This is a genomic window from Pedobacter cryoconitis, assembly GCF_014200595.1.
Classification (GTDB): domain Bacteria; phylum Bacteroidota; class Bacteroidia; order Sphingobacteriales; family Sphingobacteriaceae; genus Pedobacter; species Pedobacter cryoconitis_C.
The window spans coordinates 115,343-173,013 of the sequence record NZ_JACHCG010000001.1; the positions used below are offsets into that span (position 1 = coordinate 115,343).

Below are 57,671 nucleotides of genomic sequence, written 5' to 3' on the forward strand. Positions count from 1 at the left end.
GTGCAATTAATATGCTGGTCTTTCCTTTCATGACATTACCCAGGTTATTTAAGATTTCCTCTTCAGTTTTCGTATCTACTGCGGAAAGACAATCATCAAAAATCAATATTTTAGGCTCTTTTATCAATGCCCTGGCAATGGATACACGTTGTTTTTGTCCGCCGGAAAGGGTGATCCCACGCTCACCAAGCATGGTGTCAAACTTCAGTTCAAAGTCCATTATATTATGATATACGGCCGCATTTCGTGCTGCATTTTCGACTTCCAGATCAGTTACCTGATCCAGTCCGAAGGCAATATTGTTCTTAATGTTATCAGAAAAGAGAAAAACTTCTTGTGGAACGAAACCTACTTGATCTCTGAAGGAATTCAGGTTGACTTTCTTCAGCGAAGTCCCGTCAATCGAGATCTGACCTGAATCGGTGTCATACATCCTCATAATCAGGTTCGCAAGTGTGGATTTTCCCGATCCGGTACGTCCGATGATCGCAACAAATTGTCCTGCTTTAATATCAAAAGTTACATCTTGTAATGCTTTGATACCTGTATCCTGATAGGTAAAGTTAACGTGATCGAATTTGATATTTCCACGGACTTCTCCCGCAGGAGCGTCCCCGCTATGGATATCTGACTTTAATTCGAGGAATTCATTGATCCTTTTCTGTGAAGCTGAAGCACGTTGAATCAATGTAGTTACCCAGCCGAGCATGGTGACCGGGAAGGTAAGCTGATTGACATATACAATGAATTCTGCAATGTTCCCTGCTGTAATGGAGCCGTCGAGTACTTGTTCTCCACCTATATATACGGTAAGAATAGTACTCAGGCCGACTAAAAGAAGCATAGTGGGGTAGAAGAGTGCTTGTACACGTACCAGCCCCATAGAACTGTTTTTATAGGCACTGCTTTCATTGGCAAAGATTTCCCTTGTATAATCTTCTCTGACATAGGATTTGATAACCCTGATGCCTGAAAACCTTTCCTGTACGAAACTTGATAAACGGGAAAGCTGCTCCTGGATCTGCTCGCTTTTATTATTGATTTGTGTGTTGACAAAATAGATAATAACGACCAGTACCGGCAGGGGCAATAAACAGAAAGTAGCAAGTTTGGCATTCACTGAATACATAGAAGTAATGATCAGCAGAAATAAAACAAGGGTATTTATGGCATACATAATTGCAGGGCCAACATACATTCTTACTCTGTTCACATCTTCTGTAGCCCGGTTCATTAAATCGCCGGTATTGTTGCGGCGGTAAAAACCGAGGCTCAGTTTTTGATAGTGTGCATAGATCTCATTCTTCATATCAAATTCAATATGTCTGGACATCAGAATGAGGGTCTGGCGCATAAAGAACAGAAATAATCCCCTGATCAGATAGAGGATCAGTACGAGCGAGCCGAAATAAAGCAGACTGTAGCTGAAGATATCATAAATGATCTGCTGTCTTTCGAAACCGCTGAAAAGGCCGTAAATCTGGATGTTCTCGGTAATAAGGTTGAAAGCATGGCCAATAACCTGGGCTGGAATTACACCGAAAATATTAGAGATAATAACGAAAAACACCCCGGGTACGATCCACCATTTATATTTATAGAAATGTTTATTTAAAAAACGAAGGTGCTTCATGTGGCGTAAAGTTAGCCAATTGAACATGATTTTTGAAAACTGTTTGGTTAAAACAATGTAAATAATGTTTTTTATCCTTAGTTTTGCGGGCTGTCTGATAAACGAAATCTTATGTCTGGTAATAGTTCTGCGGTAACCTCAATTTTAGATCAACTAAGTGCTTTAGGACACAAAAAAGTTGTTTTTTGTAATGATCCCGATACCGGTTTAAAAGCCATTATTGCTATTCATGATACGACACTGGGCCCTGCTTTAGGTGGTACAAGGATGTTAAGCTATGCTACGGAAACTGAAGCACTGGAAGATGTGCTGCGGTTATCAAGGAGTATGACTTATAAAGCTGCAATTACAGGTTTAAACCTGGGTGGTGGTAAAGCGGTAATTATTGGTGATTCCCGCAAAGGAAAATCTGAAGCGATGATGCGCAGTTTCGGCCGTTTTATCCAAAATCTTAATGGTGAGTTTATTACTGCTGAGGACGTGGGTACAACGACTAAAGATATGGAGTATATCAGCATGGAAACCAAATATGTGACAGGGGTTCCTGAATCTATTGGTGGAATGGGCGATCCTTCACCTACTACCGCTAAAGGGGTTTTTCTGGGGATTAAAGCTTGCGTAAAGGAAGTTTTTGGTACGGATATGCTGGCAGGACGTTCTGTTGTGGTACAGGGGATCGGAAATGTAGGGGAACAACTGGTAGAATTACTGAGAAATGAAAACGTTGAAGTTTTTATCAGTGATATCAATGAGGAACGTTTACACCATATTGCAAGAAAATATAAAGCAAAACCTGTAGAGGCCAATAAAGTATTCGGTCTGGATGTTGATATCTATGCGCCTTGTGCGTTAGGGGCGACGGTCAATGACGTGACTATTCCAAGAATGAAATTTGCGATTATTGCAGGTTCAGCAAACAATCAGCTTGCAGATGAGCAGGTACATGGTAAGTTGCTTTTGGAAAAAAATATACTTTTTGCACCTGATTACCTGATTAATGCAGGAGGACTGATTAATTGTTATTCAGAATTAACAGGTTTCGGAAGAAAACGCACCATGCAGCTGACAGAAAATATCTACCAGGCAACGCGTAATGTAATTAAACTGTCTAAGGCAGAAAACATCCCGACAATCCTGGCAGCAAACAGGATTGCAGAACAAAGAATAATAGACATCAAAAAAATAAAATCATCATTTTAATAACCGGTATATTACCAACTCGTTCTTACATTCATGTTAAATAGAAGGCACCTACGAATTAAAGTCCTGCAAAACATCTTTGCGTGGCAAATGACAGACAAAAAGGATCTACTTTCTGCAAAGAAAGAATTGATGCACAGTATTGACCAGGTTTATGAAATGTATGTCAGAATGCTGGCATTACTTTCTGAGATCACGGAATATACTTCAGTTGATGCAATTGAAAGAGCTAACAAGCACTTTCCTACTGCGGAAGATCTGAATCCTAACAAAAAGTTACTGCGCAACAAGTTCATTGTTTTGTTGCAGGAAAACCCTGAATTTAAATCGGCTGTAAACAAATACCAGATTAACTGGCATGCAGATCCTGAATTCATCAGGACAATCTACAATAAGCTGAAAGCTACTCCTGAGTATATCGCTTATCTGGCAGATACTGATGATAGTTTGGAAGGATCAAAAGAGATCATCAAATTTATCTTTAGAAAAATCATTCTGAAAAGCCAGAATATCATCCAGGCTTTTGAAGATAAATTTATCAACTGGCCGGTAGATAAAGAAGTAATGCAGGGAATGGTTGCAAAAACCCTGAAGAACTTTACGTCAGAAGATCCGTTTAAAAACAAACTGACCCCAATCAGTGCGGATTGGAAAGAAGACAGCAAATTTGTGGAAGATCTTTTCACTTATACGTTGAAAAACAATACAGAATATCAGAATTTAATCGCTGAGCGTACTAAAAACTGGGAGTCGGAACGTATTGCATTAATGGATACGATCCTGATGAAAATGGCTATTTGTGAGTTAATGAATTTCCCTTCAATTCCGGTAAAAGTTACCATTAACGAGTATCTTGACTTATCAAAAGATTACAGTACTCCGAAAAGTAATTCATTTATTAACGGTATATTGGACAAAATTTTAGGCGATTTAAAACGTACAAACAGTATCAAGAAAATTGGCCGCGGATTAATAGAAGAATAAAAAAATATATTAATGAAGAAGATATTTTTACTTGCATTTGCAGCAGCAACATTAGCTGCCTGCCAAACAAAACCTACAGCGGTTGCTACTGATAGTGTAGTTAAAACTACGGAAACTAAAACAGTGGCTTCGCCTGACGCACCTGTAATCAGTTTCAAACAGGGAATGTACAATTTCGGTAAAATCGTACAGGGAGAGTCGGTACATTATGAATTCAAATTTACAAATACAGGAAAAAGTCCGTTGATTATTACCAATGCGACTGCAACTTGTGGCTGTACAATTCCTGAAATCCCTAAAGAACCGATTAAACCAGGGGCTGACGGTGTAATTAAAGTAGTTTTTAACAGCGCTGGCAAAATGGGAATGCAGGATAAAGTTGTCACCATCACTTCAAACGGTAATCCTTCTACCACAGAGGTACATCTGATTGGTGAGGTTAAAGAAAGAACATAATTTTATAATAATACAATCAATATGACATTAACAGTAATTTTAGATGCTGCTGCCGGCGGAAGCAGTATGTTAAGTACCTTGGTTCCAATGGTATTAATCATGGTAGTTTTCTATTTCTTCATGATCAGACCACAAGTTAAAAAAGCTAAAGACCACAAGAAATTAGTTGCAGACTTGAAAAAAGGTGACAAAATAGTTACTACTGCTGGTATTCACGGCAGAATCGTTGATATGAATGAACTTACTTTTCTAATCGAAGTTGAAGGCGGTACTAAAATCCGTTTTGACAAGTCTGCGATTTCTCTGGATGCGACTAAAGCATCTACTGAATTGCCTAAGGCTTAATTCGCTTACAGACATTAAAAAGCCGCTCCATTTTGGCGCGGCTTTTTTGTTTAGTGATAAAACCTTAAATTTGATTAATTACAGCCCGTATGCCATTCATTAAACTTACAAAAATAGAGCGAAAGCGCTTTTTAGTATTGATCACTTGTGTGCTTCTGGCTATTGCAGGATGGTTATTTCTGGCGTTGAACAATAAATATGTTTATACGGCTAAGACTGTCCTGATTTATAAGAATTTTCCGCAGAAAAAGGCTTTTCATCCGCTACAGTCTGATACGGTAGATTTACAGGTAGAAGGAACGGGCTGGCAATTGTTATTTGCACGTTTGAGGGTAAATCCGCAGTTTATCAGCATCAACCTTGAAAAGCTGAATAACAGAAATTATATCCTTTTTTCAGAGCAGCTGTATAGTGTGAACAACCAGCTGGAAACTTCACAGAAAATTATATCTGTACGCCCGGATACGCTATATTTTGATTTTTCTAAAAGGACTGTGAAGAGGGTTCCGGTCAGATTAGTTTCCAATTTATCTTTTGTGAAGCAATTTGGTATTTCTGATGTGATTCAGTGTACACCTGATTATGTAACGGTATCAGGCCCGCAGGAAGATCTGGAAAAGATCAGTGAATGGAAAACAGATACTTTGGTGCTGCATAATATTCAGAACCAGGCAGTAACCAGGGTAGGGATGAAGCAGAACCTGTTCAAAAATGTGAATATTTTCCCTGCAAGTGTGGAGGTGAAATTACCAGTAGATGAGTTTACGGAGAAAACACTGGAGGTGCCGCTGAAGATTATCAATAATGGTGAATATTATAATGTTAAGCTTTATCCGAAAAAGGTGAAGATAACTTTTATGGTTGCTTTATCCAGTTATCAGCAGGTAAATGAAGATTTTATTGAGGCGGTGGTAGATTTGAATGAATGGAAGTTAAAGCATCATGGCCAGCTGTCTGTGAAGTTAACCCGCTTTCCTGATTATTGCAGAAAGGTCAGGGTAGACCCGGAGAAAGTTGATTTTATTATAGAAAAGTAATGATTAAGATTGGGATTACTGGTGGTATAGGAAGTGGGAAAACCACGGTTTGCCACATATTCGAGCAGCTGGGGATTCCTGTGTTTTATGCAGACACTGTAGCTAAGGAAATTATGGTGACTGACCCGGTGTTAAGGGATGGGATTATAAAGACCTTCGGAAGCGAGAGTTATGAGCTGTCCGGGAAGCTGAACAATAAACATATTGCACAAATTGTATTCAATAATAAAGCGGAGCTGGAGAAGTTGAATGCATTGGTTCATCCTGCTGTATTCAGAGCCTTTGAAAGCTGGCAGCAAACGATACCGGCAGGTGTACCTTATAATTTGAAAGAAGCTGCATTATTATTTGAGAGTGGTTCTTATAAAATGTGTGACCATAGTATTTTGGTCACTGCACCTGAAGCTGTCAAAATACAGCGGGTGATGGAGCGGGACGGCGTAACCAGCGAACAGGTGGAGGCGCGCATGGATAAACAGCTGAGTGATATAGAAAAGAATAAAATGGCTGATTTTTTAATCACAAATGATGAAAGCCAATCGGTGATACTCCAGGTATTGGAGCTGCACCATCAATTTATAAACCTTACAAAATAAATGATATTAGAGGATTTTTTAGTGCCAACTAAAATTGGACTGTATTGTGCCTATGGCAATTTTTACCTGGATCCAAAAGAAATGGTAAAGGATGCCGTAATTTCACATGCACATGGTGATCATGCGATTAGTGGTAATTTCAATGTGTATTGTACAAAGGCAACCTCATTGTTCATGATACAGCGGTATAAGAAATTTGCGGCGGGTGAATTTCACCTGTATGCTTTTCACGCTGAATTTGTATTGAATGGAGTAAAGATCAGTTTTATCCCTGCTGGCCATATTTTAGGTTCGGCACTGGTGATGATGGAGTATAAAGGGGTTAAATATCTGTATACGGGAGATTATAAGCTTCAGCCGGATACGACCTGCGAGCCTATAGAGTTCGCGGAGGCCGATGTACTGATTACGGAAACAACTTTTGCGAATCCTGATACTAAACATCCGGATGTGGAGCTGGAGATAAGAAAACTAAATGCGACAACGAGCAATGTTATGCTCGGTGCCTATGCTTTAGGTAAAAGTCAGCGGTTGATTAAATTGATCAGCGACTTTTGCCCGCAGCGGAGGATCCTGGTACACCATAGTATCCTCCCTTTTGTGAAAATTTATGAGCAAATGGGGATTGATATGGGAAAGTATGAGGTTTATGACCGTAAAGTAATGAAAAATACCAAAACTGATATGATTTACCTGGTTCCGCCGCTGGTTTACCGAAGTTATATCAAAGCGGTGAATGTAATCAGGGTATTTGCAACGGGATGGAAACATTTACAGAACAATAATGAGCTGCAATTGTTCATTTCTGACCATGTGGACTGGGACGATATCATTTATACGATTGGAAAAGTTAAGCCAAAAGAGATCTGGACTACACATGGGAGTGGAATTCAACTAAAAAGTTATTATTCAAACATTATTACTGTTAAATTGCTTAACTAATGGAACAGAGTGCCGATTATTATTTCAATGAGGATGGCTTGATGGTTTTTACTGAAGCATACCATCTTAAACGTGGTTATTGCTGTAAGAATGGTTGCAAGCACTGTCCATGGAAATACGGCAGGAAGAAGAACAATGGTAATGATAATGAACTAACCTCAGAAAAAAGATAACGTGATACAGTTGCAGAAAGAAATAAAAGCCCCCCGCTATGAAAGCATATTCCACGAGGCAATGGTCAACGTGGCATTTACGCAGAATTGGTGTAATGATCAGGTAAAACAGGCGGTTTCATCTTATGATATTACCAATCAGCAGTTTAATGTGCTCAGGATATTGCGTGGCCAGCACCCGGACCCTTCGACTATTAATCTGCTGAAATCCAGAATGCTTGATAAAATGTGTGATGCTTCGCGGATTGTTGACCGGTTGGTACAGAAGGATTTGATTTGTAAAAAGACCAACACTTATGATAAGCGCGCGGTGGATATACTGATCAGCGAGAAGGGTTTGGCATTGTTAAAGAAAATGGACAAGGAAATGAACTTATCTGCTATTCTTTCTGCTAATTTAACCCATCAGGAGGCGGAGCAATTAACTTCTTTACTGGAAAAAGCAAGGGGCAGAGCTTAGTGCCCTGCCTGTTAATTTCTCTTAAGAGACGGTGCCCTTTGTTGCCCTGCCTGTTAATTTCTATTTAGTGACTATGCCCTGAGGTATAAAATCCGATCAGGGCAATCGCAATACCCAATAAAACAGCAACCATTTTTCTTTTGGATACTTTATGGTCCACGCTGGATTCAAATAAGATCGTGGTGGAGATATGTAAAAATATCCCGATCACGATACCCATCATTTTGTGGAAGTAAACTTCTATCCCTCCAATACTGCCTGTACTGATTCCATTACTGACCCAGAATCCTAATGGTGCCATGATTGCAAAAATGGCCAGGTAAAAGATGATTCCGGCAGGCTTGAATTTGTTTTGCATTAAGATACTCGCCAGTGCAAAAGCAGCGGGGATGTGGTGCAGGGAAATACCAAAGATTAAGGCATTGTGCTGATCTGCTGCCAGCGGCATTCCTTCTAAAAAGGCATGTAAACACAAACTGATCATAATTCCGTAAGGAAAGATCTGTGTGTCATCATGTTTGTGGATATGCCCATGTTCTACACCTTCAGAGAATTGCTCTAAGAAGATTTGTAAAAGGAACCCAATTAAGATATAAATACCTATTTCTGCGTGGTCAGGCCCGCTGTAAGCGTCGGGTATCAGGTGTAATACGGTGATGGCAAATAAATAGGCGCCACTGAAAGAAAGTATAAGTTTTAGCAGTTGTGACTTATCACTTTTGACTAAAAATATAGATAAACCCCCAAAGAAGGCGCAAAAGAACAGGATTAAGATTTTCCAAACTTCCATTAAACTGCTGGTTGTAGTTTTTTATAAATCAGGGACACTAAAAATCCGATAGTTGAGCCTAAAGCAGCACCTGCTATGGTATCAATCGGGTAATGTACGCCAACGTATATTTGTGCAAAAGAAATAATAAATGCCCAGGCAAGGCCAATTGGCAGGATCGGCTTCCATCTTGGATAGAAAACCATAATTAAAAACACGGCAATACCGAAGTGGTTTGTTGCGTGTGCGGATGGGAAACTATAGCCGCTGCCGCAGGGCACGCGGTGAATAATATCATGAATCAGTGCAGGTTCATTACATGGTCTCAGCCTGGCAACAAATGGTTTGATGAACCTGGAAGAGATCATATCACCCAGGGCAAACGTAAGCAATACGCCGCCTATAATATACCAGCCTCTTTTTTTATACTCTTTGAAACTGAAAATGATAATAAACAAGTATAGTGGCGCCCAGGTATACCTGTTCCGCATCAATGGAAGAAACCAGTCCAGGAAACCGTTGGACAGTCCTCTGTGAATTTTCAGAAACAGTTCTACATCGAAGGTATGCAGGCTTTCTATCATGCTTTTTTACAAACAAGGATTAATCTGTCAGATTTAGCTACATCAAATTCTTCCAGGCTATAGCTGCCGAATGTATTGATGATTTTTAATCCGCTTTTTTCAAGCATCCTTTCAAAATCAGCCAAACTGAATGCTTGTACACGTTCTTCAAAAGCGTAATGTTTGCTTTTGTGTTCGAAGTTGATATGTTTAATGATTTTACCTTCGGCAACAAATTTACGAAGATCAAATTCTATACCTTCAACAGTTTTTGTTTCTCTGTGTGTCAGGTTACTGATAATTTTCTGCGTGTTGAAATAATCAATCACTACGGTCCCATCTTCTTTGATACTTTTTCTGAAAGATTTAAGCGCATTGACATGATCTTTTTCTGTATCAAAGTATCCGAAACTGGTGAAAAGGTTCAGGGCGATATCATAATAATTGATATAGCCAAGTTTACGCATATCGTGTACAAAAAAGTGAAGGTGTTTCTGCTCGAACTGCTTCGCGTATTTGATGCTTTGTTCAGAAAGGTCAATTCCTGTAACATCAAATCCTTTTTTGTTTAAATAAACGGAATGACGGCCTCTGCCGCAGGCGATATCAAGTATACGGGAGTGCAGTGCCGGCTTCAGGTAAGCTGTCAGGTTATCAATTAAAAACTCGGCTTCTGCGTCATTACGCTGACTATATAAGATATGATAATAAGGAGAATTGAACCAATATTGAAACCACTTTCGCTGCATAAGGACCGTCTTAAATTTAGAAAAAGCAAATATAGTGATTAGGAATGCAACTGGGTGGACATTCAATTCAAATTATGATATTATGACACCGCCTACTTAAATTTTTACTATTTTTGGAAAACAAAATTCATAGCAGTTGACACTTATAAAATCTATTTCAGGAATCAGGGGAACTATCGGCGGAATCGCTGGAAATGGGCTAACACCTATTGATATAGTGAAGTTTACCGCAGCTTACGGCTCGTGGGTAATTAAAAATACGAACATTAAGAAAATCGTACTCGGACGGGATGCACGGATCTCGGGAGACATGGTGAATAACCTGGTAACTGGTACTTTACAGGGACTGGGTATTGAAGTGATAGACTTAGGTTTATCTACTACACCGACTGTGGAAATCGCTGTCCCAATGGAAAAAGCAGGTGGCGGGATTATTTTAACGGCCAGCCATAATCCTAAGCAGTGGAACGCGCTTAAACTCTTAAATGAGAAGGGCGAGTTTATCAATGATGAAAATGGTAAAGAAGTATTAGAAATTGCTGAAAGAGCTGATTTTTCTTTTGCTGAGGTAAATGACCTTGGAAAAGTTACTTATGATGATTCTTATCTGCAAAAACATATTGATGTAATTCTGGCTTTGCCATTGGTTGATGTTGAATTGATCAAAAAAGCAAATTTCAAAATTGCAATTGACTGTGTAAACTCCACAGGCGGTATTTTTATTCCTGCTTTATTAAAAGCGTTAGGGGTAAAGACGGTATTCGAACTGTACTGTGAACCTAATGGTGAGTTTCCTCATAATCCGGAGCCTCTTCCGGAAAACCTGACTGAAATTGCTAAAGTAGTACAAAGCAAACAGGCAGATCTGGGCATTGTAGTTGATCCTGATGTAGATCGTTTATGTTTTGTTTGTGAAGACGGAACGATGTTCGGTGAGGAATATACTTTAGTTGCTGTAGCTGATTATATTTTGAAAAATCAGGTAGGTAATACGGTTTCTAATTTATCATCAACAAGAGCTTTAAAAGATGTAACCCTTAGAGCGGGCGGGGAATACAATGCTGCTGCTGTGGGTGAAGTGAATGTGGTAAACCAGATGAAAGCAACGAATGCAATTATTGGTGGTGAAGGTAATGGCGGGATCATTTATCCTGAGTTGCATTACGGCCGTGATGCTTTAGTAGGTATCGCTTTGTTTTTAACACATCTTGCGAAATTCGGTAAATCTGTGTCTTTATTAAGAAGCAGCTATCCAAATTATCATATTTCTAAAAATAAGATCACTTTAACCCCTGAAATGGATATTGATGCTTTGTTGGTTAAAGTACAGGAAAAGTACAAAAATCAGCCAAGCAGTACTATTGACGGGTTGAAAATAGAGTTTGATAATGAGTGGGTTCACTTGCGTAAATCAAATACAGAACCAATTATCCGTATTTATAGCGAAGCGGAAAATGAAACTGTAGCTGAAAACCTGGCGAACAAAATTATATCAGACATCAAAGAAATTTTAAAATTGAATTAATACAGAATGAACAGGATCTATTTAGATAATGCTGCAACTACGCCTCTGGATAAAGAGGTTATGGCTGAAATGATTAATGTGATGGAGAATTATTATGGTAATCCATCTTCAATTCATGCGCAGGGCCGTGAGGTACGTACATTGATTGAAAAGGCCCGTAAAACTGTAGCTGGATTACTGAATGCGACACCTGCTGAAATATTTTTCACTTCGGGTGGTACAGAAGCTGACAACACAGCTATACGTTGTGGTATTGCAGCTTTTGGGATCAGGCATGCTATTACTTCAAAAATTGAACATCATGCGGTTGAGCATACGCTTGGCCAGTTATTAAAGGATGGCGTTATTGATAAGCTGAGCTTTGTAAATATTGATGCTAAGGGGAATGTTGATTATGATCACCTGGAACAACTGTTAAAAGAGAATTCACGTTCTTTTGTTTCCTTAATGCATGCAAATAATGAATTGGCAACCCTGACCGATATGGAAAAGGTTGGTGATATTTGTGAGCGTTATGAGGCTATTTATCATTGTGATACCGTACAGACCATGGGTCATTATGCACATGATGTCAGAAAGATTAAAGCGCATTTTATAGTTTGTGCAGCGCATAAATTGCATGGTCCGAAAGGGGTAGGGTTCTTATTCGTAAATCATACGGTGAAAATCAGTCCGATGATTTTTGGTGGTGCCCAGGAACGTAATATGCGTGGTGGTACTGAAAATGTATATGGAATTGTAGGGTTGGCAAAAGCATTGGAGATGGCTTATAGTCATATGGAAGAGCACCAGGCCTATATCCAGGATTTGAAAACTTACATGAAAGATAAACTGGCCGAAGAAATTCCTGCCATAAGTTTTAATGGAGAAACTGATCCTGAGAAAAGTTTATATACGGTCCTGAATGTATCATTCCCGGCAATGGATATGTCTGATATGCTATTGTTTAACCTGGATATTAATGGCATCTCTGCATCTGGCGGAAGTGCTTGCTCTTCGGGTTCCAATATCGGGTCTCATGTGCTGACTGCTATAGGTACTGATCCAAATCGTCCATCGGTCAGGTTCTCTTTCAGCAAGTTGAATACGAAAGAGGAAATTGATTATGTGATAGAAAAGGTGAAACATATTGTAGAGCAGAATATCGCAGTTTAAGAATTTTATTGATTACAAAAAGCTCTGACCAGCGGTCAGGGCTTTTTTTTTAGCACAATTATGCAATACGTAGCTATAGAGAATAATGAGAGCCCATATCTGTCTTTTGTGGAGGAGTTGTATCATGCTGCTTTTCCAATGGAAGAACGCAGAAACTGGGAGCAACTGTTAAAAATGATCGGCACAGTTCCGGAAATGTCTATGCAGGTAATTCTGGAAGAAGAAAAAGCGATTGGTTTTGTAACCAGCTGGAAATTTGATGACTGGTGTTTTATTGAACATCTGGCGATTGATCCGGTAAACAGAGGAAAGAAATTTGGGGAACGCGTGATGAAAGATTTCATGGTCAACCGGAAGTTGCTTTTAGAGGTTGAGCCTCCTGCTTCTGTGGATGCGGTACGTAGAATTGGTTTTTATGAGCGGTTGGGATTGGTTTGTTTACCTTTCGATTATCTCCATCCTTCTTATCATGATTCTCATGTTTCTCATTCGTTAGTGCTGATGACCAATGTACCGGAAAGAGAAGAACTGTATTTTAATGAGATTATCCGCAGGGTCAAAAAACAGGTTTATTTATACCATCCTTTGTAATTGCTTTTATTTATTATAAAATAATAGAAACTATATTTTTTCCGGCTTGTTGTGTATTCAATTGTCAATAATTTTTAATTAAAACATTGGTTATGAATACTCCGGAAAAGCACGATCACGAAGAAGAAAAAAAGAAAACGGTTTATAAAGAAACTGACAAGGATGAAGATTTGAGCAGTGGCGAAACATCTTCTGAGTCAGAGTCTGGAAGATCTGCGTTTGCGAACAGACCTGAAAGAAAAAATAAGCCTTTAGGTGCAGGTCATGAGCCTGGTACTACACCTGGAAGAGATTTCTGATAAAAATATTATTTCTAAAGAAAACCCTGATTCAACAGCTGATTCAGGGTTTTTTGTTTATAAACGGGAATTTAATGAATTCTATCCCGTAAATATTACCGGATTTATTTGTCTGTTAAGGTTTTCTCCATTACATTAGGGGATAGATTTGGCTATTGTATGAAAAGGATAATAGGTGTTTATTGATTTGCTAAATCGTTTTTAATTCTTTAACCATATATGAATCCTATCCGTACTCTAGCTGTAAGCAGCTTACTATTCTTCTCGCTCACCAGCGTTGTATCTGCTCAAAAAAAGGAAACTTTTAAAGACAAAGAAGTTGTCTATAAAAAAGGTTTGAAATTAACCTTTATCAATCAGGACAAAGGTTTTTCGCCCGTAGTCAAAGAAAGGATGATTGAAACCTTTTTTAAAGTTTATCCGGCTTTAAAAGCTGCGTACAATGAAAAGACAGCAAAGGAAATCACTTTTGTAATCGATACCTCCTATAAAGGAGTGGCTGCAACCCAGGGAACTGTTGTTGCTTATAGCCCGGTCTGGTTTAAACAGCATCCCGGAGATATAGATGTGGTTACGCATGAGGTGATGCATATTGTACAGAATTATGGCAGCAACGCCGGTCCATGGTGGATCACAGAAGGAATAGCTGACTATGTACGTTATAAATATGGAGTTGACAATGCAGGGGCTAAATGGACACTCCCTGATTATAAAGCCGGACAGAACTATGATAACGGTTATCGTATTACAGCAAGGTTTCTGGCCTGGCTGGAAGTACATCATCAGGGAATAGTCAAAGTGCTGGATCAGCAGATGAGAGCGCATACCTACAATGAAGAATTCTGGAAAACACAAACGACAAAAACTTTGCCTGAATTATGGGCTTCTTATACAGAAAATCCAATAATTTAGAATAATATTATACGCTATAAAACCACACAAAACAAATGATGAAACATTTCTTATCAGCATTACTTATTTCTGCTGCTATGCCTGTACTGGCGCAGCAAGCAGGTAAAGTGACGGACCCGGTAGACTGGGTTAATCCGCTAATGGGGACGGCAAGTAAACCAAGCCTGTCTAATGGTAATACTTATCCAACAATTGCAGTTCCATGGGGAATGAATTTCTGGACTCCGCAAACTGGTAAAATGGGTGACGGATGGGCTTATACTTATGATGCTGATAAAATCAGAGGATTCAAACAAACACATCAGCCTTCTCCTTGGATGAACGATTACGGACAATTCTCGGTGATGCCGGTAACTGGTAAAATGAAATTCAACCAGGATGAGCGTGCAAGCTGGTTCTCTCATAAGGCAGAAATTGTAAAGCCATATTATTACAGTGTATACCTGGCTGATGCGAATGTAACTACTGAAATTACACCTACAGAGCGTGCAGCTCAGTTCCGCTTTACTTTTCCGAAGTCTGATAGTTCTTATGTAGTGATTGATGCTTTTGATAAGGGATCATATATTAAAGTTATCCCGAAGGAAAGAAAAGTTATAGGATACAGCACACGTTATGCAAGCGGCCCGCTGCCTGCTAATTTTAAAAACTACTTTGTTATCTACTTTGATAAGGCTATTTCTTCTGCAAATACATGGCACGGAAATACTTTGGCAAAAGATACACTGGAGCTGAAAAGTGATCATTCTGGTGCAATCATAGGATTTAAGACTGAAAAAGGAGAAAAGGTAGGGATGAAAGTCGCTTCGTCTTTTATCAGTGTTGAACAAGCCGAAATCAGTTTAAAGAGAGAACTGGCAAATGATACTTTTGAAGCTACACAGCAAAAGTCAAGAGCGATATGGAACAAAACTTTAGGTAAGATTTCTATCGAAGGCGGAACTGTTGATCAGACGCGTACTTTCTACTCGAGTTTATACCGCACTTTATTTTTCCCGAATAAATTATATGAGATAGACGCGAATAATAAAATTGTTCACTGGAGTCCATACAATGGTAAAACTATGCCTGGGTATATGTTTGCTGGTACGGGTTTCTGGGATACCTTCAGAGCGCTGTATCCATTCTTAAACCTGGTTTATCCTGCAATCAATAAGGAAATGCAGCAGGGATTGGTAAATGATTATAAAGAGGGTGGATGGTTACCTGAATGGTCAAGCCCTGGTTATGCAAATTGTATGATTGGTAACAACTCTGCTTCTGTAGTTGCGGATGCTTACATCAAAGGGTTACGCGGATATGATATTGAGAGTTTATTTGAAGCGCTGAAACATGGGGCGAATAATGAAGGGCCAAATGAAGCCGTTGGAAGAGCTGGTGTAAAGTATTACAATGAGTTGGGTTATGTGCCTTATGATGTTAAACTGAATGAGAATGCAGCCAGAACATTAGAGTATGCTTATGATGACTTTACGATTTATCAATTGGGAAGAGCACTTAAAAAACCAGCTGCTGAAATTGATATCTATAAGAAAAGAGCAATGAACTATAAAAACCTTTTTGATCCTTCTTCGGGCTTAATGCGCGGAAAGAATAAGGATGGTTCATTCCAGTCGCCTTTTAACCCGTTTAAATGGGGTGATGCTTTTACAGAAGGAAACAGCTGGCATTATTCATGGTCAGTTTTCCAGGATGTAAATGGCCTGGTTGGGCTAATGGGTGGTAAAAACAAGTTTGTAGAGAAACTGGATTCAGTATTTACAATGCCTCCTGTTTTTGATGCAAGTTATTATGGTTCTGTAATTCATGAAATCAGAGAGATGCAGATTGCGAACATGGGCCAGTATGCGCATGGTAATCAGCCGATACAACACATGATTTACTTGTATAACTATGCCGGACAACCCTGGAAAGCTCAGTACTGGTTAAGAGAAACGATGAACAGAATGTATAAGGCTACGCCTGATGGCTATTGTGGAGATGAGGATAACGGGCAGACTTCTGCCTGGTATGTTTTCTCTGCTATGGGCTTTTATCCGGTTACACCTGCCACTGATCAATATGTAGTTGGTGCACCTTTATTCAAAAAAGTAACGGTGAACCTGGATAATGGAAAACAGATTGTGATCAATGCTGCGGCAAACAGTGTAGATAACAAGTATATCAATGCGTTGAAATACGACGGTAAGGCTTATGGTAAAAACTGGTTAAGCCACTCTGATTTAGTTAAAGGGGCTACATTGGATTTCGATATGACTGCTGCGCCTAACAAGACCAGGGGAACTGCGGAAAGTGATTTCCCATATTCTATGTCAACAGAGAAATAATTAAACGGTTCTGGCAGCATAGCTGACCGGAATAAATACTGATTAAGCGGTTATTTGTCTCATTTATAGTTAAATGAGGCGGGTAACCGCTTTTTTTATGGCTTTATTTGAGCTCAATTAATTATTGATGATATTTTATTGTTGTATTGATAAATTTATTTTAATTTAAAATGTTAATTATCATCTTTTATGTTTAATATTGATTACACAAATGAAATACTGTATGAGAAAATTATTAACACTGGCGATGCTTTCTGCATTTGCTCTGGCAGCTAATGCCCAAACTGAAAAAGGTAAAATTATAGTAGGAGGGGCAATAGGTTATTCCAACTCCAAAAGTAATAACGATGCTATGGAAAATAAGCAGAATAGCTTAACGCTGCTTCCAAGTATAGGTTATTTCGTGAAGGATAATCTGGCATTGGGTGTAGGGATTGGTTATTCAAGGCTAACAGAGAAGAGCAGTGAAAAAACACAGTATGTTTTGAGTCAGAAAAATACAACTGACTATTTTATGGTGAGCCCTTTTATCAGGCATTATATAAATATATCTGATCAGTTCAAATTCTTTGGTCAGTTTTCTGTTCCAATGAAATGGGGAAATCTGGAGTCGGCAACTGGAACGACTAGTCCGGCTGTTAGTGTTGCTCCTGCTTCAAATTCTAAAACTACGTCGATAGGGGTAAGTATAGAGCCTGGTTTCGCGTATTTTCCTACCAAAAGAATTGGGATACAGCTTTCTTTAGATGGGCTATCTTATGCCTGGAATAAAACCGAGAATAAGAACTCGCATCATGTGAATAAGACTAATGCTTTCAATTTAGGAACGAACTTTTTCGCGCCAAAAATTGGTATTCAATTTCATTTCTAGTCCTGAGCTGTATCATATGAAGAAAATAGTATTAATTTTTATTGGTTTGCTATCAATATCAGTTAGCTGCATGGCGCAGACAGAAAAAGGAAAAATACTTTTAGGAGGTTATGCTAATTTTAACAGCTTCAAAGGTACCGGCATGACAAACAGATCTACTAGCTTAAGAATCAATCCTACGGTGGGGATTTTTGTGACGGATAATGTGGTGATAGGAACCGGGTTAGGATATGTGCATACTGGTTATACCCAGAATTTGGTAGATGGGGGAGAAATAGGATCTGTACGAAGAAAAGCTTATGTTGTAAGTGTAAGCCCATTTGGGAGATATTATGTTGGTATCACACCGCAATTTAAATTTTTTGGTCAGCTGGAAGCCTCTGCAAACTGGCGGAATATTAAAGCCAGCGATGCTGATGCTGCAAAAGGAGAAAAAGATTTTAAGAGTAATTTTTATACCGCAGCTTTGTCTCCGGGATTTGCACTGTTTCCATCCAAAAAGATTGGGATTGAATTGTCATTTTCAGGATTTCAGTTTTCAAGGGATAAAAGCATAGGTGACTTCCAGTCTTTCAGTTTCGGAAGTGATTTTTTTAGCCCCCGTTTAGGGATCCAATTCTATTTATAATTAATCGGCCTGTAAGGAGCAAATAAAAATCCCCTGTGGAATAAAGAGCTATTAAAGCTTCCATTCCACAGGGGATTTAAGTATAGCGAAGCCTGATCAACAGGCAACAAGTTATCTAGTTCTTTACCATTTTAAGGAAGGTAGCCAGCTTGGATTTCATCGCCCTTCTGTCTACAATAAAGTCAAGGAAACCATGTTCCTGCACAAATTCAGCAGTCTGAAAACCTTTTGGTAAGTCTTTTTTGATCGTTTCTTTAATTACTCTCGGGCCTGCAAATCCAATCAGTGCACCTGGTTCTGCAATATTAATATCACCAAGCATCGCATAAGATGCAGTTACACCACCGGTAGTCGGATCAGTTAATAAAGAGATATAAGGTATTTTTGCCTGGTTCAGCAAAGCTAATTTAGCAGATGTTTTTGCCATTTGCATCAATGAGAATGCAGCTTCCATCATCCGGGCCCCCCCTGATTTGGAGATCATTAAGAATGGGATTTTATGTTTGATACTGTAATCGATAGATCTCGCGATTTTTTCTCCTACTACAGAACCCATAGAACCACCAATAAAATTGAAATCCATACAGGCAATTACCAGTTCTTCTCCTTCAATTTTACCTACTGCTGAACGGATAGCGTCTTTCAGGCCTGTTTTAGCCATCGTGTCAACCAAACGTTCTGTATAAGGTTTGCTGTCTGTAAAGTTAAGCGGGTCACCTGAAGTCAGGTCAGCAAAAAGTTCTTTAAACTCGTTGTTATCAAACAATACCTGAAAATATTCTTTGGAACCAACTCTCAAATGATAATCACAATAGTGACAAACGTATTTATTTTCGATAAGGTCCGCGCTGTGTAATGCTTTCTTGCAATTAGGACACTTGTTCCATAAGCCATCCGGCGCTTCTTTTTTTTCTTCTGTCAGCGTACTGATACCTTTTTTTTCTCTCTTAAACCAAGCCATGTTATTCGTTGAAAAATGCGATTACAAAGAAACGAAAAAAAATCAGAACAGCTTAACCTAGATTTCGTATAAATTCTATAATAGTTTAGCAGGGTTATTTTTATAAAATATTAAGGCATGAGTGATTGCTATATTGATATAGCAATTGAAATAATCATCTATGACAATAATTGATACAATGAAAATAATACCAGCTAAGGTTTGCCCGGGCTAATATTTTTCCTAACTTCGGCTTAAACAAAATCTAATAACAATGAGTTTAAAAGGCTATAAAGGCGTAATTTACGGAGATGCTGTTCAGGAATTATTTGAGCAGGCTAAAAAACATCAGTTTGCATTGCCTGCTGTTAATGTTACCGGAACAAATACCATCAATGCGGTTATGGAAACTGCTAAAGCGGTGAATTCACCAGTCATGATCCAGTTATCAAATGGTGGCGCGCAATTTTATGCAGGTAAGACATTGAATAATGATAACTTAAATGCATGTGTATTAGGCGCAGTATCTGCCGCAAAACATGTTCATTTACTAGCGGAACACTATGGTGTTGCGGTAGTATTACATACTGACCACGCAGCTAAAAAATTATTGCCATGGATTGACGGTCTGTTAGATCATGGTGAAAAATTCTTTGCTGAAACTGGTAAACCATTGTTCTCTTCACATATGCTGGACCTTTCTGAAGAGTCAATTGAAGAAAACATGGAAATCTCAGCTAAATATTTAGCCCGTATGGCTAAAATGGGCATGACTATCGAAATCGAACTGGGTGTAACTGGTGGTGAAGAAGATGGCGTGGACAATAGCGATGTAGATAGCTCTAAATTATATACTCAGCCTTCTGAAGTAGCTTATGCTTATGAAGAATTGAGTAAAGTAAGTGATAAATTTACTGTTGCTGCTGCTTTTGGTAATGTTCACGGTGTTTATAAACCAGGTAACGTTAAATTGCAACCGGTAATTCTTAAAAACTCTCAGGATTATATCAAAGAGAAATTAGGATTAACAGCTGAAAAACCAATTAACTTTGTATTCCATGGCGGATCAGGTTCTTCTCAGGAAGAAATCAGAGAAGCTATTTCTTATGGTGCAATCAAAATGAACATTGATACTGATATGCAATGGGCATTATGGGAAGGCGTTCTGGATTACTACAAAGCAAATGAAGCTTATCTTCAGGGACAAATCGGAAATCCTGATGGAGATGATAAACCAAATAAAAAATACTATGATCCACGTGTTTGGTTACGCAAAGGGGAAGAAGCATTTGTTAAACGTTTAACTCAGGCTTTTGAAGATTTGAATTGCAGAAACGCAAGTGATAAATTATAAGTAAAGAAAAAATCTTTAAGGCGCTTCAGAGTCAATCTGAAGCGTTTTTTTTTATGATTTATTTTATCCGTTTATACGTTGTAAATGGGTTTTAATCGTCAAATTAGCTGAAAAACTTATCTATGAAAACCCCGGGAAAGAAAAATAGCTTATTTGAGCAGTTCTCTAATGCTGCAACCAAATTTACAGGCAGCTCTTCGGCCTTTATTATTGCTTTGTTAATTGTTATTGTCTGGGGAGTAAGCGGCCCTGTTTTTCATTATTCGGAAACCTGGCAGCTGGTGATTAATACCGGAACAACAATTATTACTTTTTTAATGGTCTTTTTAATCCAGAAAGCTCAGAACAAAGACGGCAAGGCGATACAGCTTAAACTGAATGAACTATTGGCTGCACATGAACGCGCAAGTAACAGGATGGTGGATATTGAAGACTTAACAGAGGCTGAATTAGATCAGTTACATAAGTTCTATGTCACATTATCAGCATTAGCAAAACAAGAAACCGATATTCATTGTTCTCACTCTATTGATGCAGCGCAGGAAGTTAGTGCAATGAAAGCGAAGCATTTATTTAAACCTAAACATCATGGAACTACTTCAGGTAAATAAGATCAGGACGCAGGAAGAATTGGAAAGTGCATTTGCAATTCGTAAACAAGTCTTTGTGGTGGAACAGGGCTGTCCGCCGGAACTGGAATGGGAAAATGAAGATGTTTCTCATCATTTCCTGGCTTTACTGGATAATCATCCCTGCGGTGCCTGCCGATGGCGGAAAACCGAAAATGGCTATAAATTAGAACGGTTTGCGGTATTAAAAGAATACAGAGGTAAAAGGGTAGGACAGGCGCTTGTAGCTGCTGCTTTAGCTGATATACCAGATAGTGCCAGCTCGATCTATTTAAACGCGCAGGTGGAAGCTGTTAGCTTGTATGCGAAGTTTGGCTTTGCAGTGGAAGGCGAACAGTTCGAAGAAGCTGGAATACAACACTTCAGGATGGTTAAGAAATAAATAATTGGTAGCAGGTGAGGTTACATTCCTTGAAATACTTTCGAGGACAACAACATCGCCTCCTGCCATTTATCAAGGTTTAGGTTCAATGTTTCCCCTTGTGTCTGAAGATAACTGATCAGTTGTTCGGTAGCAAGGTTACCAGTCAGGTCATCGGCCGCCATCGGACAACCTCCAAAGCCTTTTAAGGCACTATCAAAACGTCTGCACCCATTCTTGTAAGCAGCTTCTATTTTTTCATTACGTGTCTCAGGAGTGCTGTGTAAATGCAGTCCTATTTCTGTTTCCGGAAAAGTCCGGAGCAGCAGTGGAAGTAGCTCTTCAATTTTTTTTGGTGTAGAAACTCCTGTGGTATCTGAGAGGGAAAGTATTTTAGTGCCTCTTGTGACCAATGCGGATGCCCATTGTTCTACAATTTCTGTATTATAAACATCTCCGTAAGGATTACCAAAGCCCATAGACAGGTAAATTACAGCAGTCTTCTGATTTTTATCACATAACTCCAGCATTTGTTCTACGGTAGCCAATGATTCCTGAATACTGGAATTCGTATTCCTTTGCTGAAAAGTTTCAGAAATGGAAAACGGAAAACCTACGTAGTCGATTTCAGGATAGAGCATCGCGTTTTCAGCACCGCGAAGATTGGCTACGATAGCCAATAATTTGCTTTGGGTGTTGCTCAGATCCAGCCGGGCTAAAACTTCTTTGGTATCGGTAAGCTGTGGAATAGCCTTTGGTGAAACAAAGCTGCCAAAATCTATGGTATCGAACCCAACCTGCAAAAGCAAATTGATATAAGCTGCTTTTAAATCTGTAGGAATAAAATCATGAATGCCTTGCATGGCATCTCTCGGACATTCGATTAGTTTAATAGCTTTCTGACTCATACATTTAGTGCACGCTGGTTATTTGTGGAACGGCTCAATGTAAGTAAAAATACGAAATAACAGAAATAAGGCAGCTTTTCGCAATGGAAAAACTGCCTTTTAGTAAGGTGGGTTTATTGCAGGATTAACTCAATAACAGGAATTGAGAAGTCTGGTTTTTTAGTGGGCAACGTAACTACCAGATCATCTGATCCTTTTTCTTTGTAAAGCAGTTCAGAACTATCATTTAAAAACTGGACATATTTAACTTTGCCCTGATAGCCCGGTAATATTAGTTTGCCATTGGTTGGATAGTCAAACAGGTGTACATACAAACGTTTTGTGGTTGGATTATAGGTCAGTTTGCTGTCTTCTGGTGTTTTATATCCTTCGGGTGCGTAAGTACAGTTATAAATGGATTTGTTGTTCGCGTGCATCCATTGGCTCAGGCTATCCAGTGCGCTAGTAGCCCTGTGATCAAATTCGCCCCTTGCAGTAGGGCCGACATTCAGGATCAGGTTACCGCCATTACTGACTGAAGTAATCAGCAGATCCAATAATTGTTTGTGGGTTTTCCAGCTATTCTCGTCACGGTGATATCCCCATGAACCAGAAAAGGTCTGGCAGGTTTCCCAGGTTTTTCCCTTGTATTTTGCAAGTTCTGCTGTGCTCACTTGTTCCGGCGTTTCAAAATCAGCGCCATCTTTATAGTCGCCAAGATCCAGTCTGTTGTCTACTATGATACCGGGTTGTAATTTTCTGATCAGCTTAAGCAGCTCAACTGAAGCCCAGTCATCTTTCCCTTTGCCTCTTCCGTTTGGTTTAGGGAAAGAGAAGTCCAGCCATAGAATATCTATTTTTCCATACTTGGTTAATAGTTCGGTAATCTGGTTACGCATATAAGCTCTGTACTTCGCCATATCCCTGCCTTTGTTTAGGCGGGCATAAGCTTCGTCACTTTTATCTTTTCGCACCAGCGGGTGATTTTCGTCCATCGTATAATCCGGATGATGCCAGTCTAACAGGGAATAATAAAAACCTACTTTGATTCCTTCTGCTCTGAAAGCGTCCACATATTCTTTAACGAGGTCACGTTTGGCTTGTGTATTGGTCGCTTTATAGTCGGTGAATTTGGTGTCGAAAAGACAAAATCCTTCATGGTGTTTAGTGGTGAGTACGGCATATTTCATGCCTGCTGCTTTAGCCTGTTTAGCCCATTTTTTTGGTTCAAACTGATCTGGGTTAAACTGATCAAAGTATTTCTGGTATTGCTCATTTGATATACCTTCTATACTTTTTACCCATTCGTGTCTGGCTGGCTGTGCGTAGAGGCCCCAGTGAATAAACATTCCGAAACGGTCTTGTGTCCACCATTCCATTCGTTTCTGTTTTTGTGCCGCAGTTTCATTACCGATCATCTTTTGTGCGAAAAGACTGGGGCCGCAGAGCAGGATGATCAGCAGCAATAGTTTTAATTTCTTTACTATCATTTTTCTAAGATTTAGGTTAGCTGGTTGGGTTCTGTTTTAGCTTCTATACAAAAGAAAAGAAATCCGGCCTGAAATGATTAACTGAAATTAGCTAAATGATCAACGCTATTGGGATGGAATGGATTGGTAATGAAAGAGGTTAAAAACAAAAAAGCCTTCTTCTGATTCCAGAAGAAGGCTTTTAAATGATATGATTTTACTTAGGCGTGTTTCTTGCCTAAGTCGATTACAATTGGAGTAGAGATACATAATGAAGAGTATGTACCGATAACACGACCAATTAATAACGCGAAGATAAATCCACGGATACTTTCTCCACCGAAGATGAAGACTACAAGTAATACGAAGAATACCGTTAATGAAGTTAAGATGGTACGACTTAATGTACTGTTCAACGCGAAGTTGATTAGTGTATTACGTTCTTCACCATATAAGTCATCTTTACCAGTCTCTGCAAGTTTCTCACGGATACGGTCAAATACAACTACTGTTTCAGTCATGGTATAAGACATAACTGTTAAGATCGCCGCGATGAAATCCTGACCAATCTCTAAAGAGAATGGTAAAACACCATCAAGGATAGTATAGAATGATAATACCAGTAACACATCATGGAATAATGCGATAACCGCACCTAAACCATAGTTTACTTTCTTAAATCTGACGATGATGTAAACAAACATCAACAGACAAGAGAACAAGATTGCTGTGTAAGCACTTGAAACAAGGTCACTCGCAATGATTGGCCCTACTTTCTGGTTACTCTCAATAGTGTATTTAGCTCCTGTTGTTGCTAAACCAGCTTTTAATGCATCTTCTACAATCTTATCAGCGCCAGCATTCTGGTCAGCGATATGGTAAGTAGTCGTGATTTTTAATTCGTTGTCAGCACCAGCAGTTTTAACCTGAATTTCTTCATTCTGGAAGCTTGGGGCTAATTTTGCTTTTACATCTTCAGTATCCATTCCTTTATCGAAATGAACGATGTAAGTCCTTCCACCTTTAAAGTCAATACCTAATCTTAATCCACCGTTTTTGAAGTAGAAAATGATACCTAAGATGATGATGATAGAAGAAATTGTATAATAAATCTTTCTGCGGCCAACAAAGTTAAACGCGATGTTTTTAAAGGCGTGAATAGTTGCTTTGTTACCGAAAGTGATATTGGCATTTTTGTTCAATAAACCTTCGAACACTAAACGTGAGATTAATACCGCACAGAATAAAGAAGAAAGGATACCGATACATAAAGTAGTTGCAAAACCCTGAACCGGGCCGCTACCGAATGCGTAAAGGATAACACCTAAAATTAATACCGTAACGTTCGAGTCAATGATAGAAGGCATTGCATGTTTGAAACCTTCCTTGATTGCTACAGCAGTTGATTTACCATGATTCAATTCCTCTCTTACACGTTCGAAGATCAGGATGTTCGCATCGACCGATAAACCGATTACCAAAATAATACCAGCAATACCAGGTAAGGTTAATACCGCGCCCAGTGAAACCAGGATACCCATGATGAACAATAAGTTGATCACTAAGGCAAGGTTAGCTACCCAACCTGCTTTGTTGTAGTACAACGCCATGAACACAAGGATCACGATGAATGCCAATACAAATGATAGTAAACCATTGTGGATCGCTGCTTCTCCTAAAGACGGGCCAACTACAAACTCTCCAACAATACGTGCCGGAGCTGGTAATTTACCTGCTTTTAAGATGTTTGCTAAATCCTGTGTTTCATTCACTGTAAAGTTACCAGTGATGGAAGAGATACCGTTAGGAATTTCATTCTGAACAGTAGGAGCAGAGTAAACTGCGTTATCCAGAACGATTGCAATAGATTTTTTGTTATTTGGATCAGCAGAAGCTTCTGCTGTAATTTTTTTCCATTTTTGTGCACCTTCACCAGTCATGTACATGGTCACTTCAGGTTTACCTTTCTGATCGTAATCATGACGGGCATCACTGATAGCTTCTCCACCTAAATCAGGTTTTCCATCCGGAGATACAGATTTGATTGCATAAAGTTCAAAAACTTTAGTACCATCCATTGGTCTTACACTCCACATGAATTTGAAACTCTGAGGAACGATAGAAACAACTTCTGGTCTTCTGAAGTAAGAGTTTACTTTAGCAGTATCTTTTTGTGCAACCCATCCAACAGTTGGACCAGGACGTAAAGCAGGCTGTCCTTTTTCATTCTGGTAAGTAGGGATATTCAATAAAGCGAACAATGGGTTAGATTTCGAAAGTTCTTTTGTTTTTAAGTCAGCAGAATCTTTTCCAGTAGTGCTTTTCTTAGCTAAGTTAGCCAGTGCACTTTTTCCTTTTGCAGCAGTATCTTTTACGGTGGTTACCGCAGCTGTATCTTTTAAAGTAGAGGCAAGGGTTTTATTGATGTTCTCCATGATTGAGTAAACCTCTTCATTTTGATACACCTGCCAGAATTGTAATTCCGCAGAACCTTGTAATAATTTATGAACCCTTTCTTTATCCTGAACACCTGGCATCTCAATCAGGATACGGTTAGTACCTTCTTGTTTCTGCATGTTAGGACTTACCACACCAAATCCGTCAATACGGCTTCTGATAATGATAAATGAACGGTCAATTGCGCTGGTAGCTTCTTTCGATAAGTAATTCTTAACGTCAGCATTGCTTGCATTCGCTTTTAACTGCTGCGCGTTATCCTGGTTAGAGAAGTAATCTGCAAGTTTTACGTTCGGGCTGATTTTTTCAAATTCATTGACAAACAAACTGATGAAATCTTTACCACCAGCATTCAGCTGAGTTTGGGCAGTAGCAAGTGCTTTGTTAAAATTAGCATCATCTGTATGATTTGCTAATGATTTTACCAATTCACCTAACGATATCTCCATCGTTACGTTCATACCACCTTTAAGGTCAAGACCTAAATTGATTTCTTTCCCTTTACAGAACTGATAGTCAAACCCGAATATTGGATAAACCGGGACGGTTGACATGGAGTCCAAATAAGCTTTTTCCTTAGTCAGATCGCCTTTAGCATACGCTTTAGCGTCTTTTTCTACCTTCGACGTAACGAAATTGAACGAGAGGGAATACACGCAGACAATACCTAATAGTATTGCCATAAATTTAATGAAACCTTTACCTTGCATTTTTGTTTGTAATTATTTGTCTATGCTGTATATTTTTTTCAACAAGTCGGCAAATCTAATTAATTTTTTAATTAATAGTCAGCCTTATATAATATTTATTGAGGTTTGGGAACTATTTTCGAACAAGAGTTGAAATTGTATAACCAATGTTGTTTTTTTCGTCCGGCTCATAGCTGTTACTGCTTTCCTCTTTCCAGATATCCGGGTCTATGGCCGGGAAAAATGTATCTGCATCAAAATGGCCTTTAACAACCGTCAGATAGATTTTATCGGTGATATCCATCGCCATTTTATAGATCTGTGCACCGCCTACAATAAAGACTTCTTCGTTAGGGTCGCAAAGCGCAATGGCTGCTTCCAGTGTATTGACCACTTCTACTCCTGGTATTTCCAGGTCAGCAGCACGGGTAATTACAATGTTACGGCGATTGGGAAGTGGTTTCCCTACAGAATCGAATGTTTTGCGGCCCATGATCACTGTATGACCGCTGGTTGTAGTCTTAAAGTGTTTCAGATCACCTGGCAGGTGCCATAGCAGTTGATTATTCTTTCCTATTCCATTATTTTCAGCAATGGCAACAATGATAGAGACGATCATACGGCAACTGCTCCTTTAATGTGCGGATGTGGTTCGTAGTTTTTCAGGTTGAAGTCTTCAAACTTGAAACTGAAAATGTCTCTGACTTCCGGGTTGATTTCCATGACAGGTAAAGTTTTGGTGTCCCTGCTTAATTGCAGTTTTGCCTGTTCAATATGATTATTATATAAATGTGCGTCACCCAAAGTGTGGATGAATTCACCATATTCAAGGTTGCATACCTGAGCCACCATCATGGTTAACAGAGCGTAAGAAGCGATATTAAAAGGTACACCTAAAAATATATCCGCACTGCGCTGATAAAGCTGACAGCTTAATTTGCCATCGGCCACATAAAATTGAAAGAGCGCATGACATGGAGGAAGAGCCATCTGGTCAATATCAGCTACATTCCATGCCGAAACAATAATCCTTCTTGAATCCGGATTCGTTTTAATGGTGTGGATGATATTGCTGATCTGATCGATCAGTCTGCCGTCTGGTGTTGGCCATGACCGCCACTGCGAACCATAAACCGGGCCTAAATTCCCATTTTCATCTGCCCATTCATCCCATATTTTGACATTATTGTCTTTGAGGTATTTGATGTTGGTGTCACCTTTCAAAAACCAGATCAGCTCGTGGATGATTGATTTCAGGTGTAATTTTTTTGTGGTCACCATAGGAAAACCTTCCTGAAGGTTAAAACGCATCTGATAGCCAAATGTACTGATGGTCCCTGTTCCCGTCCGGTCGTGTTTCTGTGCCCCATGGTCCAGCACGTATTGCATTAAGTCCAGATATTGTTTCATGTTGGAGGATAATTTCGCTTAAAATACAAAACTAAAACAAATAATGTAAAAAATAGGCGAATATAATAGGGCAGAATATTCCTTCCTTTTGTAAGTTTGCGATCCATACCTTTAAAAACACGCCAATGCTCGCATTCGCAAATGCCAAAATAAATCTGGGCTTAAATGTTATTGAGAAAAGAGCTGACGGATATCATAATCTGGAGACAGTTTTTTACCCGGTAAGGCTATATGATGTATTAGAAATCACTGATGCTGCGGAGACTTCCTGTCAGATCAGAGGGATTGATATTCCTGGTGAAATGACTGATAATATTTGTCTGAAAGCATTTAACCTGATTCAGAAAGATTTCGATATACCTGCTCAGCAGCTCACCTTATTAAAGAATATTCCGGTTGGCGCAGGTTTGGGCGGTGGGTCAGCTGATGCCGCATTTCTGATTAAGTTGTTAAATACTAAGTTTAAATTAGGTTTGACAATAGCAGCAATGGAAGATTACGCGAGAATTTTAGGTGCGGATTGTGCTTTTTTTATCAGGAATGAACCCGTGTTTGCTACAGAAAAGGGAGACCGCTTTGCTGCGTTAAGCCTGGATCTGTCCGGATATTTCATGGTTTTGGTTAAACCTCCGGTACATGTGGCTACAGCAGCAGCATTTGGTACGTTACAACCCATATTTCCGGAAACCGGATTAAAAGAACTGATTCAACTTCCTGTAAGTGAGTGGCGAAAATCGTTGAAAAATGATTTTGAGCATTCTGTTTTCTCCAAATATCCTGAGATTTCTCAAATAAAAGAGCAGCTTTATCACGCGGGTGCAAAATTTGCATTAATGAGTGGCAGCGGTTCAAGTGTATTTGCGATATTTGAGGGGGCAGTAACATTACCGCAACTGGAAAAAGACAATAAAGTGTTTTATAATATTTAGCTAGCAATGGAAATCAACTTAATACGTAAGAGCGGTCTATTCAATTTTGAAGCCGAAAATTCGGGAGGAAAAACAGTCGAACTGGATGCAAATCCTAAGATAGGCGGGGAAGGCAAAGGTTTCAGGCCCATGGAAATGTTACTGGTTGGCTTAGGCGGATGCAGCGGGATTGATGTGGTGAATGTACTGACCAAACAGAAAGAGCCACTAAACGATATTAAAATCAAAATAAACGCGACACGTAAGGATGAGGAAGTCCCTCCGATTTTTGAGGTGATTGATATCCATTTTAGTCTTTACGGAAATCTGAATGAACAAAAGGTAGAAAGAGCTTTAGCGCTGACTTTTGATAAATACTGTTCAGTTTCAAATATTTTAGGCCGTTCAGCGACCATCAACTTTTCATACACTATCCATAATTAATATCATGCAAGAAGATAATTTTGAAACCCTGGCCATCCGTTTGCAAACTGAACGCAGTCAGTATAAAGAACATTCAGTACCCCTTTACTTAACTTCGAGTTATAAGTTTGACGATGCCGAAGAGATGCGCGCATTGTTCGCGAATGAAAAAGAAGGAAATGTTTACAGCCGTTATGCAAATCCTAATACTTCAGAGCTGATTGAAAAGATGGCAGCACTGGAAGGCGCTGAAACAGGCTGGGTAACTGCTACAGGGATGGCCGCTATTTTTACCACCTTTGCTACTTTTCTGAGTGCAGGAGATCATATTTTATCAAGCCGTTCTGTTTTCGGTTCTTCTCACCAGTTGTTGAATGGGATTTTTCCTAAATGGAATATTTCTTATACTTATGCTGACCTGGATAAAAAAGAACAGTGGGAAAATGGTATTCAGCCAAATACTAAAGTGATTTTTGTTGAAACACCTTCTAACCCTGGAATTGATATTATTGATCTGGAGTGGATTGGTCAGCTGGCTAAAAAACATGATATATTACTAATCGTTGATAACTGTTTTGCGACCCCTTATTTACAGCAGCCGCTAAAATATGGTGCTGATATTTCTATACACTCTGCTACGAAGTTTATCGATGGCCAGGGACGTACTTTAGGTGGTGTGATTTTAGGTTCTGATAAATTGATCAGGCAAATTGAAGGTTTCGCAAGACATAGCGGGCCGGCAATGTCACCATTTAACGCATGGATACTCTCTAAAAGTTTAGAAACACTGGCTGTTCGTATGGACAGACACTGTGAAAGCGCTTTAAAAGTCGCTGAGTTTTTAGAAGTGCATCCTAAAGTTAAGCAGGTCAGATATCCATTTTTACCTTCACACCCGCAATATGATATTGCTAAAAAGCAAATGAAGCTGGGTGGTGGTATTGTAACGTTAACTATCAATGGCGGTGTAACAGCAGCAGGTATTTTTATGGATAAACTGAAGATGTTTTCTATTTCAGCAAATCTTGGCGATACCCGTTCTATTGCTACACATCCGGCAACAAGTACCCATGCTAAACTTACGGAAGAAGAAAGATTGCAGGTGGGTATTGAGCAGGGAACTGTCCGCCTTTCTATCGGGCTGGAACATATCAATGATATTATTGCTGATATTGAGCAGGCATTGAGCTAAACAATCTGGATATGGTTATCCTCATTTGGAGGATAACCATTTTTTTTATTAAATGATTTATAAACGAACAAATGGCAGGAGAAACTGATTTAAGCAAGTTATTGAAAACAATGAAGCCGGTACACCATACGGGTGATTACGTTTTTTGTACGATAACGGACTTAGGTACAGTGCCTCTTGAAGAAATTATCCTGTTTTTTAAAGAGGAAGAGGGGATAACCATTATCATCACGCAGCAGCTGGCGGATAAGCTTGGATTTGAATATACTGCTGTTTTCTCCTGGATTACCCTGACCGTTCATTCTTCTTTAGCAGCAGTTGGTTTAACCGCAGCCTTTTCTACTGCGCTTTCAGCAGCGGGGATCAGTTGTAATGTAATCGCTGCTTACTATCATGACCATATCTTTGTTGGGAAAAATGATACGGAGAAAGCTATGGATGTTTTAAATACCTTCTCCGCTTAATTATTAATTATCATCTGTTCCTCTTATCTGTTACTTCTTACCTTTGAATATATTGATGAACTTATCCAGAAGGGTTTGTTTCGGTACCGGGATCTCAAATCCGGAGGCTTTTAATTTTCTGCTATATTCTTCTGCTAAAATCTTGTTTTCAAAACCAGGGACATAAGTGTAAACTTCGAATAAATTCAGGTTAGCCTCTTCATAGCCTGATTCTGCTGCTTTTTTATAACGGTCAATGGCTAGTGGGATATTGACTTTCATTTCTATTCCATCTTGCGCATAAGTACCGAGTTGCCAATAGGCATAACTTTCATTATCGGCAGCTGCCTTTACTAAATAACATAGTGCTTTAACAGTGTCGCCAAGATGGTTATATAGCCACCCTAATTCAACATTGACATTTTCACCTTCTCTTTCTGCTATCAAATAATACTTTAAAGCCAGTTCATAATTTTCATGGGTTCTTGGCATAACGTCATAGTAATAGGTCCCGAGCTTAAAAGCTGCTGGCTGATAACCTGCTTCAAAGGCCTTTGTATACCAATAGCACATTTGCAGCTCATCCGGCGGAATTCCCATACCAGCCGAATAACAAATACCTGTGTTGTACATTCCGACAACAGAACCTGCTTTTGCTGAGCTCAAAAATAATTGAAAGGATGCTTCTTCGTTTTTATATTCCGGATAAAGGTCATCCGCATCTTCATAAATAAGAGCCAGATCATTCATAGAATGTGCATGATTCAGTGCTACGGCCTCCTGAAAAAGTCTGACAGCTTTTGCTACATCCGCTGTTTTTGCTGTTGTCAGTAATGCTTTTGCCTGGTTATAAAGCGAATCTCCCGGCGGAAGACCTTTATTGATGAAGGCTTGAAGATGAGTAGCCTGATCTTCATTAAAATAGTAATAGCCATATTCATTATTCGAATCAATATATTCCTGCAATATTTGCGGGTCGGCATCAGTGATCTTCTCTTGATTAATCAAATAGACTTTATTGTCTTTATAAGCATAACAAGAATCTTCGTGATCATTGCTGCTGATGATAAAATCATAAATAACAGGTGATTGAGATTTCCCGAATGGATTGACTATACCCCATAAACCATTTTGCTGAATAGCAAGGGTAGTCTGATTCAAGACATTGATTTTATCATAGAGCAGTTCAGTGATTTGCTGATTAAAATTACCCACTGAAAGATAAATTCCATATTTCTTACCCTTTTTGGTTTTGAAAAATGTGCAATATTCATCCTTCGCTTCATCAGGTATTACCGGATATAAAAGCTGAATTGGTTCGTTTAAAACCAAGTCAAGTTTTTCAATTTTATCATATACAAAATCAAGAAGCAGCTCGCCTTTATAATTGATTAAACCTTGTTTTTTCTGCCTTTTAAGGATGAAAATGGTATAAAGGTTTTCTTTTATCTTTTCATAACCGCTGATCAGCAGTTGTGCCTGATCATTGTACAATAAATTCTCTGTTGTGTTTTCGCTTTTGATGAGTTCGTAGAGATAAGATTCCTCAGGGATATTAAAGCTGTTCACAAAATGGGGGTCACCCTGAGTTAGCAATACAAAGCGGTTAGTATAGATTAATTTGGTCTCTTTATCTGGAACAGGAGTTGTAAAGGTAGATCCGTAATCATCCGAGGTTATAGACTCTTCATGTTCAAAAGGAATGAGAATTGTATTTTTTATATCAATTACTCCCCATTTATTATTTAACCGGGCTGTGAAATAGCTGCCGTCAGAAAGTATATCTGTCAGATCCTGATATTGGAAATCAAGAACAACTGATCCTTTTTTATCAATTAAGCCATACTGATCTGCTTTGACTACAGCCGCGTAATCCCCTTCAAAATCAAAGGCATCGTCAAACTGAGGCTTTATAAATTCCTGACCACTTTTGTTCACATAGCCAAACTGACCGCCTGTGGAGACCACAGCAATATCATCATAACTAAAATCATAAATGTGCTCATAAACCGGAGCAATCAAAATTTTTCCTGTTCCATCTTTTAATCCCTTCAGTCCGTTTTCTTCAAAAATTTCTGCGTCTTCAGGTTCAGGATGATCAATCATTGCCCATCCATAGTCATATGCTTCGTAATTCAACAATGCTTTGAAATCTGTGAAACCCTGGCCCGTAAACTTGGAGAACAAAGAAAGTTTTAACTGCGAGACATCATCAGTATCCATTGCATTGGTGAGAATTGCATTGTTGTATCTGATGTTTTCCAGCCATTCCTGTGCCTGATCGCCATGTGTTTCCTCACTCATGTTAAATACATCAGAGGCATTGAGTAAGAAGTAAGGCTGGTCTAAGCCATCCAGGTATTTAAAAAGATTTTCTTTAGCGAGTTGAAAAGCTTCGGTGTTATTAATTAATTCATCCTGATACTTTTCGATGAAATTGTAGAATCGTTTGAAATTTTCTATACCTGCCGCAGCATGGTAAAAAAGAACAGGGCTATCTTCTGGTTCCTCCGGATTAAAACTAAGATGGACATCAAAATTACTGTCTGCAATGATACGACCGTCACTGACTAATAATGGGTGAAGCAGAATAGAAAGTTCATATCCCCATTCCATCATTTCTATGCTTTGGTCATTATAAGCATCCGGTTCACTGGTGTTATACAAGTATACTCTGTGGGACATAGGTTAAATAATTATTTTTATCTACTTTGGCGAAACTATGAAAATATCAGCTGCTATAGTACTACTATCATTGATTTTTATCCAGGCAAACGGACAGTCAATCATCCATCCGCAAGCTAAATTAAAAATTGTTACACCATCCATTATTGTATTGGGTAATGTGCAGGATGGAGGATCACCGCACATTGGCTGTACTAAAGCATGTTGTAAAGAGCTGTTCATTCATCCAGATCCAACCCGTATGGTTTCCTGCTTAGGGGTCATTGATCCGGAAAATAAATTAAACTGGTTATTTGATGCTACCCCAGATTTTACCTTTCAGCTGAAAGCACTTAAAAAAGCTTCTGAATTCAGTACAAAAGAAGTTCCTGACGGTATTTTTATCACGCATGCACATATTGGTCATTATACTGGGTTAATGTACCTGGGCAGGGAAGCATTGAATGCTAAACAAGTACCTGTTTATGCCATGCCAAAAATGAAGTCTTTTTTGGAACATAACGGGCCATGGAGTCAGCTGGTTACTTTGAATAACATCAGCATCAAACCTATTCAGAACGGACAGATAAACACTTTGTCTTCCAATATTAAAGTAACAGCTTTTAAAGTCCCGCACCGGGATGAGTTTTCTGAAACAGCAGGTTATCAGATCGAAGGGCCAAATAAAAAAGCATTGTTTATCCCGGACATTGACAAATGGTCAAAATGGGATAAAAATATTGTGGATGAAATCAAGAAGGTAGATTACGCATTTATTGACGCTACATTTTATGATGCCGCGGAGATGAACAACAGACCGATTACTGAAATTCCGCATCCGTTGGTGGTGGAGAGTATGGAGCTATTTAAAAACCTGCCTTTAAAGGAAAAAGATAAAATCTACTTTATCCATTTGAACCATACCAATCCTTTATTGAACCCGGAAAGCGGACAGACCAAAACCGTCCTTAAAAGCGGGTTCCATATTGCAAGGTATAACGACGTATTTGAATTGTAAAAAGGCTTAACTGATATAATCTCTGTCTTCGTCACTCAAAGTACCTTTTACAGGAGGTGAATTAACGGGAAGGATTTCATCTTCATTTCTATCATAAGTACTGATGACAGTTCTCGGACGGCCTGCCCAATAACCCAGCAGGAACCCGGCAAATGTGCATATTCCTACAACCAGTAATTTAGAAATGTCCTTTTTTACGAATATAAAGTCGAATTGTACTGCGTCTGTATTCATCATCAGAAAAATGGTGATTAACACAGTTATAATGATGATCAGGATGGTTTTAGTACGCATGAGCTTAGAAAGTATAGTTAACAATTAATTCAAAGATAGGATTATGATGATATTCCTTGTTTACAAACACAAATCTTGTACCTAAATCAACATTTGGCTGATAACGCAGCAGATTCATATTGCCATGTAATTCAAATCCATAAGTTTTAGGCTGCGACATATTGCTGTCTGTACCCAGATTCTCATAATGACAGAATACGCCACCCCTCACATTTCTGATATATGCCAGCGGGCCGATTTCTGCATCAGGATAAAAAAGAGGGAAACGATAATTAAAAAGCAAAGTGTTTTTAAGCCTGCTTTTCGCCATGATATTGTTGTAACCGTAAACCGTATTGATATCGTTATTGTATGTCCGGATCCCAGTGGCTTCCTGGTAATTGAAGTTGGCCAGAAAGGAATGGTTTTTAGCCAGTCCGGGGAAATAAAGAAAACCTGCTACTGCAAATAAATCTCCGGTTAACTGTTTATCAAAGGGCTGGCTGTAATAGGAGAATCTTAAAATCTGTGCCCATTTTGGGGCAATATCTCTTTCAGCAGTTCTGATTGTGTGGGTAAAGGTGAACCCTGTTTCTAATGGAAACCGGAGAGCGGTGACAAAATTGGCAGGTAAATTCTGTGCATCATATCTTTGCGTATAACTTGTTCCGGCGTTCACCGAAAAATTATAATTGTGATTTTGCGCGCTCAGATTAATAGGGACAACTGCCTGAAGCCGGACATAATTCTCCCGCCAGTCTCCCTGTTTAGTGCCCATCCCTGTGGAATAAAAAGTTCTGCGCGGCCGGTTACTGTAAGTCAGGTTGAAAATAGGATATAAACTTTTAAAGCTGGCCCCGGCATTATATTCAAAACGGCCAAGGTCGCGCTGGTAATTTACGCCTGCATAAGCATCAAAAGTATTCAGCAGATTATTTGAGTTGAACTGTAAGCCCCCTTTGTATTCATCTTCGATCACTGGAATTAAGCTGTGCACATTAATCAGGTGACCCAGCTTGTGGTAAGGGGTGGAAGTAAAGCTGCTGTCCGGAATGTTATCAAATACATTACCTGTATTTTCCTGTTTTTCGGCAGCTGCACCAAAGAAAACAAAATTGTCTTTACCTGTGGGCTGTGCTTCAATTTTTGTTTGTGCAATCTCGTAACCAAAAAGGTTATAGTTATTAAATAAGATACTGTCCGTCCCTTTAATGACAGAAGGGTTGAAGGCACCGTATTTAGAAGCGCTCAGGGCATTTATTTTTTTAGAATTGACGTTTATACTGTAAATATTGTTGATTCCGTTGTAATGGGCATTAAAAGCGATATTTGCACCGATGAATACTGGTCTGCTTAGCTGTTGTGGGGTTTCACTGATTAGCTGAGTAGTCTTACCATCAGTATCTACTGTCCAGAGTGCTTTACCTGCTTCTTTGACACTGATATAAGTAATTACAGAGCCATCATTGTTGAAAGAAGGTGTTTGTATTAACAGGTTTTCTGGATTCGGATACTTCCGGATGATTTTACCGTTAGCGGCATCCATGACGATTAATTGTACTTTATTGCTCAGGTCAATTTGTACGGCAACGATCTTAGACCCATCCGCAGAAAGGGTAGGAGAGAAGATTCTTGATTTAGAACTTAACTTATTCAGTTTTTTGGTTTGCAGGTTATAAGTGCAGATTACACTATAACTCCTTTGCTGAAATCTCGGATCAAGTCTGACTTCGTCCCAGACGATCAGATTATTCGCATAACTGAACCAGGGCTGCTCCTGCTGGCCAATTCCTTGTATTCTCTGCTCTTTTTTATCCTGGCCGATCAGCATCAGCGCTGCTGGCATGGCCTTACTTTGCTTAAGCACCAGGATTTTTCCGTCTGGCATTTTCACCGGAAGAGAATAGTCTGTTGCATATTTTGCCTCCTGATTCAATACCGGATAATCTTTAGCAGGGCTAAGCTGTGCTTGCTTTTCCCAATCTGCTTTGACTTTTGCTGAGGTATATTCGTACCATCCCTTACCGTTTTTGCCACTGAATTTTTTAAGACTTTTGGCAAATGGATAAATGCGTACCGGACGATCTTTAATATCAGTCAATACACTGTCGAAAACAAATTTTCCGGCAGCTTGCCTGATTTGAGAAGCCATCAGATAACCGATCTGATAATAACCCGGGGTCACATCTTTTTGAGAACCGAAATTTGCTTTACTGTAAGAAAGGGTTTTTCCTTGTAGCAGGGCAGTCCGGTAAGGCATAATCCAGTTAGGCTGACGTCCGCGCCCCACATCGGTCAGGGACGTTTCATTGGATACTGCATCGCCTTCAAAGAACCATAAAGGGATACTTACCCCCATCCATGCAAAGTATACTTGTTCGGGAAATGGATAAGGCCGGCCATTGGTCAGCTTATCAAACTGAGCTGCGTGGCGCAATTCATGGACGGCGAGGTTATTCAACCAGTCCTGGCTATCAAATTGCTGGGGCGGGGTAGTGTTGAATTCTGATTTTTTAGGGCCAAGCTGAACGAAGCCATTCGCAATTACGCCCTGGTTTTGAAATACAATAGGAATCGTGGTTTTTCTAACATTCAGACTGCGGCCTACTTTAGGGAAAATATAACGGATATTATTGGCCATCCGCTGTGCTTCGGATTCCATTTCTACCGGGTAAATGATTTGGAAGCCTGAGGTGTTAATTTGTCTCCAGTTTACACCTAAAGGATTCTGTAGTCCGCCAAAAATCTGGGCAGTGGCTTTATCTGTGATCGCTATTGAAATTAGTAGTATTAAGGCAGTGAGTATAAATTTGTTATTCTTTGTTTTATAGTGCATTATTTTATTGTACTAAAAGAATTATTTTTTTGAGTGGTTGTTTTCCTTGTGCTGAAGATACAGTTATTCCGCACAATTTATGAACAAATTTATTAGCTAAATTTAATAGGAAGTGCTGGTTATCCGGGAAGATAATTAACTTTTGCTCTGGCGTTTCTTGTAGATCGGGTATAAGAATACGGCACCTAAAATCAGGACAGAACCCATGTAGAATCCGGCAGACATGGTCTCTTTATGTCCAAAGAAAAGGAAGGCTAAAATAATCCCGTAAACAGGCTCCAGATTACTGACCAGTGCAACGCGGAAAGCTGACAGGGTGCGCATCACAGAGACGCCTGCAATGTAAGCAAGCGCAGTACAGACTGTGCCAAGTATCATCAGGTAAATCCAATCAGAAACACTCAGATTGAAGCTTTCATTGAGCAGGCTATGGTCAAACAGGCGGTAAATAGTGATCCAGAAAAAAGCACCGGAAAGCTCATAAAAGCTAATCACTTTGGCATCACTTTTTTGTGCAAAATTAGAATTGATAATAGAGAACAGGCTCGAAGCTACTGCTGCGGAAAGACCGAAAATAATACCTGCGGTGTAATTGGATTCGAAATGAAAAATCAGGTAAATTCCAGAAATGATCACTATTCCAATAAAGATATCACCGATCTGAATGGCGGTCCTTTTAATGATAGGTTCAAGGATAGCTGTAAATAAGGTGAAAGAGGAGAGGCACACCAGTGTTACTGATACTGTTGATACTTTGATAGCCTGAAAGAAAAGGATCCAGTGAAGGGCTACAATACTACCTGTAAAGAAGAATTGCAGAAACTCCTTCTTTGTTACCCTGATACTGAATTTTGTAGCTTTAAAATAGATCAGTAACGTGATGCTGGCAATTAATACTCTGTACCAGACCATTTCGACCGAACCAACCGAAATCAATGCACCCAGAATTCCTGTGAATCCCCAGATAAAAACAGTAGCATGAAGAATCAGCAGGTTTCTGTTGATTTCCGAAGGAGAGAGCGGTTTCATTATTTAGGTGCTTTTTTTAACAGGTAAAGACCCAGTAATCCGAAGAATATAGTGGGGATCAGGACGGCCAGCAGTGGAGGTATCCCGCCTTTGAGCGAAAACATCTTCGCAAACTGGTTCATCACAATATAAAGGAAACTCAATATAATCCCTATCCCTAAAGGCAGTCCAACACCTCCTCTTACCTTACGGGAAGAAAGGGCGACCCCAATCAGGGTTAATACGAATGCAGATAAGGGTTGCAGCCAGCGTTTATATTGTTCGAAAAGTAAATCATTTTCTATACCTGTACCCCTGGTTTTTTCTTTTTTGATCTTATCAGAAAGCTCTTTATTGGTTAAGATCTCATAAATGTTATCATAAGCAGAGAAGTCATCCGGACGCATATCCAGAATGGTATCTTTAGGCTTATCAATACTTTTAAACATGTTTTCTTTCAGTCCGTTGATTGTTCTGATTGAATAGTTGGTCAATTTCCAGCTGCGTTTTAGCGAATCCCATTTAATCTGATCTGCAATCACCTTTTTAGTCAATACATCACCCTTGAAATTATCCAGCATAAAACGGTAACCTGTTTTGGTTTTATTCTCAAAACTCTCCATATAGATATACGTATTGTTATCTAATTTCATGTGAATCTGTAGCTTACTGGTCGGGTCGTTCTTTTTTACGTAAGTATTTTCGAACGTGTTTTTGAGCTGATTGGTGTAGGGGAGCACATATAAATTGGAGCCCAGATTAGCTGCAAATATGATAAATGCGGAGATGAAATAGGGTTGTAAAAAACGATTGAAACTTACACCTCCGCTTAAAATCGGGACAATCTCAGTCTGATCGGCCATCTTTGCGGTAAAGAAAATTACAGCAATAAAGTTGATCAGCGGTGAGAGCATATTCACGTAAAACGGAATAGAACCCGCGTAATATTGAGAAAGAACCTGCCAGGCAGACAACTTACTTCTTAAGAAGTCGTCCATTTTTTCTGATAAATCAAAAATTACGATAATGACCACGAAAATACTCAGGGTATAAATGAATGTACCCAGGTATTTACCAATAATATAACGGTCAATAATTTTAAATCTGCCCTTGAGGATATTCATTTATAATTTATTCCCTAATATAGTCACCATTTTGTTCTTCCAGGCGTAAAACTCGCCGCTGATGATCTTTTCTCTGGCTTCTTTAACTAACCAAAGGTAGAAGTGAAGGTTGTGCAAAGTCGCAATTTGTGCACCTAACATTTCTTTCGAATGCATTAAGTGTCTCAGATATGCTTTTGAATAAACCTGGTCAGCGTATAAATCACTTTCTGCATCGATAGGGGAAAAATCATCAGCCCATTTTTTGTTGCCAATGTTAATGATCCCGTTTCTGGTGAAAAGCATTCCGTTTCTCGCATTTCTGGTCGGCATTACGCAGTCGAACATATCTACTCCTAACGCTATATTTTCTAAAATATTGATCGGAGTACCTACACCCATTAAATAACGTGGTTTATCGGCAGGTAAAATGTCGCAGACTACTTCGGTCATGCCATACATTTCTTCTGCCGGCTCTCCTACCGAAAGACCGCCAATCGCATTTCCTTCACGTCCCATTGAAGCAATAAATTCTGCTGATTTCTTTCTCAGATCTTTGTAAACAGATCCTTGAACAATAGGGAATAAGGTTTGATCGAAACCATATTTAGGCTCAGTGGTATCAAAACGTGCACAGCAGCGTTTTAACCAGCGGTGAGTCATGTTGATTGAATTCGCTGCATATTTATAATCACATGGATAAGGCGTACATTCATCGAAAGCCATAATAATATCGGCGCCGATAGTCCGTTGAATATCCATAGCATATTCAGGAGTGAAAAGGTGTTTTGAACCGTCAATATGTGAACGGAAAGTTACACCTTCTTCTTTGATCTTGTTGACTTTACTCAAAGAATAAACCTGGTAGCCTCCGCTATCTGTTAAAATCGGGCGGTCCCAGCCTATAAATTTATGTAATCCACCTGCACCCTCCAGCACGTCAAGTCCTGGCCGCAAGTATAAATGATAAGTATTTCCTAAAATAATCTGTGCATTAATATCATCTTTAAGCTCGCGCTGGTGCACGGCTTTTACCGTTCCTGCGGTGCCCACGGGCATAAAAATCGGTGTTTGGATGTCTCCATGAGCAGTAGTAACTGTTCCTGCCCTTGCTTTTGACTGAGGGTCGTTTGCCTGTAAGGTAAATTTCATAAATGTGTGTACGCTTCAAAAAATCTCGGCAAAAGTATGAAAAAACACCCGGTTCTCGATTTTTTTATCAATATATGGCTGCATTACAGATTAAAAATCAGAAATTTGGCGCTTGTCAAAAAAACCATTGTGGAATTAACCTTACTAGAGAGTTGCCTGCTGGGTGCCCTCATTTTTTGTTTTGCCGTTCAGCTGTATTTTAGTTTATTTATACATTTAAAACTGGCCCTTGTTAAAGTAGAAGAGCTGCCAGCACAGGCTTCTAAGCCATTGAGTGTAATTATTTGTGCGCGTAATGAGGCAGAAAATCTGGCACAGTTTTTACCCGCAGTTTTACAGCAGAACTATCCTGATTTTGAAGTTATTGTTGTGAACGATCGTTCCTGGGATCAAACCCGCGAAGTATTGAAAGGTTTCGTTGCACAATATAAGCACCTGAAAGTAGTGACGGTTGCAGAAGGAGAAAAATTCATTGCTGGTAAAAAATTCGCGGTTACTATGGGGATTAAGGCAGCTGCTAATGAATGGCTGGTCTTTACTGATGCAGATTGCGTACCTGCTTCAGAAAACTGGCTGTCAGGAATGCAGCAGCCGGAAAATGACGAGACGGCAATTGTACTGGGTTATTCCCCTTATATCCGTAAACGTGGTTTATTGAACAGCCTGATTCGTTTTGAAACCTTTTTTACTGCTGTCAATTACCTGGCTTTCGCGATTCAGGGCATGCCTTATATGGGGGTAGGCAGAAATATGGCTTATAAAAAGTCTCTGTTTTTTAAGAATAAAGGTTTTGCAGCACATATGCACATCCCATCGGGTGATGATGATTTATTTGTGAATGCACATGCCACAGCCCACAATACAGAAATTCGTTTAAACCGGAGTACACATGTATGGTCTGCGCCGAATACCAGCTTCTCAGGTTATCTGAGACAGAAGAAAAGACATTTTGGTGCCGGTAAATTCTATAAAGCCAAACATAAATTTATTTTATCCGTACAGATTATATTTCAGTTTCTGTTCTATGCGCTGTTTATCGCATTAATGTTTTTTAAACCTGCTAATTACCTGGCTGGCGGTGTTTTCGCACTGAGCCTGATCATTAGAAGTTTTATTTATCCCCGTTTGCTCAAACGCCTGAATTATCCTAATTTGAGATGGTGGTTTCCTGTTTTGGATATTCTACTGTTCATTTTCTTAGTGTTTAATGGCATTCTGTCTATATTTGTTAAAAAAGTAAAGTGGAAATAAGTTCAACCCTCGTACAAAAGTATTTTAAAGATCTCAGTGCAGATCAGATCGCAAAGTTTAATCAGTTGTTTGATTTATATAGTTTCTGGAATGCGCAGATCAATGTGATCTCCAGGAAGGATATTGAAGAATTATATGAGCGTCATATCCTGCATTCTTTAGGAATTGCTAAATTCTGTACATTCAAACCAGGGGAGAAAGTCCTTGATGTAGGTACCGGTGGCGGTTTTCCGGGTATTCCTCTAGCTATATTATTTCCAGAAACAGAGTTTCACCTGGTAGATTCTATCGGTAAAAAAATCAAGGTTGTGACGGAAGTTGCTGCTGCACTGGGTTTGAAGAATGTGAAAGCATCTCATTTAAGAGCAGAGCAGGTGGATGATAAATACGATTTCGTTGTTTCCCGCGCGGTTACCCGTCTGATAGATTTTTATCCATGGATCAAAGATAAATTCAATAAAAACTCAAAAAATGCAATTGCCAACGGTATTTTGTATTTAAAAGGTGGAGAATTGGAGGAAGAAATTAAAGAATCAAGACTAAAAGCTGAATTATATCCTTTAGCTGCCTATTTTGAAGAGGATTTCTTCGAGACTAAATTTGTAGTTTATATCCCTTGTTAATTCAGGGATAATAAATTACCAGTATCAGTGGGTTAAGTATTAATTTAGCCCATGAGTTTAATCTGTCAAATCGCGCTGACCCTGCTGAAAAATGTAGGGCCGGTAACCGCTAAACACTTGCTGTCCCATTTTGGAACCCCTGAAGCTATATTTGCTGCGACTAAAGCACAATTAGCAGAGGTGGAAGGGTTAAGCATTTCAAAAATTACTGCTATTCTTCAGACGAATGCACTTCAGCTGGCTGCGGAACAAGTAAAATTGCTGCAACAACATCAGGTTAAGGTTCTTTTTTACACGGATGAGAATTATCCTCAAAGGCTGAAGGAATGTGCTGATGCGCCGGTGCTTTTATATTATAAGGGTATGGCAGACCTGAATCATCCAAGAATCGTCAGCATTGTAGGCTCCAGAAGGGCTACTTCATATGGGAAAATGCTTTGTCAGCAGCTGGTTGCTTTATTACAGCATTATGATGTGCTGGTTGTGAGTGGACTGGCTTATGGAATTGATGTAGCTGCACACCAGCAAAGTTTAGCTTATGGTATTCCGACTGTGGGGGTATTGGGGCATGGGCTTGATCGTATTTATCCTGCTGCTCATCATCAAATTGCAAAAGACATGCTTGAACAGGGCGGCTTGCTTTCTGAATTTCCGCTGAATTCGACTTTTGAAAAAGGAAACTTTCCAAAACGAAACCGGCTTATTGCAGGGTTGGCTGATGTGGTCGTGGTTATAGAGGCAGCAATCAAAGGAGGGGCGTTAATTACTGCTGGAATTGCCAATTCTTATAATAGAGAAGTTTATGCTTTTCCCGGCCGCACGACTGATGAATATAGTCAGGGTTGCAATTTTCTGATTAAAACGAACCGCGCAGGGATGATTAACGAGGCTAAAGATCTGGTCTATTATATGGGCTGGGAAGCTGCTGAAACAGTAAATCCTGTAAAACAGGGCACTTTATCTTCCGGACTTTCTGGTATAGAGCAAGTGTTGATCAACCTGCTCAAATTGGCTCCGCACAGCATAGATGAACTTGGGCTAAAAGCTGATATCCAGCAGGATAAGCTTGCGCTTCATTTGCTTAATCTGGAGATGAAAGGTGTCCTTATTTCGCTTCCCGGAAAGATATATCAGCTGATTTAGCTCGCTGTTGGTGTATGTTTTGCCATATAATAGCGATGTGAAGGGAGTGTTATTCTGATCAATTCAGAATATAATTTTATTAAACCGGATTATACAAAATATGATTACGAATATTTAATAGAAATAAAATTCTAGGAATCAAGTCGTACTTTTGTAACATGTGGTATAATAATATATTAGAAACTATTGGCAATACACCATTGGTGCGATTGAATAACGTTACGAAAGAAATTCAGGCGACTGTACTGGCTAAGGTGGAAACCACCAATCCGGGTAACTCTATTAAAGACCGTATGGCTTTAAAAATGATAGAAGATGCAGAAAAAAGCGGTAAGCTTAAACCTGGTGGAACAATCATTGAAGGAACTTCCGGAAATACCGGGATGGGCCTGGCTATGGCTGCTATTATCAAAGGATATAAGTGTATTTTCACGACTACAGATAAACAATCTAAGGAAAAAGTGGATGCTTTACGTGCTTTTGGTGCAGAAGTAATCGTTTGTCCTACTAACGTAGAACCTGAAGATCCACGTTCTTATTACTCAGTTTCTTCGCGTTTAGAGCGTGAAGTACCTAATTCATGGAAACCTAATCAATATGATAACCTGGCTAACACCGAAGCTCATTATGAGCAGACAGGGCCGGAAATATGGGCACAGACTGAAGGTAAGATCACACACCTTGTAGTAGGTGTAGGTACTGGCGGAACGATATCCGGTACAGGAAAATATTTAAAAGAACAGAATCCTGATATTAAAGTATGGGGGATTGATACTTATGGATCAGTCTTCAAAAAATACAAAGAGACTGGTATTTTAGATAAAAATGAGATCTATCCTTATATTACTGAAGGAATCGGAGAGGATTTTCTTCCGAAGAATGTGAATTTTGATATTATTGATCTTTTTGAAAAAGTAACAGATAAAGATGCGGCATTAATGACGCGTGATATTGCCCGTAAAGAAGGGATATTTGTAGGTAACTCTGCTGGTTCTGCAATTGCGGGACTATTACAGTTAAAAGATAAATTAAAACCTGAAGACGTTGTTGTTGTGATTTTTCATGATCATGGTAGCCGTTATATGGGTAAAATGTATAATGAAGACTGGTTAAGGGAACGTGGTTTCCTTACAGACGAAAAGTTAACGGCTAAATCTATCCTGGCTAAGAAAGAGCAGTCTGAGATTGTAACTATTGATTGTGAAAAAACGATTGTAGAAGCTATCAATACGATGAACATGCTGAATATTTCTCAGATCCCGGTTACTCAGCAGGGGATGGTTGTTGGTAAATTAGCTGAAGGGGATATCCTGAAAGCATTATTGGAAAACCCTTCATTGAAATCTGCTCCTGTAAAAGAGATTATGTCTGCTACTTTCCCGTTTGTAGATATGAATACTTCAATTGATAAAATCTCTTCATTAATCAATAAAGAGAACAGTGCAGTACTGGTTGAAGATGAAAATGGTAATTTTGAAATTATTACGCAGTATGATATTATCAATGCAATCTCTGCATAAGATATAGTATTAAATATATAAAAATAGCTTGCCTGATATTCCTGGCAAGCTATTTTTATATCCTGTCATTGTCTTTTTTCTTTTAATGAAGATTGATAAATAGGATTGATATCAGCTTTTGGTGCAGTAAGCAGCCATATTTTTGTGTTATATTCCAGGGCCAGTTTGTCACTGACGGTTCCAATCAGCTCAGCTTTAGCGTAGGCTGGCTTAATTTTTTCTACTTGCCCTTTGTCATCCACGTAAATAATATACTGGTAAGCGATACGCTCAGGGGCCCAAAGTGTAAAGCTACTGCTTAGGGAGACCACGGGAGGGAGCTTGTATTTTTTTCCTAAATGATCAATTGCGCCGGCTTCTCCATAGTTCTCTGCAAAGATTGTAGTCGCATTGCGTTGATGCTCAGGGATCCTGGTATACGCTTTTGCTGTGAGTGTAGTTATTTCGTCCCAACCAAGCATATCTCCGTAATCTTGTGTAATCTCATGTTTTTCTCCGTCTCCCCAATATAAGAAACCATCCAGGTGCATGGATTTAAAATACGCAATGGCCCGGTATATGGGTAAAATAGGGATGGACATAGGCATGAAGATGACATTTGGTAAAAGCAGAAGAAAAGCAATTGAATATTTTAATGAAGTGTTCAGATGTTTGGTGGTTTGCTCAATAGCATAGGCACTTATCGCAAAGACTACCGGATATATGCCAAAAGCATAATAAGGTTTTCCCTTGAAATAAATCAGTAAAACTAAAAGCAGAAAATAACTAAACCCTACCCACCGGAGTTGTGCCAGGCTTTTATGGAAGAACAGCAAGAGTAAACCAGGTACCCATAGCAACAGCGCGGTTCCATTAGAGATGAGCTGCGCTTTAATCAATCCTTCAATTGTATTGTGTACCAGTTGAGTTTCTGTAAGCTCCTTCATATGGGTGAGCACGGGCCAGTGATGCAGGTATTGCCAGATCACATTCGGAACAAAAATCAGGAGTGCAATTAATGCCGCGATGTAAAGCTGTCTTTTGAGTAATATTTTTCGTTGTGCACTGAGCAGCAGCCCGGCTATGATCGCGATAACTACAAACAGGATCGCATATTTGGTTAGTAGACCAAGACCGATAACAGGCCCAAGGAGGAGTAAATATTTGGTTTGCCGGGTGTAAGTATACTTAATTAGCAAAAAGTAGGTGAGCACCCACCAGAATTGATCAAATACTACAGGTTGTAACAGATAACCTGTGGCCAGAAATGCCGGGGATAAACTTATTGCCAGGCCGTATAGGGTAATTGCAAAATGTTTTCCCCCGATTTCTTTAACAATGAAACCTGCTGTGAGTACTATTAATGCGGCGAAGATGGTAGGAATAATTCTGATAGCGAAAGCGCTGTCGCCGAAAAAGGTGACTGAAAATCTAGCTACCCATGCTATAAAAGGAGGGACTTCCATATAACCTGCGGCGGGATGATTGCCCAGCGCAATGTGTAGGAATTCATCTCTGTGTATCCCATAATTGTTTAAGCCAATTAAATGAAGAGAAAGGCTGATCAGGGCAAATAAGAAAATAAGAAAATTGGTGGTTTGGGATTTGGAATACATTTAAGCTGAACTTTTGTAATTGGACAAGCTTGTGCTGATGAAGTTACAAAAAGAAATAAAAAATCCCTGCCCGATTTTTTTTCAGGCAGGGATTTTTTAGCATCGTTTTATGGCGTTTTATTTTGCACCTCCAAGCCATAACAGCCCGTCAATGATAAATTTATTTTGAGTTTCACTACCAAATGTAGATGACTTGCCTACATTCGCTGCGTAATCCATCGCATTGTGACCAAAATTAGCATAGATCATTTTATAGTTTTTATTCGTCCAGATTACCGGATAATAACCACTATACCAGCTTTGATTTGGATCTGTGCCTAATGGAAAACTGCTGTTATCAATAGAACACAGGATTTTAATATCGGCATTCTGACGTAAATCTTTTGTCCAGCTGTACCACTCACTTACTGAAGAAGTGAATTTTTGTGGCAGACGTTGTGTAGAAGGGTGAGTTTGATCTTCACATTTTAAGACTGCTGTGGTAGGACCCCAAGTGTTGCTTTTAAAGCCGCCCACACCTAAGAATTTGTTGTAATACCAATCCCACTCAGCCGGATTTGTATTGAATGCGCAGACATGAAAGCCCATCCATGCACCGCCATTGTCCATGTATTGTTTAAATGCTGCTTCCTGAGCTTTAGGTGGATGGTCATCTAAGAAAAGGATAACCTGGTATTTAGTAAGATTGGCTGCATTCAGTTTGCTCCAGTCATTGGTAGAAGTATAAGTGAAATTATTTTGAGCAGCTGTTTTTGGAAACCATATATTGGCTTCTTTCACAAAATTTATATGGGCAGCATCCCATGTTCCATTGTAGAAGGCAATAACATTAAAGCTTTTAGCGGCTTTAGCTGGAATGGCTGTTTGCTGTTTTGAATTTGCCTCATTCTGATTGGAGAGGCCGGTAGTACCGGCATCACTTTTTTTGCAGCCTGAAAAGCTGCAAAACAGCAATACCAGAAAAGTTAGTAGTGAATTTTTGTTGTTCATATTTGGTTTAGGTTAATGACGAAATAACAAAAAGACCCTATTGTAGCTGACTATTTAAAAAGGAGGAGAGGTTTAAGGTCTTCTTTCTAAGTATTGCTCTTGATATTGTAAAAGAAACACTATGTCTAATATATAATATTATTATCAATTATTTAAATACAGATGATATTTTTTTATTTTATGATAATAATTATTTCTTCGTATCTGGATTAATTGCATCAACGGGGAATTGTGGCGAAAAAAAAAGCCAGGATCAAATCCTGGCTTTGCAATATAATTTTTTAAATAAATTAGTGTGATGGAGAATTTGCATCAACACGTTTAATCTGCGCACCTAATGCACGTAAACGTGTGTCAATATCCTGGTAACCACGCTCAATTTGTTCAATATTATAGATTGTTGAAGTACCTTCAGCAGATAAAGCTGCGATTAATAACGAAACTCCAGCTCTGATATCAGGAGAAGTCATGCTGATACCTCTTAATTTATATTGTTTGTTGATTCCGTTTACAGTGGCTCTGTGCGGATCACATAAAATAATCTGAGCGCCCATTTCAATCAGTTTATCGACGAAGAATAAACGGCTTTCAAACATTTTCTGATGAATCAGGATCGAACCTTTAGCCTGCGTTGCAATCACTAATACGATACTCAACAAGTCAGGAGTGAATCCTGGCCATGGTGAATCTGCGATAGTCAGAATAGAGCCGTCGATGAAAGTATCAATGATATAATGTTTTTGAGAAGGGATGTAAATATCATCACCTCTGCGTTCAAAATTGATCCCTAGTTTTCTGAATACATCAGGTATAACACCCAATTCATCATAACATACGTTTTTGATTGTGATCTCTGATTCTGTCATGGCAGCAAGGCCGATGAAAGATCCGATTTCAATCATATCAGGTAACATTCTATGTTCAGTGCCACCTAATTTAGTCACCCCTTCGATAGTCAGCAGGTTAGAACCAATTCCGGATATTCTGGCACCCATACGGTTAAGCATTTTACATAACTGCTGTAAGTAAGGCTCACAGGCAGCGTTATAAATGGTTGTAGTTCCTTTGGCCAGTACCGCAGCCATTACAATGTTAGCTGTACCGGTTACAGATGCTTCATCTAACAGGATATAAGCACCTTTAAGGTTAGTTGCATCTACATTAAAGAACGATTCTTTAGCGTCATAAACAAACTTGGCGCCTAATTTTTCGAAGCCAAGAAAGTGAGTATCCAGCCTTCTGCGTCCAATTTTATCACCACCTGGTTTAGGGATGGCTGCTTGTCCAAAACGTGCAAGAAGCGGGCCTACGATCATAATTGATCCTCTTAAACTTCCACCTTTAGCTTTAAAAGTGGCTGATTTAAAGAATTCAAGATCGATGTTTTTGGCTTCAAATGTGTAAGTGTCTTTTGATAAACGGTTTACTTCAACGCCCAGATCACCCAGAAGTTCAATCAGTTTATTTACATCTTTGATGTCAGGGATATTACTTACAGTGATTTTCTCTTCTGTTAGTAAAACGGCAGATATAATCTGCAATGCCTCATTTTTGGCCCCCTGCGGATGGATTTCACCTTTTAACTTCTTCCCACCTATAATTTCAAATGCGTTCATGTGCTATTAACCTATAATATTTAAATCTGCTCGTTTAATGTCTTTGTTTTGGATTGGGATTGCTGCTGCGCGGGCGGTTATTATTGTTGTTGTTATTGTTTTGCCTTCCCTTATTATTGTTGTTGTTATTGTTGCGTCCGCGGTTGGTATTGGTAGAGGTTCTGTTTACCGGAGGTCTGAATTCTACCTTGTTCAGGTTGATGTTTTCTTCCAGTTGCAGTAAACCGCCTGATAACTCGCTCAGGTTCTTTAGAATAGTCTCATCGGCAACACTGTCTTTATTCCAGGTTACATAAGCCATTTTCATAAAGTTAGCGATGCCTTGTACCAATGCTGCTCTGCGTTCAGGTTCTTCTACTGCGATTGCTCTTTCGATCATCACCTCAACAGTTTTACCGTAATGCTTGTATTTGATCCTTTGCTGCGGATAACCGATATGCGAAGGTTTAACCAATGCCATTTCAGGAGTTGGTTTTGGATAGGGACTATCTACGTCGATTTTATAACCGGAGATAATGTGTAAATGGTCCCATAATTTATGCTTGAAATCGGCAACATCCCTTAGATGAGGGTTTAAAAAACCCATCAGATCTATCACTGCCTGAGCATATTTATTGCGTTCTTCCAGATCCGGCAGTTCGCAAATGTACTTCACCATGTTCTGTACATTACGTCCGTATTCTGCAAGAATTAACTCGTTTCTTGTGGTATTGTAATCGAAATTCATTCTATTTATTTCTTGTGGTATTCGCTGAAGGAGGATTATAAGGGCGCTGGCCCTGTTTTATTGTAATAAGGTTTAAAGATAAAGCTTATTTTACAATCCGCAATTTAGCAAATTTTAATAACAATTGCTTGTTTCCTAATCCCTGGAAAAATACCGTCGCTTTTACGTCCGGTAAAGTACCTTCCAGATTGATAATTTTACCGAACCCAAACTTCTCATGTTCCACTTCCATACCGTTCTGAAATGCACTTGCTGCATCAGCAGTAAAACCAGGTGTCGGGATGTGCGCAGTAGGCAGCATCGTACTTGTCTTTGGTCTTACAGGAGCGGTCTGAGTAGCTGAGCCTGAGGCTGCTGGTTTAGGTTTGCTGAAAGAATCTCTTTGCTGCGTCCATGACCTGCGTTCCCCGTCAAAGCTATCAGATGATAAACTTGTTTTAGGTGCTTTGACCACTTCCAGTTCCAGGAATCTTGCACTGATCTCACTGATAAAACGACTCGGTTCGCAATTGGTCAGCGTTCCCCAGCGGTAGCGTGAAGTGGCATAAGTAAGTGTCAGTTTCTTCTCTGCACGGGTAATGGCCACGTAGAATAAACGGCGTTCTTCTTCAAGATCAGTTCTTGAATTGAGAGACATTTGCGAAGGAAAAAGATTTTCTTCGAGCCCTACCACAAAAACGTTCTTGAATTCCAATCCTTTTGCCGAGTGGATGGTCATCATTGAAACGGTATCTTTCTCTTTATCGTCCTGACGGTCATCATTCGTTAACAAGGCAATATCCTGCATAAAAATAGCAAGGCTTCTGTCTTCAATATCTTCACGTTCAGCAAATTCTTTGATACCATTCAGCAATTCCTGAATGTTTTCATACCTGCTGCGGCCTTCTACACTGTCATCGGTATGGAGTTCTTTCAGGATACCAGAATGTTGTGCGATATATAAAGCAGTTTCATAGGCGTCCAGTTTTTTAGCTTCAGCCTGGAAACTCTGGATCAGTACAGAGAAATCATTCAGCTGGTTCGCAATCCGGCCGGCAATATAAGTTTGCGGCTCACAGACGACCTGCCACATGGTAATGTTATGCTGATCGGCTGCTACTATAATTTTATCAACTGTAGTATCACCTAATCCTCTTTTCGGATAATTGATCACTCTTTTGATCGCTTCTTCGTCACTCGGATTGAAAGTAAGACGGAAGTAAGCAATTAAATCCTTAATCTCTTTACGCTGATAGAAAGATAATCCTCCAAAAATTTTATAAGGGATGTTGAGTTTTCTCAAACCTTCCTCCATTGCTCTTGACTGGGCATTGGTCCGGTAAAGAATGGCGAAATCGCTGTAATTTAAACCTTTAGAAGTTCTGTCCTGAACGATGGATTCGGCAACTATTTTACCTTCTTCGTTATCAGTAAACGCTCTTGATACTTTAATCCTGTCACCAGATTCATTCTCAGAAAATACGTTTTTCTCCAGCTGATTTTTGTTGTTCGCAATGATACTATTAGCGACATCAACAATATTTTGGGTAGAGCGGTAATTCTGCTCTAATTTATAAACTTTTAAATCCGGGTAATCTTTCTCAAAATTCAGGATATTCTGAATATTAGCCCCACGGAAACCGTAAATACTTTGCGCATCATCACCTACTACACAGATATTCTGATAAGCTGCTGCCAGTTTTTTTACAATGGTATATTGTGAAAAGTTAGTATCCTGGTACTCATCGACCATCAGGTACTTAAATTTCTGCTGGTATTTATTCAATACATCCGGATGATCTTTTAACAATACATTGGTTTTGAAAAGTAAATCATCAAAATCCATTGCGCCTGCTTTAAAGCAGCGTTTGGTATAAGTTTCATAGATAGAACCGATCAAAGGACGTTTATTACTAATGTCCTCTGCCTGAATTTCGGCACTTTTCATATATTCTACATGACTGACCAGATTGTTTTTTGCAGAAGATATCCGGTTATACACGAAGTTCGCATTGTATAACTTATCATCTAATTGCATTTCACGCAGAATAGATCTGATCAGACTTTTACTATCATCGGTATCATAGATTGTAAAATTAGAAGGATAACCTATTTTTTCTGCTTCAACACGCAGTATTTTGGCAAAAACGGAGTGGAATGTTCCCATCCATAAGTTTTTTGCTTCTGTACCTACAACTTTTGAGATACGCTCACGCATATCTTTCGAAGCTTTGTTCGTAAAGGTCAATACTAAAATATTAAAAGCATCCACACCTTTTTCAATAAGATGTGCGACTCTATATGTAATTACCCTTGTTTTACCTGATCCCGCACCAGCGACAATCATTGCCGGTCCTTTAGTATTCTCTACTGCTGCACGTTGCTGAGGGTTTAATCCTGCTAAATAATCCAAATTGAAATACTGTTTTGCGTATGAAAAGGTACAAAAATAACAAAACTATACCTCTTATTTCAATCAGGTCATGTTTTATTTTTATCTTTCGGTGAAGCTTACAACAGTATCGTCTGGCTTAATTAGTGGGTTCCTATCTCCCGGTTAATGGGTTCCCATCTTACAATTTCTGACCAGAGATCGTACCAGACGTCGTCGTTCACTTTGAAAATATCTTCATCGGCAATATATATTCCTTCGTGCCATATACCGTGAAGCTCCTGAAGAACAATCTGGAACCGGATATGTTGTTGGTCTGCGGGCAAACTGTTTTGATCTAGTTTAATTTCCATATGCTATATATTTAATTACTAAACCTATAATTTTTATCTTTTAATAAAAAGTACAGTTCTGTACTTTTTAGCTATGATTTTTTTGCTTCATTCGTATTAAATGGCTAAAGCAACTTTTAAGAAAAGGCGAAATCAGGAGGCAATCTTAATCGTTGGCAACAATGTCAGGAAATTGCGAAAAATAAAAGGCTGGACAATTTCTGAGTTCGCCTTCAGGTGTGAGGTAGATCCCCACCAGATCAGCAGGATAGAGCTTGGGCTGACCGATGCAAATATCACGATGCTGACCTTGATTGCTGAAAAATTAGAAGTTGATATTCGTCTTTTTTTTAAAAAGGATGAGCAATAGCATTCAGGAAAGAAAGGATCTTTTTACAGCTATTCTGGGAATTTTTTTCTAGTTTTAACCGCTTAAATACCGGGCCTGGATTGACAGAAAAAACAAGGCTGCGGGTTTTAAATTATAAACAATCATTTGTTATGCAAGAGATCAAAAAATATGTAGAAGACAACAAACAACGCTTTTTAGATGAGTTGTTTGAATTATTACGTTTTCCTTCAGTAAGTGCGGACCCGAAATATAAAGGTGATGTATTGAAAACTGCTGCTTTTGTGGCAGAAAAACTGAAAGAAGCGGGTGCAGATAAAGTGGAGATTTGTGAGACTGCCGGATATCCTATCATATATGGAGAGAAAATTATTGATGCAGCATTACCTACTGTTTTAATTTATGGTCATTATGATGTGCAGCCAGCAGATCCATTGGAATTATGGCATACGCCTCCTTTTGAGCCTACCGTTCGTGATGGTAAAATCTATGCGCGTGGTGCTTGTGATGATAAAGGACAGTTTTACATGCATGTGAAGGCTTTCGAATTGATGATGAAAACCAACACACTTGCTTGTAATGTGAAATTTATGATTGAAGGGGAAGAGGAAGTAGGTTCCAGTAACCTTGGGATTTTCGTCAACGCAAATACTGAACGTTTAAAAGCTGATGTAGTTTTGATCTCTGATACTTCAATGATCAGCATGGAAAATCCTTCTATTGAAACTGGCTTACGTGGTTTAGCTTATATGGAAGTGGAAGTGACTGGTCCGAACAGAGATCTTCACTCTGGTGTTTATGGTGGTGCAGTTGCCAATCCAATCACTATTTTATGTAAAATGATTGCTTCGTTACATGATGAGAACAATCATATTACTATTCCTGCTTTTTATGATAAAGTGATAGACCTGACGGCGGACGAAAAAGCTGCTTTAAATTCTGCTCCTTTTGATTTGAATGACTATAAAAAAGATCTTGATATCAATGCGGAATGGGGTGAGAAAGGATATTCTACTTTAGAACGTACAGGTACAAGACCAACCTTAGAGGTAAATGGTATCTGGGGTGGTTATATCGGCGAGGGTGCTAAAACAGTATTGCCTTCTAAAGCAAATGCTAAAATTTCTATGCGCCTGGTACCTCACCAGAGTTCTGATGAGATTTCTGCTATTTTCCAGCAGCATTTTGAAAGTATTGCTCCTGATTTTGTAAAAGTAAAAGTTACTGCGCATCATGGTGGTGAACCAGTAGTTACGCCTACTGATAGTATTGCTTACCGTGCTGCTGAAAAAGCGATCTTAACAAGTTTTGGTAAAAAGCCAATTCCAACCAGAGGTGGTGGTAGTATTCCTATCGTTGCTTTGTTTGAAGATGTGCTGGGTATTAAATCTGTTTTGTTAGGCTTTGGTCTTGATAGCGATGCTTTACACTCACCGAATGAGAAATATGATATCTTCAATTACTATAAAGGAATTGAAACTTTGCCTTTATTCCACAAGTATTTTGCGGAACTAAGCAAATAATTTTAGATAATTCTATCCACAAAGGGCGGCCAAATGGCTGCCCTTTTGTATTTTTACCCCGTGCCTCCACCTATAAAGAAAACACCTTCCAACCAGGGAAAGCTTATTTTTGATCAGCCGCTTGTACCCAGGGCGACCCCAAAAACGGCTTCAAAAGTAGCTCCAAAGCGGAGAAAGCCTGCTGCAAAGAAGAAAAAAGGGCTTTCATTGCAATGGAAGTTTGTGATTACAGGATTACTGCTCATTCTATTTTCTCCCTTATATTATGGGTATGTGCTGAAGCTTTTTACTTCGACAACCCGGTGGATACTGGATATTGGGGAAGATCCGAATTACCGGACTTATAAGAGTTTTGATATTCAAATTCCTAAACGTTATACTATTCACGGAATTGATGTTTCTTCTTATCAGGGCAAAATCGACTGGACTAAGGTAAAGGCCATGAAAGACGATGATGTCAGTATCAAATTTGCATTTATTAAGGCTACGGAAGGAGTTTCCAGTGTAGATCCTTATTTTCAGCGCAATTGGCGGGAAGCCCCAAAAGCGGGTATTATTTGTGGTGCTTATCATTATTTTATTCCTAAAAAATCGGGTGTATGGCAGGCCAGGTTTTTCTTGCAAACGGTTAAGTATGAGTCCGGAGATTTGCCTCCGGTAATTGATATTGAAACTTTAAGTGGTGTATCTCCAGAAAAAATGCGTGTAGAATTAAAGGATTTTATTACCCATGTAGAAAGAAAAACGGGTGTAAAACCTATCATTTATTCCGGGCTGGTATTTTATAAAGATTATTTGAAAGGACATTTTGATGGGTACCCTTTATGGATTGCACATTATTATAAAGCGGAGTTGAAGGCTGGTGCGAATACCAAATGGTCTTTTTGGCAGCACTCTGATAAAGCCAGAATTACGGGAATCAATCATGTTGTAGATTTTAATGCTTTCAGGGGAGACAGTTTATCTTTTCAGCAACTGCTTATTAAATAGATACAAACTATGATATTGTTGTAAATCAAACGTTTGCGCAGTATTATTCCTGTCTGTGTCTTTTGGTTTTTCTAAATTATGGGTTATAACCTAAAATCTATAACCTATGAAAACCTTATTAAAAACACAATTATTACCCGGTCTTTCTATTTATGTACTTTTATTCTTTACGGGCTGTACAAAATCTGCTATTTCTCCTGCTGGTTCTGCCTACGGGAAATCTTCTGATCAGTTGCTGGCTGTATCAGCAGCTGGTGAAAATGCGGCGCCATCCCAGCATCTTTATTTCTCTTTTCCTTCGGATGCCATTCTTAAGATGCAGAAGATTAAGATCACAAAAACAGCGGATAAAGAGTATTTTTCGGTGAACAATTTCTCCGGGGGGTATAATGGACTTCAGCAAACTCCGGATAAATCTTTTGGTACGCCGAATATTCTGATTGCTTCGTTATGGGATCCGAATACGGCGGGTAAAATCTATTCAAGAGTTGCTTATACAGGATCAGGAACCGTTTCCAGCCGTTTTGGTGGAGAAGGAGATGGGTATAAAACTATTAATCCTTATAAATGGGTTAAGGATACCTGGTATAATATCGCTATCCGTGCATGGAAGCTGAATGGAGAACTATTTATTGGGACTTTTATCCAAAATCTATCAACTGGTAACTGGTTTCATACTTCCACGCTGGCCATACCTGAAAGAACTACATTTTTAGGTTCTGGAAATGATGCTTTCCTGGAAAATTGGGATGGTACGAATGCTGCTGATGACGGACGTTTTGAAAGAAAAGCGTTCTTTAAAGATTGCTGGAATTTAAATACCAGCAACCAGTGGCAAAAACACAGCAGCAGATCTTTTAGTGCGAATGCGAATGATGCAGGTAGAAATGGGATTTATGACCGAAGCTTTAATGCAGGATATGATGCCACAGAAGATGCTTATTTTATGGAACATGGTGGAAATGTAAAACCTGCTGCGGCTTTTGGAACTGGCAGAACGCTGACTTTACCCATACAGACAAATCAAGGAGATGCTCCAGTTTTAACAGTAGGTGCAGCTTATGGGGTGACTGCTAAATTAAGTGGCGGCAAAGTTACTGTAGAATGGAAAGTTACAGCCAATCTTAGCCCTCAGTTTTCTTCTAAAGTGGAAATCTTAAATGCTTCAGGAGCGGTAGTCCAAACGGTTAATGAGCTACTGCCTGAAAAA

55 protein-coding genes (2 of these 55 running past the window's edge) are annotated in these 57,671 nt (G+C 39.2%); 33 read left to right on the top strand and 22 right to left on the bottom strand.

The annotated features are described in order from the left end of the window. Nucleotides 1-1,633, bottom strand: the 5' portion of a protein-coding gene (locus tag HDE70_RS00530) for an ABC transporter ATP-binding protein (RefSeq protein ID WP_183867452.1). It extends 158 nt beyond the left edge of the window; only the first 1,633 of its 1,791 coding nucleotides appear in the window; it begins with the start codon at nucleotides 1,631-1,633; its stop codon lies beyond the left edge, outside the window. A 111-nt stretch (nucleotides 1,634-1,744) separates the two neighbouring features. Here HDE70_RS00530 and HDE70_RS00535 point away from each other — a divergent pair, with 111 nt between their 5' ends. The 9 genes from HDE70_RS00535 (at nucleotide 1,745) to HDE70_RS00575 (ending at nucleotide 7,826) form a co-directional block, all read left to right on the top strand. Next, the gene (locus HDE70_RS00535) at nucleotides 1,745-2,833 is read left to right on the top strand and encodes a Glu/Leu/Phe/Val family dehydrogenase (RefSeq protein WP_183867453.1); all 1,089 of its coding nucleotides are present in this window, start codon (nucleotides 1,745-1,747) and stop codon (nucleotides 2,831-2,833) included. A gap of 90 nt (nucleotides 2,834-2,923) precedes the next feature. After that, entirely contained in the window at nucleotides 2,924-3,817 is an 894-nt protein-coding gene (gene nusB, locus HDE70_RS00540) for a transcription antitermination factor NusB (protein ID WP_260159838.1), read from the top strand. A gap of 12 nt (nucleotides 3,818-3,829) precedes the next feature. Then, a complete protein-coding gene (locus tag HDE70_RS00545) occupies nucleotides 3,830-4,273 on the top strand; it encodes a DUF1573 domain-containing protein (protein ID WP_183867455.1) in 444 nt (147 codons plus the stop codon). A gap of 21 nt (nucleotides 4,274-4,294) precedes the next feature. After that, a complete protein-coding gene (yajC, locus tag HDE70_RS00550) occupies nucleotides 4,295-4,618 on the top strand; it encodes a preprotein translocase subunit YajC (protein WP_041885747.1) in 324 nt (107 codons plus the stop codon). Between the two features lie 89 nt (nucleotides 4,619-4,707). Beyond that, nucleotides 4,708-5,655, top strand: coding sequence for a YbbR-like domain-containing protein (locus tag HDE70_RS00555; protein WP_183867456.1), 948 nt, complete (start codon nucleotides 4,708-4,710; stop codon nucleotides 5,653-5,655). Continuing rightward, entirely contained in the window at nucleotides 5,655-6,251 is a 597-nt protein-coding gene (gene coaE / locus HDE70_RS00560) for a dephospho-CoA kinase (protein ID WP_183887399.1), read from the top strand. The genes HDE70_RS00555 and coaE overlap by 1 nt, the downstream gene beginning before the upstream one ends. After that, complete coding sequence (locus HDE70_RS00565; protein ID WP_183887401.1) at nucleotides 6,252-7,193, top strand: MBL fold metallo-hydrolase; 942 nt, start codon at nucleotides 6,252-6,254, stop codon at nucleotides 7,191-7,193. Beyond that, a complete protein-coding gene (locus HDE70_RS00570; RefSeq protein ID WP_183867459.1) occupies nucleotides 7,193-7,366 on the top strand; it encodes a DUF5522 domain-containing protein in 174 nt (57 codons plus the stop codon). Before HDE70_RS00565 ends, HDE70_RS00570 begins: the two co-directional genes overlap by 1 nt. A gap of 1 nt (nucleotide 7,367) precedes the next feature. Next, on the top strand, nucleotides 7,368-7,826 hold the full coding sequence (locus tag HDE70_RS00575; protein WP_311676448.1) for a MarR family winged helix-turn-helix transcriptional regulator: 459 nt from the start codon (nucleotides 7,368-7,370) through the stop codon (nucleotides 7,824-7,826). Nucleotides 7,827-7,890: 64 nt separating this feature from the next. On the opposite strand, the gene HDE70_RS00580 is transcribed toward HDE70_RS00575, so the two are convergent. From HDE70_RS00580 to HDE70_RS00590, 3 genes are read right to left on the bottom strand one after another with little or no spacing between them, the layout of a single operon-like run. After that, a complete protein-coding gene (locus tag HDE70_RS00580) occupies nucleotides 7,891-8,616 on the bottom strand; it encodes a ZIP family metal transporter (protein WP_183867460.1) in 726 nt (241 codons plus the stop codon). Further along, the gene (locus HDE70_RS00585; RefSeq protein WP_183867461.1) at nucleotides 8,616-9,179 is read right to left on the bottom strand and encodes a phosphatase PAP2 family protein; all 564 of its coding nucleotides are present in this window, start codon (nucleotides 9,177-9,179) and stop codon (nucleotides 8,616-8,618) included. The genes HDE70_RS00580 and HDE70_RS00585 overlap by 1 nt, the downstream gene beginning before the upstream one ends. After that, nucleotides 9,176-9,907 carry a class I SAM-dependent methyltransferase gene (locus HDE70_RS00590; RefSeq protein ID WP_183887403.1) on the bottom strand — a complete coding sequence of 244 codons (732 nt, stop codon included), beginning with the start codon at nucleotides 9,905-9,907 and terminating at the stop codon, nucleotides 9,176-9,178. Before HDE70_RS00590 ends, HDE70_RS00585 begins: the two co-directional genes overlap by 4 nt. A 136-nt stretch (nucleotides 9,908-10,043) precedes the next feature. On the opposite strand from HDE70_RS00590, the gene glmM reads away from it, so the two are divergent. From glmM to HDE70_RS00630, 8 genes are all read left to right on the top strand, one after another. After that, nucleotides 10,044-11,432, top strand: coding sequence for a phosphoglucosamine mutase (gene glmM, locus HDE70_RS00595; RefSeq protein WP_183867463.1), 1,389 nt, complete (start codon nucleotides 10,044-10,046; stop codon nucleotides 11,430-11,432). A gap of 6 nt (nucleotides 11,433-11,438) precedes the next feature. After that, a complete protein-coding gene (locus HDE70_RS00600; RefSeq protein WP_183887405.1) occupies nucleotides 11,439-12,587 on the top strand; it encodes a cysteine desulfurase family protein in 1,149 nt (382 codons plus the stop codon). A gap of 60 nt (nucleotides 12,588-12,647) precedes the next feature. Further along, entirely contained in the window at nucleotides 12,648-13,178 is a 531-nt protein-coding gene (locus HDE70_RS00605) for a GNAT family N-acetyltransferase (RefSeq protein WP_183887408.1), read from the top strand. A gap of 92 nt (nucleotides 13,179-13,270) precedes the next feature. Further along, entirely contained in the window at nucleotides 13,271-13,477 is a 207-nt protein-coding gene (locus HDE70_RS00610) for a hypothetical protein (protein ID WP_183867466.1), read from the top strand. A gap of 219 nt (nucleotides 13,478-13,696) precedes the next feature. Then, entirely contained in the window at nucleotides 13,697-14,389 is a 693-nt protein-coding gene (locus HDE70_RS00615; RefSeq protein ID WP_183867467.1) for a basic secretory protein-like protein, read from the top strand. A 38-nt stretch (nucleotides 14,390-14,427) separates the two neighbouring features. Next, nucleotides 14,428-16,716: a GH92 family glycosyl hydrolase gene (locus tag HDE70_RS00620; protein ID WP_183867570.1), complete on the top strand. Its 2,289-nt coding sequence runs from the start codon at nucleotides 14,428-14,430 to the stop codon at nucleotides 16,714-16,716. Nucleotides 16,717-16,939: 223 nt separating this feature from the next. Then, on the top strand, nucleotides 16,940-17,587 hold the full coding sequence (locus HDE70_RS00625) for an outer membrane beta-barrel protein (protein ID WP_183887410.1): 648 nt from the start codon (nucleotides 16,940-16,942) through the stop codon (nucleotides 17,585-17,587). 70 nt (nucleotides 17,588-17,657) lie between these two features. Next, nucleotides 17,658-18,215 carry a porin family protein gene (locus HDE70_RS00630; protein ID WP_183887412.1) on the top strand — a complete coding sequence of 186 codons (558 nt, stop codon included), beginning with the start codon at nucleotides 17,658-17,660 and terminating at the stop codon, nucleotides 18,213-18,215. A gap of 115 nt (nucleotides 18,216-18,330) precedes the next feature. On the opposite strand, the gene accD is transcribed toward HDE70_RS00630, so the two are convergent. Next, a complete protein-coding gene (gene accD, locus HDE70_RS00635) occupies nucleotides 18,331-19,176 on the bottom strand; it encodes an acetyl-CoA carboxylase, carboxyltransferase subunit beta (protein ID WP_183867470.1) in 846 nt (281 codons plus the stop codon). 253 nt (nucleotides 19,177-19,429) lie between these two features. On the opposite strand from accD, the gene fbaA reads away from it, so the two are divergent. The 3 genes from fbaA to HDE70_RS00650 all read left to right on the top strand — a co-directional run bounded on the left by fbaA (nucleotide 19,430) and on the right by HDE70_RS00650 (nucleotide 21,520). Further along, the gene (gene fbaA / locus HDE70_RS00640; protein WP_068402559.1) at nucleotides 19,430-20,509 is read left to right on the top strand and encodes a class II fructose-bisphosphate aldolase; all 1,080 of its coding nucleotides are present in this window, start codon (nucleotides 19,430-19,432) and stop codon (nucleotides 20,507-20,509) included. Nucleotides 20,510-20,631: 122 nt separating this feature from the next. After that, a complete protein-coding gene (locus HDE70_RS00645; protein WP_183867471.1) occupies nucleotides 20,632-21,120 on the top strand; it encodes a low affinity iron permease family protein in 489 nt (162 codons plus the stop codon). Next, nucleotides 21,098-21,520 (top strand): GNAT family N-acetyltransferase, encoded by a 423-nt coding sequence (locus HDE70_RS00650; protein WP_183867472.1) that lies wholly within the window; start codon nucleotides 21,098-21,100, stop codon nucleotides 21,518-21,520. The genes HDE70_RS00645 and HDE70_RS00650 overlap by 23 nt, the downstream gene beginning before the upstream one ends. 20 nt (nucleotides 21,521-21,540) lie before the next feature. Here HDE70_RS00650 and HDE70_RS00655 read toward each other — a convergent pair whose 3' ends face one another. From HDE70_RS00655 to HDE70_RS00675, 5 genes are all read right to left on the bottom strand, one after another. Beyond that, the gene (locus tag HDE70_RS00655) at nucleotides 21,541-22,407 is read right to left on the bottom strand and encodes a hydroxymethylglutaryl-CoA lyase (protein ID WP_183887414.1); all 867 of its coding nucleotides are present in this window, start codon (nucleotides 22,405-22,407) and stop codon (nucleotides 21,541-21,543) included. 113 nt (nucleotides 22,408-22,520) lie between these two features. After that, a complete protein-coding gene (locus HDE70_RS00660; protein ID WP_183887416.1) occupies nucleotides 22,521-23,876 on the bottom strand; it encodes an alpha-L-fucosidase in 1,356 nt (451 codons plus the stop codon). A 200-nt stretch (nucleotides 23,877-24,076) separates the two neighbouring features. Beyond that, entirely contained in the window at nucleotides 24,077-27,022 is a 2,946-nt protein-coding gene (secDF, locus tag HDE70_RS00665) for a protein translocase subunit SecDF (protein ID WP_183867475.1), read from the bottom strand. 112 nt (nucleotides 27,023-27,134) lie between these two features. After that, nucleotides 27,135-27,620, bottom strand: a complete 486-nt coding sequence (locus tag HDE70_RS00670) for a dihydrofolate reductase (RefSeq protein WP_183887418.1) — start codon at nucleotides 27,618-27,620, stop codon at nucleotides 27,135-27,137. After that, entirely contained in the window at nucleotides 27,617-28,411 is a 795-nt protein-coding gene (locus HDE70_RS00675; RefSeq protein WP_183867477.1) for a thymidylate synthase, read from the bottom strand. Before HDE70_RS00675 ends, HDE70_RS00670 begins: the two co-directional genes overlap by 4 nt. Before the next feature lie 125 nt (nucleotides 28,412-28,536). Here HDE70_RS00675 and ispE point away from each other — a divergent pair, with 125 nt between their 5' ends. The 4 genes from ispE to HDE70_RS00695 all read left to right on the top strand — a co-directional run bounded on the left by ispE (nucleotide 28,537) and on the right by HDE70_RS00695 (nucleotide 31,398). Further along, the gene (ispE, locus tag HDE70_RS00680; RefSeq protein ID WP_183867481.1) at nucleotides 28,537-29,340 is read left to right on the top strand and encodes a 4-(cytidine 5'-diphospho)-2-C-methyl-D-erythritol kinase; all 804 of its coding nucleotides are present in this window, start codon (nucleotides 28,537-28,539) and stop codon (nucleotides 29,338-29,340) included. Nucleotides 29,341-29,346: 6 nt separating this feature from the next. Then, nucleotides 29,347-29,763, top strand: coding sequence for an OsmC family protein (locus HDE70_RS00685; RefSeq protein WP_183867482.1), 417 nt, complete (start codon nucleotides 29,347-29,349; stop codon nucleotides 29,761-29,763). Nucleotides 29,764-29,767: 4 nt separating this feature from the next. Beyond that, nucleotides 29,768-30,934, top strand: coding sequence for a trans-sulfuration enzyme family protein (locus HDE70_RS00690; protein ID WP_183867483.1), 1,167 nt, complete (start codon nucleotides 29,768-29,770; stop codon nucleotides 30,932-30,934). A 71-nt stretch (nucleotides 30,935-31,005) separates the two neighbouring features. Beyond that, the gene (locus HDE70_RS00695) at nucleotides 31,006-31,398 is read left to right on the top strand and encodes an ACT domain-containing protein (RefSeq protein WP_183867484.1); all 393 of its coding nucleotides are present in this window, start codon (nucleotides 31,006-31,008) and stop codon (nucleotides 31,396-31,398) included. 30 nt (nucleotides 31,399-31,428) lie between these two features. Here the strand turns inward: HDE70_RS00695 and HDE70_RS00700 are convergent, their stop codons facing one another. Next, on the bottom strand, nucleotides 31,429-34,062 hold the full coding sequence (locus tag HDE70_RS00700) for an SEL1-like repeat protein (RefSeq protein WP_183887420.1): 2,634 nt from the start codon (nucleotides 34,060-34,062) through the stop codon (nucleotides 31,429-31,431). A 37-nt stretch (nucleotides 34,063-34,099) separates the two neighbouring features. On the opposite strand from HDE70_RS00700, the gene HDE70_RS00705 reads away from it, so the two are divergent. Beyond that, nucleotides 34,100-35,059: an MBL fold metallo-hydrolase gene (locus tag HDE70_RS00705; protein ID WP_183887422.1), complete on the top strand. Its 960-nt coding sequence runs from the start codon at nucleotides 34,100-34,102 to the stop codon at nucleotides 35,057-35,059. A 6-nt stretch (nucleotides 35,060-35,065) separates the two neighbouring features. On the opposite strand, the gene HDE70_RS00710 is transcribed toward HDE70_RS00705, so the two are convergent. The 5 genes from HDE70_RS00710 to tgt form a co-directional block, all read right to left on the bottom strand. Continuing rightward, on the bottom strand, nucleotides 35,066-35,353 hold the full coding sequence (locus HDE70_RS00710; RefSeq protein WP_111632164.1) for a LapA family protein: 288 nt from the start codon (nucleotides 35,351-35,353) through the stop codon (nucleotides 35,066-35,068). A gap of 4 nt (nucleotides 35,354-35,357) precedes the next feature. Beyond that, nucleotides 35,358-38,168: a TolB family protein gene (locus HDE70_RS00715; protein WP_183887425.1), complete on the bottom strand. Its 2,811-nt coding sequence runs from the start codon at nucleotides 38,166-38,168 to the stop codon at nucleotides 35,358-35,360. A 135-nt stretch (nucleotides 38,169-38,303) separates the two neighbouring features. After that, nucleotides 38,304-39,197 (bottom strand): DMT family transporter, encoded by an 894-nt coding sequence (locus tag HDE70_RS00720; protein WP_183867488.1) that lies wholly within the window; start codon nucleotides 39,195-39,197, stop codon nucleotides 38,304-38,306. Next, nucleotides 39,197-40,300, bottom strand: a complete 1,104-nt coding sequence (locus tag HDE70_RS00725; protein ID WP_183867489.1) for an LptF/LptG family permease — start codon at nucleotides 40,298-40,300, stop codon at nucleotides 39,197-39,199. Before HDE70_RS00725 ends, HDE70_RS00720 begins: the two co-directional genes overlap by 1 nt. Continuing rightward, nucleotides 40,301-41,431: a tRNA guanosine(34) transglycosylase Tgt gene (gene tgt, locus HDE70_RS00730; RefSeq protein ID WP_183867490.1), complete on the bottom strand. Its 1,131-nt coding sequence runs from the start codon at nucleotides 41,429-41,431 to the stop codon at nucleotides 40,301-40,303. 36 nt (nucleotides 41,432-41,467) lie between these two features. On the opposite strand from tgt, the gene HDE70_RS00735 reads away from it, so the two are divergent. From HDE70_RS00735 to HDE70_RS00750, 4 genes are all read left to right on the top strand, one after another. After that, the gene (locus HDE70_RS00735) at nucleotides 41,468-42,682 is read left to right on the top strand and encodes a glycosyltransferase (protein ID WP_183887427.1); all 1,215 of its coding nucleotides are present in this window, start codon (nucleotides 41,468-41,470) and stop codon (nucleotides 42,680-42,682) included. Then, complete coding sequence (rsmG, locus tag HDE70_RS00740; protein WP_317617394.1) at nucleotides 42,673-43,305, top strand: 16S rRNA (guanine(527)-N(7))-methyltransferase RsmG; 633 nt, start codon at nucleotides 42,673-42,675, stop codon at nucleotides 43,303-43,305. The genes HDE70_RS00735 and rsmG overlap by 10 nt, the downstream gene beginning before the upstream one ends. A 51-nt stretch (nucleotides 43,306-43,356) precedes the next feature. Continuing rightward, nucleotides 43,357-44,448 (top strand): DNA-processing protein DprA, encoded by a 1,092-nt coding sequence (dprA, locus tag HDE70_RS00745; RefSeq protein ID WP_183887429.1) that lies wholly within the window; start codon nucleotides 43,357-43,359, stop codon nucleotides 44,446-44,448. Between the two features lie 158 nt (nucleotides 44,449-44,606). Continuing rightward, nucleotides 44,607-45,968 (top strand): pyridoxal-phosphate dependent enzyme, encoded by a 1,362-nt coding sequence (locus tag HDE70_RS00750; protein ID WP_183887431.1) that lies wholly within the window; start codon nucleotides 44,607-44,609, stop codon nucleotides 45,966-45,968. Between the two features lie 65 nt (nucleotides 45,969-46,033). Here the strand turns inward: HDE70_RS00750 and HDE70_RS00755 are convergent, their stop codons facing one another. The 6 genes from HDE70_RS00755 to HDE70_RS00780 all read right to left on the bottom strand — a co-directional run bounded on the left by HDE70_RS00755 (nucleotide 46,034) and on the right by HDE70_RS00780 (nucleotide 53,620). Then, complete coding sequence (locus HDE70_RS00755; protein ID WP_183887433.1) at nucleotides 46,034-47,563, bottom strand: glycosyltransferase family 39 protein; 1,530 nt, start codon at nucleotides 47,561-47,563, stop codon at nucleotides 46,034-46,036. A gap of 117 nt (nucleotides 47,564-47,680) precedes the next feature. Next, nucleotides 47,681-48,553 carry a ThuA domain-containing protein gene (locus tag HDE70_RS00760; RefSeq protein WP_183887434.1) on the bottom strand — a complete coding sequence of 291 codons (873 nt, stop codon included), beginning with the start codon at nucleotides 48,551-48,553 and terminating at the stop codon, nucleotides 47,681-47,683. 290 nt (nucleotides 48,554-48,843) lie between these two features. Beyond that, nucleotides 48,844-50,169: a UDP-N-acetylglucosamine 1-carboxyvinyltransferase gene (murA, locus tag HDE70_RS00765; RefSeq protein WP_183867496.1), complete on the bottom strand. Its 1,326-nt coding sequence runs from the start codon at nucleotides 50,167-50,169 to the stop codon at nucleotides 48,844-48,846. A 34-nt stretch (nucleotides 50,170-50,203) separates the two neighbouring features. After that, on the bottom strand, nucleotides 50,204-50,896 hold the full coding sequence (locus HDE70_RS00770) for a DUF4290 domain-containing protein (protein ID WP_183867497.1): 693 nt from the start codon (nucleotides 50,894-50,896) through the stop codon (nucleotides 50,204-50,206). An 85-nt stretch (nucleotides 50,897-50,981) separates the two neighbouring features. Further along, nucleotides 50,982-53,288 carry an ATP-dependent helicase gene (locus HDE70_RS00775; RefSeq protein WP_183887435.1) on the bottom strand — a complete coding sequence of 769 codons (2,307 nt, stop codon included), beginning with the start codon at nucleotides 53,286-53,288 and terminating at the stop codon, nucleotides 50,982-50,984. Between the two features lie 122 nt (nucleotides 53,289-53,410). Then, complete coding sequence (locus HDE70_RS00780) at nucleotides 53,411-53,620, bottom strand: hypothetical protein (protein ID WP_183867499.1); 210 nt, start codon at nucleotides 53,618-53,620, stop codon at nucleotides 53,411-53,413. Between the two features lie 100 nt (nucleotides 53,621-53,720). On the opposite strand from HDE70_RS00780, the gene HDE70_RS00785 reads away from it, so the two are divergent. The 4 genes from HDE70_RS00785 to HDE70_RS00800 form a co-directional block, all read left to right on the top strand. Continuing rightward, nucleotides 53,721-53,969: a helix-turn-helix domain-containing protein gene (locus HDE70_RS00785; RefSeq protein WP_183887436.1), complete on the top strand. Its 249-nt coding sequence runs from the start codon at nucleotides 53,721-53,723 to the stop codon at nucleotides 53,967-53,969. A gap of 131 nt (nucleotides 53,970-54,100) precedes the next feature. Then, nucleotides 54,101-55,471 (top strand): dipeptidase, encoded by a 1,371-nt coding sequence (locus HDE70_RS00790; protein ID WP_183887437.1) that lies wholly within the window; start codon nucleotides 54,101-54,103, stop codon nucleotides 55,469-55,471. Between the two features lie 45 nt (nucleotides 55,472-55,516). Then, nucleotides 55,517-56,461, top strand: coding sequence for a glycoside hydrolase family 25 protein (locus HDE70_RS00795; RefSeq protein WP_260159851.1), 945 nt, complete (start codon nucleotides 55,517-55,519; stop codon nucleotides 56,459-56,461). A gap of 106 nt (nucleotides 56,462-56,567) precedes the next feature. Next, on the top strand, nucleotides 56,568-57,671 hold the 5' portion of the coding sequence (locus HDE70_RS00800) for a DUF3472 domain-containing protein (protein ID WP_183867503.1). The gene runs 108 nt beyond the window's last position; the window shows 1,104 of its 1,212 coding nt (coding positions 1-1,104); its start codon is at nucleotides 56,568-56,570; the stop codon falls past the right edge of the window.

Bases quoted from the DNA above. Each gene is read 5' to 3' on its own strand.
- HDE70_RS00535 (WP_183867453.1), top strand. From the start codon at position 1,745: ATGTCTGGTAATAGTTCTGCGGTAACCTCAATTTTAGATCAACTAAGT.
- nusB (WP_260159838.1), top strand. From the start codon at position 2,924: ATGACAGACAAAAAGGATCTACTTTCTGCAAAGAAAGAATTGATGCAC.
- HDE70_RS00545 (WP_183867455.1), top strand. From the start codon at position 3,830: ATGAAGAAGATATTTTTACTTGCATTTGCAGCAGCAACATTAGCTGCC.
- yajC (WP_041885747.1), top strand. From the start codon at position 4,295: ATGACATTAACAGTAATTTTAGATGCTGCTGCCGGCGGAAGCAGTATG.
- HDE70_RS00555 (WP_183867456.1), top strand. From the start codon at position 4,708: ATGCCATTCATTAAACTTACAAAAATAGAGCGAAAGCGCTTTTTAGTA.
- coaE (WP_183887399.1), top strand. From the start codon at position 5,655: ATGATTAAGATTGGGATTACTGGTGGTATAGGAAGTGGGAAAACCACG.
- HDE70_RS00565 (WP_183887401.1), top strand. From the start codon at position 6,252: ATGATATTAGAGGATTTTTTAGTGCCAACTAAAATTGGACTGTATTGT.
- HDE70_RS00570 (WP_183867459.1), top strand. From the start codon at position 7,193: ATGGAACAGAGTGCCGATTATTATTTCAATGAGGATGGCTTGATGGTT.
- HDE70_RS00580 (WP_183867460.1), bottom strand. From the start codon at position 8,616: ATGGAAGTTTGGAAAATCTTAATCCTGTTCTTTTGCGCCTTCTTTGGG.
- HDE70_RS00585 (WP_183867461.1), bottom strand. From the start codon at position 9,179: ATGATAGAAAGCCTGCATACCTTCGATGTAGAACTGTTTCTGAAAATT.
- HDE70_RS00590 (WP_183887403.1), bottom strand. From the start codon at position 9,907: ATGCAGCGAAAGTGGTTTCAATATTGGTTCAATTCTCCTTATTATCAT.
- HDE70_RS00600 (WP_183887405.1), top strand. From the start codon at position 11,439: ATGAACAGGATCTATTTAGATAATGCTGCAACTACGCCTCTGGATAAA.
- HDE70_RS00605 (WP_183887408.1), top strand. From the start codon at position 12,648: ATGCAATACGTAGCTATAGAGAATAATGAGAGCCCATATCTGTCTTTT.
- HDE70_RS00610 (WP_183867466.1), top strand. From the start codon at position 13,271: ATGAATACTCCGGAAAAGCACGATCACGAAGAAGAAAAAAAGAAAACG.
- HDE70_RS00615 (WP_183867467.1), top strand. From the start codon at position 13,697: ATGAATCCTATCCGTACTCTAGCTGTAAGCAGCTTACTATTCTTCTCG.
- HDE70_RS00620 (WP_183867570.1), top strand. From the start codon at position 14,428: ATGAAACATTTCTTATCAGCATTACTTATTTCTGCTGCTATGCCTGTA.
- HDE70_RS00625 (WP_183887410.1), top strand. From the start codon at position 16,940: ATGAGAAAATTATTAACACTGGCGATGCTTTCTGCATTTGCTCTGGCA.
- HDE70_RS00630 (WP_183887412.1), top strand. From the start codon at position 17,658: ATGGCGCAGACAGAAAAAGGAAAAATACTTTTAGGAGGTTATGCTAAT.
- accD (WP_183867470.1), bottom strand. From the start codon at position 19,176: ATGGCTTGGTTTAAGAGAGAAAAAAAAGGTATCAGTACGCTGACAGAA.
- fbaA (WP_068402559.1), top strand. From the start codon at position 19,430: ATGAGTTTAAAAGGCTATAAAGGCGTAATTTACGGAGATGCTGTTCAG.
- HDE70_RS00645 (WP_183867471.1), top strand. From the start codon at position 20,632: ATGAAAACCCCGGGAAAGAAAAATAGCTTATTTGAGCAGTTCTCTAAT.
- HDE70_RS00650 (WP_183867472.1), top strand. From the start codon at position 21,098: ATGGAACTACTTCAGGTAAATAAGATCAGGACGCAGGAAGAATTGGAA.
- HDE70_RS00655 (WP_183887414.1), bottom strand. From the start codon at position 22,407: ATGAGTCAGAAAGCTATTAAACTAATCGAATGTCCGAGAGATGCCATG.
- HDE70_RS00660 (WP_183887416.1), bottom strand. From the start codon at position 23,876: ATGATAGTAAAGAAATTAAAACTATTGCTGCTGATCATCCTGCTCTGC.
- secDF (WP_183867475.1), bottom strand. From the start codon at position 27,022: ATGCAAGGTAAAGGTTTCATTAAATTTATGGCAATACTATTAGGTATT.
- HDE70_RS00670 (WP_183887418.1), bottom strand. From the start codon at position 27,620: ATGATCGTCTCTATCATTGTTGCCATTGCTGAAAATAATGGAATAGGA.
- HDE70_RS00675 (WP_183867477.1), bottom strand. From the start codon at position 28,411: ATGAAACAATATCTGGACTTAATGCAATACGTGCTGGACCATGGGGCA.
- ispE (WP_183867481.1), top strand. From the start codon at position 28,537: ATGCTCGCATTCGCAAATGCCAAAATAAATCTGGGCTTAAATGTTATT.
- HDE70_RS00685 (WP_183867482.1), top strand. From the start codon at position 29,347: ATGGAAATCAACTTAATACGTAAGAGCGGTCTATTCAATTTTGAAGCC.
- HDE70_RS00690 (WP_183867483.1), top strand. From the start codon at position 29,768: ATGCAAGAAGATAATTTTGAAACCCTGGCCATCCGTTTGCAAACTGAA.
- HDE70_RS00695 (WP_183867484.1), top strand. From the start codon at position 31,006: ATGGCAGGAGAAACTGATTTAAGCAAGTTATTGAAAACAATGAAGCCG.
- HDE70_RS00700 (WP_183887420.1), bottom strand. From the start codon at position 34,062: ATGTCCCACAGAGTATACTTGTATAACACCAGTGAACCGGATGCTTAT.
- HDE70_RS00705 (WP_183887422.1), top strand. From the start codon at position 34,100: ATGAAAATATCAGCTGCTATAGTACTACTATCATTGATTTTTATCCAG.
- HDE70_RS00710 (WP_111632164.1), bottom strand. From the start codon at position 35,353: ATGCGTACTAAAACCATCCTGATCATCATTATAACTGTGTTAATCACC.
- HDE70_RS00715 (WP_183887425.1), bottom strand. From the start codon at position 38,168: ATGCACTATAAAACAAAGAATAACAAATTTATACTCACTGCCTTAATA.
- HDE70_RS00720 (WP_183867488.1), bottom strand. From the start codon at position 39,197: ATGAAACCGCTCTCTCCTTCGGAAATCAACAGAAACCTGCTGATTCTT.
- HDE70_RS00725 (WP_183867489.1), bottom strand. From the start codon at position 40,300: ATGAATATCCTCAAGGGCAGATTTAAAATTATTGACCGTTATATTATT.
- tgt (WP_183867490.1), bottom strand. From the start codon at position 41,431: ATGAAATTTACCTTACAGGCAAACGACCCTCAGTCAAAAGCAAGGGCA.
- HDE70_RS00735 (WP_183887427.1), top strand. From the start codon at position 41,468: ATGAAAAAACACCCGGTTCTCGATTTTTTTATCAATATATGGCTGCAT.
- dprA (WP_183887429.1), top strand. From the start codon at position 43,357: ATGAGTTTAATCTGTCAAATCGCGCTGACCCTGCTGAAAAATGTAGGG.
- HDE70_RS00750 (WP_183887431.1), top strand. From the start codon at position 44,607: ATGTGGTATAATAATATATTAGAAACTATTGGCAATACACCATTGGTG.
- HDE70_RS00755 (WP_183887433.1), bottom strand. From the start codon at position 47,563: ATGTATTCCAAATCCCAAACCACCAATTTTCTTATTTTCTTATTTGCC.
- HDE70_RS00760 (WP_183887434.1), bottom strand. From the start codon at position 48,553: ATGAACAACAAAAATTCACTACTAACTTTTCTGGTATTGCTGTTTTGC.
- murA (WP_183867496.1), bottom strand. From the start codon at position 50,169: ATGAACGCATTTGAAATTATAGGTGGGAAGAAGTTAAAAGGTGAAATC.
- HDE70_RS00770 (WP_183867497.1), bottom strand. From the start codon at position 50,896: ATGAATTTCGATTACAATACCACAAGAAACGAGTTAATTCTTGCAGAA.
- HDE70_RS00780 (WP_183867499.1), bottom strand. From the start codon at position 53,620: ATGGAAATTAAACTAGATCAAAACAGTTTGCCCGCAGACCAACAACAT.
- HDE70_RS00785 (WP_183887436.1), top strand. From the start codon at position 53,721: ATGGCTAAAGCAACTTTTAAGAAAAGGCGAAATCAGGAGGCAATCTTA.
- HDE70_RS00790 (WP_183887437.1), top strand. From the start codon at position 54,101: ATGCAAGAGATCAAAAAATATGTAGAAGACAACAAACAACGCTTTTTA.